Genomic DNA, 57671 nt, shown 5'->3' with positions numbered 1-57671 from the left:
TCTGAGCGTAATCCCAAGATCGATTAGCGATAACCTTGTTTTCTTCAAATGAAGAGTTATCCATACACGATCCTAGGGAGAAGAGAAGGAATATAAATGCTAAGAACCTATTCATATTGAAAAATATGGGTGGTGAAATTATTCACCACCATTTTGTTGTTTATTAGCGTTTGGTTTATTTCTATTGCGGTTATTATTATTGAACCTACGCTTTTTCTTCTGATCGTTCTCTTTTGGAGTGTTGTCACCACCATTATTTTCACCTTCTAATCCTTTTTGGATGGTCAAAGGTTGATTTTGAGGTTTTTGAACCCTTTCCGTTTGGTTTGACGGAATTCTTTCCGATTCAGTTTTATTCGCTGTATTTACTTGTTTAGCCTTAGGTTTTTTCTTTTTGCGCTTTTTATTTTTTTCATCCAATCGTGTTAAGCTATCCTGACCTACAACATTTTCATAATCTAATATTACGGGCTTCGCAACCTCTACTTTTTCTGTTGGTTGACCTAGAGATTCAGGTTTCTCACCTTTTTTGTTCAGTTCAGCAAGCTCTTTAACTTTACTAATCGGTAAAGGAATCCAGCTTTCTGCACCAGGGAATGAGAACCACATCGTCTTCTTGAATATATCCGTTTTTTGAAGATAGGCTACCCCACTGCGAGTTTCGATACGATCTACATCATTTGGAATATCTTTCAAAGCATCCATATAGCTGTCTAGTTCGTAATTTAAACAGCACTTCAGCTTACCACATTGGCCGGCCAATTTTAGTGTATTTAACGAAAGGTTTTGATAACGAGCTGCAGAAGTAGATACTGTTTTGAAATCCGTCAACCATGTTGAACAACATAACTCACGACCACAAGAACCAATACCACCTAGACGGCTGGCTTCCTGGCGCATACCAATTTGACGCATTTCGATACGAATACGGAACGATTCTGCCATTTTTTTGATTAACTCTCGAAAATCAACACGACCTTCTGCTGTGTAATAAAAAGTGGCTTTTGTCTTATCGCCCTGATAATCTACATCAGAAATTTTCATTGAAAGACCTAGGTCTAAGGCTAATTTTCGAGCCTTGTGCATCGTCTCCCATTCTAATTCTTTGGCAGCATTAAATTTTGCAACATCAGCTTCATTCGCTTTTCGGTAGATTTTCTTTTCTACAGTTTCAGGATTCACATTGTTTTTCTTCAGCTGAAGACGAACTAACTCCCCTGTCAACGATACGTGTCCAATGTCATAGCCTCCAGTAGAAGGCTCTACAGCGACCATTTCACCCATTTCAAGGTAAAGATTGTCCGTATTAACAAAGAAATCTTTGCGAGATCCTTTGAAACGTACTTCTACAACATTGAACGGTTTATAATTTGATGGCAAATCCATATCGGAAAGCCAGTCATACACATCTAATTTATTACATCCGCTGGTCATGCAGGTACCGTTGTTATTACAGCCTGCAGGTACTGTGCCTAATTTGCTACTTGTACCACACCCACCACCGGATGAGCAACTGCCACATCCCATATTTTTCTTTCTATATATATTGAGTCCCTTTAGGGAACGTTTGATATTTGAACAATAAAACTAATTGCAAAGATAAATCTAAAAATAATATTTTAGGATTACCATTTCTTTCGATGCCATAATGCGTTTTCTCTAACAAATTAATAGCCTCGGTTAATTGCTCAAACTGATATAATTCACTGAATTTTTCGACAAAATTTAGTTCCTCTTCTTTTAAAAAAACTAAACTACGTAAACCTTGTTGAATTAACATGATTTGTCGAATCATATTAATGGCATAAAGTAAGAAACTTTTTTGATTTTCGCGTCCTAACTTAGAAAGATTTTCATCAGAAATTTTCATTATTTCAGATCCTCTATCGGTTACGATATAGCGCATCCATTCTACAAATGTTGTAAAACTACTGTTGTGCTCTTGATATGCCAGTAGATTGAGTGCTTCTTGAATATTTCCATCCGCTATGAAAGCAATCTCATTAGCCGTAGAATTTTCAATTTGATGTTTGTCAACGAGGTAGTTTTTCATATCGTCATGACCAATTTTGTTGATTTTGACTAATTGGGTACGCGAGATGATGGTATTTAGAATGCGCTCCTGATTCTCAGCTACTAGAAGAAATAGCGTTTTAGCCGGAGGCTCTTCAATAAGTTTTAGTAATGCATTTCCCTCTTTATCCAAATACTCTGGCAGCCACATTATCAATACTTTATATTCAGCTTCAAAAGCTTTCAGACTCAGTTTTTTGATAATGTCATGTACCTCTTTAATCGGAATGTTTGCTTGTTTATTTCCCGCATCCAATTGATCGCGCCAGTAGTTTAATCCTAAATATGGATTTTTTTGTAGAGCAGTTCTCCATTCTTGTAAAACGTCAATTGCTACAGCCGTTTCTTTGGATGGATAAAAAGGATAGGAGAAATGAAGATCAGGATGAATCAAGCGTTCGTATTTATGACAAGAACTACATTCGCCACAGCTGTCGTTATCTTTCTTGTTTTCACAATTGACATACTGTGCATACGCTACTGCAAGAGCAAGTGAGCCAGAACCTTCAGGACCTAAAAACAATTGTGCATGACTAACACGGTTTGTTTTAACCGAATTGAGTAGATGATTCTTGACCTCTTGGTGCCCTGTTATATCCTTAAATTGCATAAATATTTAAACACAAATGTACTAAAATTAATGTTGTATAAATAATAGCGCAGTAGGTTTGCGAGATTGCGTTTTTAGATTAAAATTGCGTAATATTGCATATAAGTAAAATATCGCAAAAGTATGAGATTTATTGTATCCACTTCAGTCTTATTAAAACAACTTCAAGCCATAAGTGGCGCTTCAAGTAGTAGCACTGTTCTTCCTATTTTGGAAAACTTTTTGTTTGAGATCAAAGACAATATGCTGACAATATCAGCAACAGATTTACAAACAAGTATGGTTACTTCTTTGCCAATAGAAGCTAAAGAAGAAGGTCGTGTAGCAATGCCCTCAAAAATATTGATTGATACGTTAAAAACACTTCCAGATCAGCCCGTAGCATTTTCTGTAGACACTAAAACATTGGCTATAGAAATCAGCGCTGGTGATGGTAAATACAAATTGAGCGGTGAGAACGCGGATGATTTTCCTAAAATTCCTGTAGTAGATAACGTTTCAACGGTAAAATTAGCTGCATCGATCTTGGGAGAGGCAATCAACAAAACTATTTTTGCGGTGAGTAATGATGAATTGCGTCCAGCTATGTCAGGCGTTTTGGTTCAGCTAAATGAACAAAACATTACGTTTGTAGCGACAGATGCACATCGTTTAGTAAGATACCGTCGTACAGATGTAGGTGCTGAAAAGGCAACATCTATCATCCTTCCTAAAAAGGCTTTGACTTTATTAAAGTCGTCTTTACCATCGGATGATACAACTGTGTCTATTGAATACAATAATACAAATGCTTTTTTCCAATTTGGAAGTATCAACTTGATTTGTCGTCTAGTTGATGAGCGTTACCCCGACTACGAGGCGGTAATTCCTCAAGTTAACCCAAATAAATTGACTGTAGATCGTTCATTATTTTTGAATATTTTGCGTCGTGTAGTAATTTTTGCAAACAAAACCACACACCAAGTTCGTTTGAAAATTAACGGTTCAGAATTGCATATATCTGCTGAAGATTTAGACTTTTCAAATGAAGCTCACGAGAGATTGAGTTGTCAATTTGAGGGTGATGACATGGAAATCGGTTTTAATGCGAAATTCTTAGTTGAAATGTTAAACAACTTAAGTTGCGAAGAAGTGGTGTTGGAAATGAGCAGTCCTAATCGTGCTGGTCTTTTGGTGCCAGCCGTGAAAGCTGACAACGAAGAGATTTTGATGTTGGTGATGCCAGTAATGTTAAATAACTACAACTAATTTATAGCGCATTTTGGATTTAATATATTCTTTAATAGATTTTGTTCTTCACATTGATGATCATTTGATTCAGATTGTGAATGATTATAAATATTGGACATACCTTATTTTGTTTCTTATAATTTTTGTGGAAACTGGGGTAGTCGTTATGCCGTTTTTACCAGGTGACTCTTTGTTGTTTGCTGCAGGAATGTTGGCGGCTCAACCAAATGAGTTGAATGTATGGTTATTAATAGCATTATTGCTCGTTGCTGCTATTGCGGGTGACTCGTTGAATTATTCGATTGGAAAGAACTTTGGTATGCGAATTACCAAGTTTAAGTTATTTGGTAAGCAAATGGTAACGGATGCACAAATTGAAAAGACACATTCTTTTTATGAGAAATACGGTAGTAAAACAATTGTAATTGCTCGTTTCGTACCTATAGTACGTACTCTAGCTCCTTTTGTAGGAGGGATTGGTCGTATGAATTATGGTACATTTATCACGTACAATGTAGTAGGTGCAATTCTATGGGTCGTGGGGCTTACACTAGCGGGGTATTTTCTCGGTAATATTCCATTCATACGAGATAATTTTTCACAAGTAGTCTTAATAATCATTGTATTATCCGTACTTCCGATAGTTTACGAAGTCGTAAAAGAGAAATTTTTTAATAAAAAGGAAGCTTAAAGCTTCCTTTTTTTGTTTAATACCATATGGAATTCATAACATCATTAATTGATTTTGTGCTTCATATTGATAAGCATTTGGTCAGTATAGTTAACGATTATCAATACTGGACTTATTTGATTTTGTTTCTCATTATTTTTGCGGAAACAGGATTAGTTGTAACTCCCTTTCTTCCTGGTGATTCGGTGCTATTTGCTATGGGCGCTTTAATAGCGAACCCAGAAGCGGATTTAAATATATTTCTAATGTTATTGCTTTTAATAGCAGCAGCAATATTAGGTGATTTTTTAAATTATGAGGTAGGTAAGCATTTTGGTACTCGTGTTTTTAAAGAAAATTCAAAAATATTTAAGCCCGCTTATTTAGCTAAGACTCAAGATTTCTACGCTAAGTACGGTAGTAAGACTATTATATATGCTCGTTTTGTTCCTATTGTTCGGACCTTCGCTCCTTTTGTTGCGGGTATAAGCAATATGCAATATAGTCACTTTGGAAAATACAACATCAGCGGAGGAACACTCTGGGTTACTTTATTTCTGTTTGCTGGTTATTTCTTCGGTCAAATTGATTTTATTAAAAATAATTTTTCTATCGTAATATTAGCCATAATTGGAATTTCTTTATTGCCTCCTCTTGTAGAGTTTTTGAGGCGGAAATAATTATTTCCAAGCATACCCCAAGCCTATTCCAAAAAATATAGGCATAGTCCCATCTACAGTATTAAATAGGGGGTTATAAGTTACTTGAAAGGCAAATCCTTTTTCAAGAGGTCTAAATCTATAACCAAGTTCTAGTGACGGTACTACGGATTTCGTTTCAAATTTTTTTGTACCCTTACCAAATATAGAAAAGGTATTGTTTAGCCCTAATAGAAGCCCGCTTTTATTTTTGCCTATTAAATAATTTATGCCGATTGGAATGGTTGTCGCTTTTCCGTCTTCCAAATAGAAAGTATTTCCTAAACCGAGTTTGAATCCTATTCCGTCTCTAGATTCTTTCTTAAGTCGCATATCAAAATTAGCATTTACCAAAACGCCAGAGCCACCTCCTTCTATAAAACCGAATTTTTGACCTTGTGAAAACGTAACTGTAATAAAGCAGCAGAATAAAAAAGTAGTTAGTATAGTTTTTATCATATTTAATTTTTTTAATTTAAAATAAAGATATTCAATCGATATCACAAACTTTTCTAAAAAATCTAAAATTTCCTTTTACTCTGATAATTCCTACCTTTGCATATGATAAAATCAATGACAGGCTATGGTGTAGGCTCTCAAGAGAACGCGAAAGTCAAATACACTGTCGAAATAAAATCACTTAATTCTAAATTTTTGGAACTAAGTATACGTCTTCCCAAAGTCGTATCGGACAAAGAATTGACGCTTCGTGGAGAGTGTAGCAAACTTATCGAACGCGGCAAAGTCAATGTCATGATTTCATCTGAATATACAGACCAGACAGCAAAGGCTTCATCTATCAATGCTGAATTACTAAAAAAATACTATAAGCAACTGAAGGACATCGCTACAGAAGTAGGCGAAAATTCGTCGACGCTTTTTAGTTTAGCATTGAACATGCCTGAAGTTATTTCGAACAACGATGACGAGGTAGATGATGAGGAGGGAAAAGTGTTGATGAATGCTTTCTATTCTGCTGTAGAAAAATTTAATACTTTTCGTGCAGATGAAGGTAATAATTTGAAGGAGGATTTAGAAAAAAGAGTAGGCTTTATCTTGACATATTTGACAGAGGTAGAGGCTGTAGAAGGTGATCGTATTCCTTTGATACGGGAGCGTCTTAGCCAATATATGGAGGATGCTGTTGGGAAAGAAAATATTGATAAAAATAGATTCGAACAAGAAATTGTGTTCTACATCGACAAATTAGATATTACGGAAGAGAAGGTAAGATTAAGAAGTCACTGTAATTATTTTATAAAAGCTTTGAATTCCGAAGATTCTAACGGAAAGAAACTGGGTTTCATCTCACAAGAGATGGGACGTGAGATTAATACATTAGGATCTAAAGCTAACAATGCGGAGATACAACAAATTGTGGTTCGTATGAAAGAAGAATTAGAAAAAATTAAAGAACAACTACTAAACGTACTATAGAAAACATGAGCGGAAAGCTAATTATCTTTTCGGCACCATCGGGGGCTGGTAAAACAACAATTGTAAGACATTTACTAAGCAAGTACAGTGATAAATTTGAATTTTCTATTTCTGCTAGTACGAGAGCTCCGCGTGGTGAAGAAGTAGACGGAAAGGATTATTATTTCATTTCACAAGAGGAATTCTTACATAAAGTAGCAAAACAAGAGTTTATAGAGTTCGAGGAAGTGTATTCTGGGACATACTATGGTACTTTGCGTTCGGAAGTAGAGCGTATTTGGGCTTTGGACAAACATGTAATTTTTGACATCGATGTGGTTGGTGGTTTACGTTTACGTTCTAAATTTCCAGATCAAGCGTTAGCTATTTTTGTTAATCCGCCATCATTAGAAGTGTTGAAGGAGCGTTTGGCAGGTAGAGGAACAGATTCAGAAGAGAAGTTGCAAGAGCGCTATGCAAAGGCAGAACACGAATTGAGTTTTGCAGAGAAGTTTGATGTTATCTTAAATAACTTTGACTTAGAAACAGCGAAAGTTGAAGCGGAGAAATTGGTGTTAGATTTCCTTTCTAAATAATGGCAAATAAGAAAATTGGTTTATTTTTTGGCTCGTTTAATCCTATACACGTAGGGCATTTAATCATTGCCAATTATATGGCTAATTTTACGGAATTGGACGAAGTCTGGTTTGTCGTTTCGCCACAAAATCCTTTTAAAGAGAAGAAATCTCTCGGTAATATGTACGACAGATTGGAAATGGTCAATTTGGCTATTGAAGGATCAGAAAAGTTGCGGGCAAGCGATATAGAGTTCAACTTGCCACAACCTTCCTATACGATAGACACACTTGTTTATTTGCAAGAAAAATATCCAAAGAAAGATTTTGTCCTGATAATGGGTGAAGATAATCTAGCTGGACTCCAGAAATGGAAAAATGTTGATATTGTTCTTCGCGATTACAAAATCATTGTATATCCGAGGCCAGGGTATGATGGAGGTGAATTGAAAAATCACCCTTCAGTTACTATGACGGATACACCAGTAATGGAATTGTCGTCCACATTTTTGCGTCAAGCAATCAAAGAAAATAAAAATATAAAATTCTTCACACCAGATAAGGTCGTAGAATTTATCGATAAAAAGGGATTGTATTTATAAACAAAAATGACTTAGCAGCGCTAAGTCATTTTTGTTTTATCGACCCATCCAACCGCCGTCTACCGTTAAGATTGTTCCATGCACATAATCAGAAGCTTTAGAAGCTAAGAATACGGCAGGACCTTTGAAATCTTCTGGTTGGCCCCAACGAGCCGCTGGAATTCGTCCAAGAATCGAAGCAGAGCGATCAGGATCATCTCGTAGTGCTTCTGTATTATCTGTCGCAATATATCCAGGAGCAATTGCATTTACGTTCACACCTTTAGATGCCCATTCATTAGCAAAAGCCTTGGTCAATGAACCAATGGCACCTTTAGAGGCAGCATAGCCTGGTACATTGATTCCGCCTTGAAAAGTTAACAGGGATGCGGTAAAGACAATTTTACCACTTCCACGTGAAATCATATCTTTTCCTATCTCACGCGTCAGAATAAATTGAGCATTTTGATTGATTTCAATTATTTCATCCCAATATTCGTCTGGGTGTTCTGCAGCTGGCTTACGTAAAATATTTCCAGCATTATTAAATAGAATATCAATTACAGGATGATTTTTCTTGACCTGTTCGATGAAGCTATATAGTGAATCTCGTTTTGAAAAGTCACATTGATAAGCATAGAATTTTCGCCCAATAGATTCAATAGATTTCTGAACAGCAGATCCTTCTAATTCTAAGGTAGCAGAAACACCAATGATATCTGCTCCAGCCTCAGCAAGGGCCTCTGCTAAAGCTTTTCCTATTCCTCGTTTACAACCAGTTACGATAGCTAATTTTCCACTTAGGTCAAAAGCATTTATGATAGACATATTATTTAAGTTTTACTTTTAATGGTTTACGTATTTGTTCAGCATAATCTTCTACTGCATTTTCCCAATCTTCAAAAGAAGTAATTTTCCCTGCCTTATTCCAAGCGCCACCGTTGTAATAAACAAAAGGTTTATTGTTGCTTATTTCTGTTTTTACCAAGAATTGTTTGGGGTCAGTATCTATGTATGTTGCTTTTTGATTCGTAAGAATAATTGCTGTGCCTGTATGACCAAAATCTTTAATATTTGGTTCCCAATAAGCTAAAGTTTTTTCTTCTTTGTCAAACTCTACTTCTGGATTGCTTTCGTCGCGTTTAGCCAAACCAACTACTATAGGCGTTTTTTTACCGTGTGCATTTTTGAAATCAACAACGATTTTATTGAAATTCTGCCCTGCGTCTATACTTATAGTCTTTGTAAACGAAACTTCTTGTCCTTCAATAATTTGAGGATCGAAGGTTAATTTGAAAGTTGTTCGTAGTGGCCCATTATCCAAAACTTCATGTTTTCTGTAGTGTTTGGTAAACTGTATCTTATTGTTGTTATATAAAGCCATATCTCCAGCGCCTAAAGTTTGGCCTACTGCATAATAATCAAGGCCTTCGCCATTATCTTTGTGGTAATCGTTTCCTTTGTACCAGCTATTTATGACTAAATTTTCTGTTCGTTTTGCCCAATAATCCATTCCTTGCGCATCTTCTGATGTGCCTTCCAGCGCTTTACCATACATACGAAAGGCTACCACATCATTTTCCCAGGCGTAATCATCTTTACGTTCGGGTACATATCTAGCGTATGTTTTGTGCGGAAATGAAGGAGCCTTCTCTTTAGCAACGATTAAATCGAGCTTTCCATTTGAAGAAATGGGTACTTGAATTAGAATATTCTGAGGTGTATTCTGTCCTAACTTCTCTACTTGATGTAAATAGACTTGACCAGATGATTTTTCTTTAATCGTGAATACCGTATCCACTGCAAAAAGCTTGCTGAATTTTTTAAAAGGAATACTGATTAACTCTAGTCGATTTTCGTCAGATGGGTTAACAATTGAAATAGACCTTTGCGCAAAAGCAGGGCTTATAAAAAGACCTGTCAATGTCATATAGCAGATGAAGTTTTTCATGTTATCTTAAATCTGTGATTGCTGATTTGTCCATGTCATCATAATCCATGTTTTCTCCAGCCATACCCCAAATGAATGAATAATTGCTAGTGCCAGCTCCAGAATGAATCGACCAAGGAGGAGAAATAACTGCTTGCTCATTGTTCATCCAAATATGACGAGTCTCGTCCATTGGTCCCATAAAATGAGAGACAGCCTGACCTTCTGGTACTTCAAAATAGAAATACACTTCCATACGACGATCATGTGTGTGAGAAGGCATGGTATTCCACACAGAGCCCGTTTTTAATTCCGTCATTCCCATTTGCAATTGACATGTTTGGATCACGGTGTGCAACAACATTTGATTGATGGTACGATGATTAGCCGTTTCAAGTGCACCTAGTTCTAATTTATTTGCATCCGCTTTTGTAACTTTTTTAGTCGGGTAACTGTGATGTGCAGGCGTAGAGTTTAAATAGAATTTTGCAGGAGATTGCGAATCATTACTGCTAAAATATACTTCTTTAGCACCTTTTCCAATGTATAAAGCCTCTTTGTTGTTAAGATCATATACCTCGCCGTCTACCTCTACTTTTCCGGAACCACCGATATTGATAATTCCCAATTCTCTGCGAGATAAGAAAAAAGGTTCTTTTAATAGAGGTTCAATTGTTTCCAATTTGATTTTTTGATGTATAGGGAATGCACCGCCAGCCATATATCTATCATAATGTGTATATACAAAATGAATCGTGTCTTCGACAAAAAGTTTTTCAATAAGAAAGGTCTCTCTAAGTCCTTTTGTGTCTAGTGATTTATATTCCTTTGGTCCGATTGCGTATCTAGATTCGTAAGTCATAGGTGTTTTTATTTTGAAATTCGTGTTATTAAAAATAGACCTTTCCTATGAAGAAACCCAATTGCTTTTGGAATTCCTCAATCTGCAACGATTTCGTAACAACTATGTGACAAACAAGACTTCTATTGGGTTGTTCTTAAGTAGTACATGATTTAGAAAACACTAAAACACATAACTATGGATAAGTTAGATTTAAAAGGAAAATGGAATGAAATGAAAGGTAAAATCAAGCAAGAGTATGCTGATTGGACGGATGATGATTTGAAATATGAAGAAGGACAAGATGAGGAATTGTTAGGTCGTCTTCAACAAAAACTAGGAAAAGCCCGTGAAGAAGTCGTGGATTGGTTGAAAGGACTAGGATAATATTTACACAATAAATAGAAAACTCCCTCCAATTTTGGAGGGAGTTTTCTATTTATTGTGTATATCCAGGGTTTTGTTTTAATAAACTGTTTTTGTTTAATTCATCCCTGTGGAATGGTCTGAAATATAAGTTGTTATTCCACGATCTATTCTCTTGAGAATTGTCAACAACAGGTGTATAGGTATAATCATACACGGTATTATCATGGCGATAAGGGGCCGACATAGTTTTACCAGGTTTGAATTTTCCGCTTACTTTGATGTAAGTTACTTTCCTTCCTACGGTCTCAGCAGCGATTAACCATCTTCTAACATCATGATAGCGTTGTTCTTCATACGCCATTTCTATCCTACGTTCGTGTCTATAGATTTCTCTTAATTGATTCTGATCAGTAGTAGTGATAGCTGGCATGCCCGCTCTGAATCTGATTTTATTCAACCAATCTCTTGCCACAGTTGTTTCTCCTAATTCAATACTAGCCTCTACGTAATTTAATACCGCTTCTGTATACCTAAAGAAGGGCCAAGGAACGAGTTGGAAATTATTCGCGTCAACAATATTCGGATCTGGGTCGATAAATTTATGATAATAATAGCCTGTCCAGCTACCATTCCAGCTTTCTATACTACCACTTCTTGTATCAATTCCTGGTATTGTTTTCACAGTACCTCCCTCCAAAATATCATATGTTCCTGTTTGGATTTGATTAGCGGGATCAATATTTCCTGAAATCTTTTCTCTTGGTTTCCATCCAGCCCCATCGTATAAGATAGTTGCATAAAAACGAGGATCTCTATTTTTATATGGTTCGGCTTTGTGCGAAACATTATTCCAGCTAAATGTAGTCCCGTCTATCATTTGATAATCATCTACCAAAAGTCCGATAGGTGTATTTCCAGCCCAATTTTTGTAACCATTAGGTCCGTTATGAAGACCGTGAGTATAGTTGGCATCAGCAATGAAATACTTTGCGTAAATTAATTCTGAAGCAGCTGCAGGATCTATATTGGGAGCCTTGCTTCCTCCTCCCATTGCTATACTTTTATAATTATTCTGTCCTTCTGTTGCACTTACTGGAGCTGTTAAATTCAACTTGTAACCTGACGACGCATCCATTACTGCCTTCGCAGCAGATTGAGCAGCTTTATAGCGTTCTTGTTGATTACCTGATGTATAAGCTAATATCGGCAACATATCGTGTGATATGCTAGATACTTTACCTTTTAATTTTGCCCCATCATGTTGATCACTAGCGGCATATAGCAATACACGAGATTTAATGGCTAGTGAAGCTAATGCAGTTGCTCTGCCTTTATCCATGCTTTTACCATTCAAATATTTATATGCCTCATCACAATCTTTTATAATAAAATTGACACATTCTTCGTATGTATTTCTGGCTATATCCATATCGTCATCGATAGTATATACTTTATCAACTAAAGGCACTCCACCATAGTAACGAAGTAGTTGCTGATAATAATATGCTCTCAAGAAATGTACCTGACCAAGCATTTTTTCTTTCATATCTTGATTTGTAATTTTGTTATCTGCGCCATTTAATTGCTGCATAGCGACATTACAGTACCTAATATAAATATACATTCTTCCCCATGCCCATGTTCCATGTACCCAACCAAGTGTTGTAGGGTTTGAGGATCCACTATTGACAATGTCTATTCCACGACCTGGATGTGTGAACATTGCTTCATCGGAAACAGAAGCTAACATTTGTTCGTTAAAACCACCTTGCTCAAATCCATTGTAAATATCATTTATGTATGCTTGGGCTGTTAGTGCATCGTTCCAAACCACATCAGCTGAGAGCTGATTAGGAGGAGTGACATTCAAAAAATCTGTATTACACGATTGAAGTGCTAACGCTGTAGCTGTCATAATAAACAGCTTCTTTGTATATTTTGTCGATTTAGAGGTAATAGATGATTGCTTTTTAATCATTTTTAACCTTCTAAATATTTCGCTTAAATTTGTGTTTTTCATCTTTAATAAAATTTATCGGTTAAATAATTAGAGGGTTGCTTTCAAACCGAAGTTGATAACTTTTGCTTGTGGATAATATTGACCACTTGTATTTGTTGATTCAGGATCCCAAATCTTGATTTTATCAATGGTAAACAGGTTGATACCATTCATATACAATCTTAAACCTTTAACACCTATTTTGTTCAAGATGTCTGGATTTATGGTATAGCCAAGCTCAATATTTTTTAACCTTAAATAATTGTTGTTTCTAACCCAATACGTGTTGTTAAGTGCTTTATTGCCATCCTGATAATACGCTGTATTTCTATTACTCAAACGTGGAAATTCATCACTTGGATTGTCAATACTCCATCGGTTTTGATACGACCAGTCCAAATAGTTTCCTATATCTCCAGATTCGGTTATTCCAATCATTTGTAAACCTCCCGTAGCACCTTGCATCAAGACGGTTAAATCAAAGCCTTTGTAGGCCGCGTTTAGATTTAAACCTCCTGTAAATGTTGGTATGCTATTTTTATCCATACGAACTTGGTCATCACCATCAATTATACCATCACCTGTATAATCAACGAACTTCATATCTCCAGGTCTTAAATCAGCTCCTCCTGTGATAGCGCTATAATCTAACGTATTGGCGTTAATAGCCTCCATATCTTTGAATACACCATCATATTGATATAATAGCCAAGCATCTGTCGGAGCCCCTGTTCTTCGTTGATAATCAGGTGCTCCTGGTATCTCATCCATAAATAAAACTTTGTTTTTAGCATATCCTCCATTAATACCAGCTCCAAATGTGAAATCATTAATATTGGTCTGATAGTTTAAGCTAAATTCATATCCAGAATTTTTCAAGTTCCCGATATTTTCTGGAGGAAGATTCACAAATGGAATTCCTGTGCTTTCAGGAACGGAAGCAATTCTTTGTGCCAAAACATTTGATCTTTGATTATAGAAGTAATCAAAAGTAAATGAGAATTTGTTGTCCATAAAGGTAGCATCCAGCCCTACGTTACTGTTGTTTGCAACTTCCCAAGTGAAATTCTGATTAGGGACGTTTGCTTCCCAAAGTGTTTTTACAACTTGGTCATTAAATACTCCGGAGCCTGTGTTCATTAATGTGAAAAATTGGTATTCCATTAAAGTATTATTGGCAAATGCTTCAGCACCCATTTGACCCCATGAGCCTCTTATTTTTAAGCTATTTACAAACTGAACATTGTCTTTAAAGAATTCTTCTTTGGACAAGACCCAACCTACAGAAACTCCTGGGAAAAAACCAAAACGTTTTTCAGGTGGGAATATGTACGAACCGTCCACACGCCATAGGAATTCAGCAAGATATTTTTCTTGGTAGTTATAATTTACACGTCCGAAATAACTTAATCGAGCGCGAGTAAAAATATCATTTACACCTATCGTTTGTTCTTTATTTTCACCAAAAGATAATTCAGGTATTAGTGTAGACAAAAAGTAGCGTCTAAAAGCATTAAATCCACTGCTTTTATCTGTTTCTCTCGTCAATCCAGCTAATAAAGAAATTGTATGATCATTATTAATAACTTTATCATACGTTGCCATAGCCGTTAAGTTAACACCTAAACGATTAGCCATAGTTTCGGATAATCGTGCATCTGTGAATGGGGAACTTACAGAGCCCGTTAGACTTGGTGTACCATCATCGAGTAAGGTTGTTTTATCCCAAGAATACAATGTCCAAGGGGTCCTCCAGTTTTTACCTCTTTTCCAAGACTTATCTAAAGAAGCCGACCCAGTTAGTTTTAATCCTTCTACACCAGGAATTTTGAAATCAATCTTCCCTGTTGTTTGTAAATAATCGTCAATAGTTTTGTTAAAACCTGTAAGATCAGTAGTAGATACAACGGGGTTGTAACCATACTCTATTGCAGGTCCTGGTTCTCCATGAGGCCAAAATGCCGGTTCATTTGGACGACCGCGCATCAAAAATCTAAAGATATCTCCTGCGCCTACAGTTGGAAAATTACGCTCTTCTTCCCTTCCTACGACACTTATTGTGGTAGTAAGGTGATCATTAATTTTACTTTCTATATTTAATCGTAAATCGTATTGATTATAATTCGTTGCGGATTTTTTTAGTAGGCATCTTGATTAGTAAAGCCTAATGAAGCTAAATAAACCGTGTTTTCTCCGCCACCATTTATTTGTAAATTATGTCTTTGTTGTGGTGACCAATTTTTCATAACCTCATCAAACCAATCTGTATTAGGATAGCGATAGGGGTCTGATCCATCTTTGAATTTTTGTACTTCATCAGGAGTGAAGGCTGCATTTATCGTTCCTGGCTTATCAGTTCTTGTGTAAGATCCTGTAGTATTTAACGCATTCCAAGCATCATCCCAATATTGAGGATCAAGGTCAGTACCAAAAATTCTTAGTTCATTTAATATTTCAGCATACTCAGGTGATCCTGACATTTTAGGTGTGCGAGTAGGTCGTTGAATACCATAGAAGGCATCGTATGAAAGCTGTGGCTTACCGGATTTACCTTGTTTTGTGGTAATCAAAATAACACCATTACCTGCACGTGAACCATAAATCGCCGCAGAGGCATCTTTTAAAACCGATACACTTTCTATATCATTGGGATTTAATCGATCGATACCCCCCGCTCTACTTGGAACACCGTCGATAACTATTAAAGGACTTGTATTCCCCCCAGATAAGGAGTTTATCCCGCGAATTCGAACATTCGAACCATCATAACCTGGTTCCCCGCCGCTTTGCATAGCCGTAACACCGGGTAGTCTACCTGCTAGACCATTAGATAAATTAACTGAAGATGATTTGGCTAGCTCATCGCCTTTGACTGCCGTGACAGCACCAGAGACTACTGACTTTTTTTGTGTTCCATAACCAACAACAATTACTTCTTCAATATTGGCATTGTCATCTGTAAGATTAATGTTTGTACGTCCATTAACGTTTTCTACCAGAGACTGCATACCTATCATTGTAAAAGCGATCTGACCATTTTTAGGGACATTTCTTAATTCATATTCACCATTGCTGTTTGTCGTCGTGGCGATACTAGTCCCTGTGACAGTTACAGTTACTCCCGCAATAGGGTCATTGGTTACAGAGTTTCTTACTACCCCTTTAACATTAATAGTTTCTTGTTGATGGGTAACTTTTAAGGAATGGATAGATTTAGCGTAGATGTTTTGTTGAGAAATGGTTAAGCAACAAGTTACAGCCCCAGAAATCCACAAAAACCGCTTAAATCCTCCATAAGGAAATAAATGTTTGATCATAAAAGATATATTAAAGTGTTTAAAATTGATTATACAAATTAGCCAGTTTAAATTGATTTGGCTTTGTGTTTTAATTAAGTATTATGTATTATAAATATCGAAAATATTTTCCTTTTATAGTATTGTTTTTTAATTTTTTTTTAAAAAAAATAACCGAACTTTTTTTGTGTTGCTAAAATGTTTGTTTTTTATTAGCACTAAGTAAAATGTTGTTTTTTTAAAACCTTGAGGTTAACTTTTATAACTGAATAGTGTTTTGATAAAATTCCATAACTTTACAATATGGCAAAAGAGAAACCTACTATTTTAGTTGTAAATGACGATGGCATTACTGCACCGGGAATAAAAGTTCTGTTGGAAGAAATGCAAAAATTAGCAAGAGTAGTCGTGGTAGCTCCAGACGGACCTCAATCTGGAATGGGACATGCTATTACCATCGGAAAACCTTTGCGTTTGGATAAAGTTGATTTATATCCAGGTATCGAAATGTACAAATGCTCGGGTACGCCTGTGGATTGTGTTAAACTAGCAGTAGATCGCATTTTCAAAGATAAAAAGCCAGATTTGTGTGTTTCTGGTGTTAATCATGGACTGAATTATTCAATAAATGTGCTGTATTCAGGTACAATGTCTGCTGCGGTAGAGGGTGCTATCGAAGGAATTTCATCAATTGGTTTTTCTCTTGATGATTTTTCTCATGAAGCTGATTTTTCGCATATTCGTTCCTATATTTCAAGTATTTCAGAGCAAGTATTAAATAATGGTTTACCTAAGGGCACACTATTAAATGTTAATTTTCCGCATATTGACAAAGGTATACAGGGTATAAAAATATGTAGACAAGCGAATGGTAACTGGGTTGAGGAGTTTGAAAATCGCGTTGATCCATATAGTAGAGATTACTATTGGATGACAGGTCGATACGATTGGGTAGATAGAGGAGAAGATACCGATGTTTTTGCGATTAACAATGGGTATGTCTCTATTGTACCTACTCAGTTTGATATGACGGCACATCATGCTATACAAGAGTTGAATTCATGGTCTTTTGATATTAAATAATGCAAAGAGATTCATTAATTGTAGGTGTTTTAGTAGGTGTAATAGCCCCTTTAATAGCATATTTAGTAACAGTTTATACATCTTTTCAGCAAACCTATTTTGCTGAAAAACCAATTGCCTTTTATGTTATAGCGGCAGTTGTTAATTTGATAATTGTTCGTTTTTCATTCCGCGCGGGTAATCAATATTTAGCAAAAGGGATTGTTTTAATTACCTTTTTGTCAATGCTGCTATTTATTGTCCTCACAAAATTTAAAGTGTAAGTAATGAAATTAAATTTAGGTTTTTCCCCATGTCCCAATGATACGTTTATTTTTGATGCATTGATACATCATAAAATTGCTACTGAAGGATTGGAATTTGAAGTGGAGTATCACGATGTCGAAACACTTAATCAAAAAGCTTTTAAAAAGGAATTAGCTATTACGAAGCTGAGTTATCACGCTTTTGCTTATGCAGTGGAGGATTATGAATTGTTGGATGCTGGTTCGGCATTGGGCTTTGGAGTTGGTCCCTTATTGATCACGAAAAATCAAGAATTAGCCGAAAAACTTTCTGCGTATGCAGGTGAAAAACTTCCTGAAGAATATCAAAATCTTAAAACAGGAATTCCTGGGAAATTTACTACTGCAAATTTCTTATTAGGCTTAGCGTATCCAGATCTTCAGAATAAAGAAACTCTTATTTTTTCGGATATTGAGTCTGCTTTATTAAATGGCGAGATTGATTTGGGACTAATTATTCATGAAAATAGATTCACCTATCAAGATAAAGGATTACACAAGGTGCTAGACTTGGGTGATTATTGGGAAAAAACGACAGAAAGTCCGATTCCATTAGGCGGAATTGTCATACGGAGGGATTTACCAACTGATATTAAAGAAAAAGTAAATCGATTAATTCGTAAAAGTGTAGAGTATGCTTTCGCTAATCCCAAATCAGGTTTAGCATATATTCGTTCGCATGCTCAAGAAATGGAAGAAGAGGTCATGTACAAACACATTGAATTGTATGTAAATCAATATTCCAAAGACCTAGGTGATCTAGGAAAGAAGGCTATTATGTCCATGTTTGGCAAAGCGCAAGAATTAAATATTGTACCGAAAAGCGAAAAAAATATATTTTTGAGTGGAAATGATTAAAAATCTATTATTAGATTGAAAGTTATCACTTTGAATAATTAAATTTGCCCGACTAGTGCCAAATTGTCCTGAATTAGAGTTTGGATTCAATTTTGAGCATGTGAAAAGAGATAAAATAAAATTATGTTAAAATTTTTAAGTAAATTATTTGGTAGCAAGTCAGAACGTGATATCAAATCTATACAGCCGATAGTTGAAAAAATTAAAGGAGAATATAGTAAGCTAACCAATTTGTCACATGACGAGCTTCGTGCTAAAACTGTTGAATTCAAAAGCCGTATCCAGGAGTACTTAAAGGAAATAGATGCCGAAATCACTGAGCTGAAAACTAAAGCTGATGATCACGCTGTAGATATTTCGGAAAAAACAGAGGTTTACGAAAAAATAGATAAGCTTAAAAAAGATCGTGATAAAAAACTAGAGGAAATTTTAGCTGAAATATTACCTGAAGCGTTTGCTGTGGTAAAAGAGACTGCTCGTCGATTTACTGAGAATCCTCTATTGGATGTTACGGCAACAGATTTCGATAGAGAAATTGCGGCACGCAAGCCTAATGTTACTATCGTAGGAGACAAAGCGCAATGGGCTAATAAATGGTTGGCCGCCGGTAATGAAGTGACTTGGAATATGGTTCACTATGATGTCCAACTGATTGGTGGTATTGTATTGCATCAAGGTAAAATATCAGAAATGATGACCGGTGAGGGTAAAACTTTAGTTGGAACTTTGCCTACTTATTTGAATGCTTTATCTGGTCAGGGTGTACACATCGTTACAGTAAATGATTACTTAGCTAAACGTGACTCTGAATGGAACGCTCCATTATTTGAATTCCATGGATTATCTGTAGATTGTATTGATAAGCACCAGCCAAACTCACCTCAGCGTCGTAAGGCCTACAAATCTGATATCGTATACGGAACTAACAATGAATTTGGTTTCGATTACCTGCGTGATAATATGACGCAAACTCCTGATGCAATGGTTCAACACAAATTGCATTTTGCTATGATTGATGAGGTGGATTCTGTATTAATTGATGATGCGCGTACACCATTAATTATTTCTGGTCCGATCCCAATGGGAGATCAGCATGAATTCTATCAATTAAAACCGCGTATCGAGCGTTTGGTAAACGCACAGAAAGCATATATAAACACAGTTTTCAATGAAGCTAAAAAAGCTATAGCAGCTGGTGATACAGATCCTGAAAAGGGAGGTTTAGCTTTATTCCGTTCATACAGAGGATTACCAAAAAATAAGGCGTTGATTAAATTTTTAAGTGAAAATAATCACCGTCAAATCTTGCAAAAGGTTGAAAATTTCTACATGCAGGAACAAAATCGTCATATGCCAAAAGCAGATAAAGAACTTTTCTTTGTAATTGACGAAAAGAACAACCAAGTTGAATTAACTGAAAAAGGTATAGAATTAATCACGGCACAAGGCGAAGATGCTAGTTTCTTTATATTACCTGATGTAGGTAGCGAAATCGCGGATATTGAAAATTCCGATGCTCCATTAGAAGAAAAAGCTGCCCGTAAAGATGAATTATTACGTGATTATTCAGTAAAAGCAGAACGTATTCACTCGATCAATCAATTGTTGAAAGCATACACGCTTTTTGAAATTGATGATCAATACATCGTTGATGAAGGCAAAGTTAAGATTGTAGATGAGCAGACAGGTCGTATCATGGACGGTCGTCGTTATTCAGATGGTCTTCACCAAGCTATCGAAGCCAAAGAAAATGTAAAGGTAGAAGACGCTACACAGACGTATGCAACCGTTACTTTACAAAATTACTTCCGTATGTATCACAAATTAGCTGGTATGACGGGTACCGCTTCAACTGAGGCTGGTGAGCTTTGGGAAATTTACAAGCTTGATGTCGTGGATATTCCTACGAATAGAGGTATCTCACGTACGGATAAGCAAGATTTTATTTACCGTACAGCACGTGAGAAATACAATGCTGTAGCGCAAGAAATCCAAACATTGACTGAAGCAGGTCGTCCAGTTTTAGTGGGTACTACTTCGGTTGAGATCTCAGAATTATTGAGTCGTATGTTGAAATTACGTGGTATCAAACACAACGTGTTGAACGCGAAATTGCACCAACGTGAGGCTGAAATTGTTGCAGAAGCGGGTCATCCGGGTCAAGTAACTATCGCGACAAATATGGCAGGTCGTGGTACGGATATTAAGTTGACAGAAGAAGTTATTAAAGCGGGTGGTTTGGCTATTATTGGTACAGAACGTCATGAATCTCGTCGTGTTGACCGCCAGTTACGTGGTCGTGCAGGTCGCCAAGGTGATCCTGGATCGTCACAATTCTTTGTGTCTCTTGAAGATCCATTAATGCGTTTATTCGCCTCAGAGCGAATTTCAAACATCATGGTGAAAATGGGGGTTGAGGATGGAGAAGTAATGCAACACAGTATGCTTACAAAATCTATTGAGCGCGCACAACGTAAAGTAGAAGAAAATAACTTTGGTATTCGTAAACGTCTATTGGAATACGATGACGTAATGAATTCGCAACGTAATGTAATCTATTCTAAACGTAAAAATGCTTTGTTTGGTGAACGTCTGGATGTAGATTTGAATAATACAATTTATGATGTCGTTGAAGACTTAGTAATAAGCTCTAAGGAGGGTGGTTCATTTGATGAATTCCAAATAGAGGTAATTCGTATCTTTGCATTAGATCCTTCAATCACCGTAGAAGAATTTACATCTAGTAATGTAGAAAATCTGACAGATAAGTTATTCTCTCAAGTAATATCACATTATCAGAATAAGGCTAAAACAGTAGCTACGCAGACACTTCCGGTACTGAAAAATGTATTGGCTGAGCGTGGTGATATGGTTGAGAATATTGTTGTTCCTTTTACAGATGGTATTCGTGGTATTCAAGTCTCTACGAATTTGAGAAAAGCTGTTGAATCAGAAGGAGAAGATGTATTCAGATCATTTGAAAAGGGCATAGTTCTTGCTTTAATTGATGACGCATGGAAAGAGCATTTGCGTGAAATGGATGATTTGAAGCAATCCGTGCAAAATGCTGTTTACGAGCAAAAGGATCCAATCATCATCTATAAAATGGAAGCATTTAATTTATTTAAAGTAATGCTTGCTTCTATGAATAAAGATATAGTAAGCTTCTTATTCAAAGGTGAGATACCAGGTCAGCAACAGCCTCAAAATATTGAGGAAGCGAAACCCATCCCTGCTCAACCAGCTAATTTAAAAGCTACAAAAGAAGATTTAGATTCGCCAACAGGTGTATCTGAAGAAGACATAGCGATTACACAACCAATCCGTAAAGAACAAACTGTTGGTCGTAATGACGAGTGTCCTTGCGGTTCAGGATTGAAATACAAAAATTGTCACGGTAAATAAATCGTACAATTCTATAATAAAGGAGTTATATAAGAGATGTTGTATAGTAAAGGATTGATTTTATTTAGTGCTATTTGCTTGATCTGTATTCAAGCTAAGGGGCAAGAGGGTAATGTAGAGGTCAAACAAGATTCACTTATTACATTGTTGCAAAACTTTAGAGCAGCAAATGAGATCAATCCAACAACAGCTCGTCTTATCAGTTTAGGTACCAAAACCGTTGATAAGACTAGAGCTTCACGTGTTAAACGTAAAGGCTTTAGAGTTCAAGTCTATTCGGGTTCAAATCGTAGTGAGGCTTATTCTATGCAGGCTAGATTTAAAAATCAATACTCGGATATGGATACTTATATTACCTATTCGTCACCCAACTATAGGGTAAAGGTTGGTGATTTTAGAAGTAGAAGTCAAGCGAACGAATTTATGAACACTATCCGTTCTCAATATAAAAGTGTTTTCGTATTCCAGGAAGACATTTGGGTTTGGGAATAAATCAACTATAACATGGCCAATATTAAGAGTGACATTCAACAGTTGGCAAAGAAATATTTTTCTGAGACGGTAGAAATCCGTCGCCATCTCCACCGCAATCCAGAGCTTTCTTTTGAAGAATATAATACCTCGGCTTATGTCAAAACGACATTGGAGAAATTAGGTATACCTTATCAATCTATGGCTAATACCGGTGTGGTAGGTCTTATTACAGGAGATTTGGAATCTGGAAGAGTAATTGCATTGCGTGCTGATATGGATGCTTTGCCAATCACGGAGGTTGAAGGAAGAGAATATGGCTCTCAAAACATCGGAGTAATGCACGCTTGTGGTCATGATGTGCATACCTCCTCATTATTAGGAGTTGCAAAGATTTTGAATGAATTGAAGCCTCATTTTGGGGGGCAGGTAAAATTAATATTTCAACCTGGTGAAGAAAAATTGCCAGGTGGTGCATCTATAATGATTAAAGAAGGGGTGTTGAACAACCCTAGTCCTGAGGCTGTATTTGGTCAGCATGTGATGCCATTTATAGAAGTAGGCAAAGTTGGGTTTCGTTCGGGTCAATACATGGCATCATGCGACGAGTTATTTATGACTATTCGTGGCAAGGGTGGCCATGGCGCTCAGCCTCACCAAAACATCGACCCAATAGCTATTACTGCACAGGTTATTTCTGCGCTTCAACAAGTAGTTAGTCGTTTTGCGGATCCACGCATACCTACTGTACTTTCTTGGGGTAAGATTATAGGTAACGGAGCTACGAATATCATTCCTGATGAAGTTTATTTGGAAGGCACTTTCCGTACATTCAATGAGGAATGGCGTGCACAAGCACATGAGAAGATCGTAAAAATTGCTACGGGTATTGCTGAGAGCATGGATGCGATCTGTGATATCGAGGTCCGTAAAGGATACCCATATTTGGTAAATGAGCCAGCGACAACAGCATTAGCTCGAGAAGCTGCTATTGATTATTTAGGAGAGGAAAATGTGGTAGAGTTAGATTTGTGGCCTGCTGCCGAGGATTTTTCTTATTATTCTCAAGCTGCTAATGCTTGTTTTTATCGTTTGGGTACAGGAAATAGTGCAAAGGGAATTCACTCTGCTGTTCATACGCCTACATTTGACATTGATGAAGATGCGTTAGAATTAAGTATTGGATTGATGACATATATAGCTTACAGCAAATTAACCAAGTAGTCTCTTATGTCTTCTCATCATATTGTTCGTGAAAATCAGGAGCCAGCACTTGTCGTAGAAGACTTTCAAGCACTTTCTGAAGAATATCTAGGACAAATTCTAGAATGGTCGCCAACTATTATTACCAATGAAGAAAATTTCGATTATTTTCTAGCCCAAGACATCAAATTGGATGTTTTGTATTCAAATCGTATAGTAGATAATCAGGAGGAAACAAAACAATTAATTCCAAAATCTAATTTTGTTGAAGATTCTCTTCAGTATTTGATTGATTCTAATTATAAGGCTGTTAATGTTTTGGCGAAGGAACGTTCGACTATTTATCTTGACTTTGCAAAGCGTATAAATGTTGTTGTTTTTTCTGAGGGAATTCGATACGTTACGGTGCAATCTAGTTATGAAAAATGGAAAATTAAGGGGCAAAGTATGTTTATCGACACGAGTATCCTGAAGTCATTTAATGGTTTGCAATTTATTGAAGGAAATATCTTTGAAGTAGAACAAGACGGGTTCGTTACATTAGAAATGAATTCGAATAATTTTGTTTTTGTTGGAGAGGAAATTTAGATGTTAAATATTCATAGAGCAAGGTTAGAGGATGCATCAATCATCCACAGATTGGCGCATCAAATTTATTTTCCTACATATAAAGGAATTTTGACTCCAAATCAAATGGAATTTATGTTGGAAAAGAGCTACAGTATAGAAGCTCTACAGCAAAGTATGCAAAATGATCAGGACTTTTACATTGCATATTATCACCATAAACCTATCGGTTTCATTGGATTAAAGATTAAGGATAGTCAGATTCTAAGAATTGAAAAATTATATCTTTTACCAGAGACGCAAGGAAGGGGAGTCGGTAATGGCTTAATAAACTTTGCTATATCTCAAGCAAAGGAAATGAATAGATCAATACTTGAGTTAAATGTCAATAGAGGAAATAAAGCTTATTATTTTTATCTAAAAATGAATTTTAAAGTTGTCCAAGAGATCGATATACCTTATTATGGCTATGTATTGGATGATTACGTAATGCAATTATGTCTATAATTTTGTTACAAAAATTTTGATTTCATAAAAAATGTTTCTACATTTAATTCTATAACCAAATTATAATCAGCTGCTCAAAACTTTATTGTATTTTTTTTGCCGTTTGAAAAACATAGGATTTTTACACTCAATTCAATAAGTGTCACATTAACAATTAATTAATAGACATTACTATATTGTGAGTAATTTTTTTTGCTTTTAAATAAGTGTCAAAATAACACTAATTGTTTCTTATAAGGAATTAAACTCTTTATAAATAAACGGTTGTATTTAGTGGCACTACGTATGTTGAAAAATATTTGAAAACCAATTTACCTACTATAAACGAGAATAAATTATGAGGATCACCTAAATGAAATATGTGGTTTAAGGACGACCAGGTCTCCTTCCCATTCCTTTCAAAATGAAATTTATTACCAATAAAAACTAGAACCAATGAATGGATTACGACTTATATTTATCACAATCATTTTAAGTGCCATTTCTTCTCTTGAAAGTATTGCCCAAGATGTAAAAGTCCGAGGTGTCGTACGAGATACTACAGGTGGAATTCCTAGTGTATCTATAAAAGTAAGGGGGGCAAAAGTACTCACTGTATCATCCGATGCTTACGGAAGATTTGAGTTTACGACCAATAAACAAGCTGAAGTTGATTTTCAATCTGTAGGATTCAAATCAGCGACTGTTAATTTAACCAATCAACCAATAAAATCTAATAATGAAATATTACTTGATATTTTTCTAGACAAGCTTGAATCAGAAATTGAAGAAGTTACTGTAACAGGATTTGGTGGTACACAGAAGAAGGCTAGTCTAGTGAGTGCTATCACTACGGTGAACGTTAAGGAATTAAAAACTGCTTCATCAAATCTTACCAATGCATTGGCAGGTCGTGTCGCGGGTATGATTGCCTTCCAAAGTAGCGGTGAACCAGGATTGGGAACGGATAATTCAACATTTTATATTCGAGGTCTTTCAACATTTGGTACAGGAAAACAAGATCCATTAATTCTAATTGACGGAATTGAATCCTCTCCTACTGATATGGCGCGACTTCAACCAGATGATATTTCTGATTTTTCTGTTTTGAAAGATGCGGCGGCAGCCTCTGTTTATGGAGCACGTGGTGCCAATGGTGTTATTCTCATCAATACCAAAATGGGTATGGATGGTGCTCCAAAATTTAATTTTAGAGCAGAAAACAGACTTTCTTCAAATACTAAAAATTTAAAATTTGCAGATAATATTACCTATATGCGTATGGCAAATGAAGCGGCTCTGACGAGAACGCCCAACGGAATAGAGCCATATTCACAAAATAAAATTTTTAGTACAATGGATGGAGAAGATCCCTATTTATTTCCAAGTAATGATTGGGTATCTATGTTAATAAAGGATTATACCAACAATCAGGGATATAATTTAAACATTTCTGGAGGTACACCACGGGGAAGGTATTATATCGCTGGTACGTTCAATCGTGATAATGGCGTATTGAATGTCGAGCCGATCAATGATTTTAATAGTAATATCAAATTGAATAATTACTCTTTACGTGTCAATGTAGATTTTAATGTTACTAAGACAACAACGGCAATCGTAAGGATGTATGGACAGTTTGATGATTATACCGGTCCGATAGGTGGAGGAGCGCGTACTTTTGATAATGCGATGAATGCAAACCCTGTCTTTTTTCCAGCAATTTATCCAGCATCAAAACTACCGTTCTTAGAACATCCATTATTCGGATCTACGCAGACCAGAAACTCGGACTTATCTACTAGTTCTAACATGTATATGAATCCATATGCAGAGATGGTAAAGGGTTATCAAACGTATAAAACTTCAAATTTGCAGCCTCAAATTGAAGTAAAGCAAGACTTAAATGCAATAACAGAAGGTCTTTCAGCGCGTGCGATGGGTTATTTAAGAAGATATGCACATTCAAGTACCAGCAGAAATTATACGCCTTTTTATTACGAAGCTATAGTAAATTCTCAGGATGGATCATATAATTTAAAGGCATTAAATGATGGGTCAACTAACGCTTTGCAACCTACAGGAACAGAATACTTAGGTTACGGTACAGCACCTAGTGATGTCGATTCTAGGGTTTGGTTAGAAGGAACTATAAATTACAACAGAACTTTCGCTGAAAAGCATGCTGTAAGTGCTATGCTTGTGTCTTATATTTCAAGTTATGAATCTGTATCTGGAAATAGTTCATTAATTGAAACACTTCCTAGTCGCAATGCTGGGGTATCAGGACGTTTTACATACGGGTTCAAAGATCGCTATTTAGCGGAGTTTAATTTTGGTTATAATGGATCTGAGCGATTTGATTCCAATCACCGTTGGGGGATATTCCCTTCATTTGGTATAGGATATAGACTTTCTGAAGAACCATTTTTCGAACCGCTTAAACCTATATTAAGTAACTTCAAATTAAGAGGAACCTATGGTTTAGTAGGTAATGATGCGATTGGGAGTACAGGAGATAGATTCTTTTATTTATCGAATGTCAATTTAAATAACAGTTCGTACGGGACAGTATTTGGACGAGATGATGGTGCTCCACGCTATTCCAGACCAGGATTATCAATTTCAAGATATGCGAATCCAAATATTACCTGGGAATTATCAAAACAATTGAATCTAGGAGCTGATATCAGTATTGCCAATAAATTGGATCTTATTGTGGATGTATTTCAACAAAAACGATCTAATATATTGCAGCCCGTTTCAGGTATTGATAATGCTTCAGGGTTGATGGCAAATCCATGGTCTAACTATGGACGAGTTAATTCAAAAGGGGTAGATCTATCATTAAATTATAGAAAGAACTTTTCACAGAATTTCTGGATGGATGCACGTGGAACATTTACCTATGCTACTACAGAAATCGTAAAAGTAGATGAGTTGCCATACACGGATAATTTATCGCACCTAGCGCGTAAGGGATATTCAATCAACCAAGCTTGGGGGTACATTGCTGAACGTTTATTTATCGATGATGATGAAGTAGCGAATTCTCCTACACAATTCGGAGATATTGGATTATTGGCAGGAGATATAAAATATCGCGACATCACACGTGATGGATTGATAGATGACGATGATAGAGTTCCAATCGGCTATCCGACAGAACCAGAAGTATTATATGGATTTGGATCAAGTTTTGGTTATAAAAACTTTGATTTCGGCTTTTTCTTTCAAGGAGCAGCTCAATATTCTTTCTTTATAAATTCAGCTCAAATTCAACCATTTTTTAATTTCACTAAAACTGCAACAGGAAACTTAGGAAATCAAACAGGTTTACTTCAAGTTATATCAGATGATTATTGGTCGGAAAGCAATCAGGATACCTATGCTATGTGGCCGAGACTGAGTACTTGGAGAGTAGGGCCAAATAATCAAACATCTACATGGTGGATGCGCAATGGTGGCTTCTTAAGATTGAAGAGCATTGATATAGGATACAACATAAAATCACTTGAAAAATTACATATCAAAAATGCTCGTGTGTATTTATCGGGGGCTAATCTGTTTTTGATTAGCGATTTCAAACTTTGGGATGTTGAAATGAGAGGCAATGGATTAGGGTATCCATTACAAGCTGTTTACAACGTAGGTATTCAAATTAATTTATAACCTTAATTACTTGAAAATTATGAAAATAAGAGAAATAAAGGGAAATGCTAAAGTAGGAATCTCAGCGATATGTGTTTCATTTTCAATGTTATTTAATTCGTGTTCTAAATTTTTGGATATCGTACCTGACAACGTGTCTGTCATTGATCACGCTTTCAAATTGAGAACTGAAGCTGAGAAATACCTTTTCACCTGTTATTCCTACTTACCAGAAAATGGAGATGGTTGGTTTAATGTAGGTATGATGTCTGGTGATGAAATCTGGTTACCACAAAATGATCAGGTACATTGGCATCCTGCTTTCAGAATAGCGCAAGGAATGCAAAATAGAGCTAAACCATACTTTAATGAGTGGGGAGGCGATTTGAAAGGTGGTGACGGTCGATATAATTATTTGCGTATATGGCAAGCGATAAGACACTGTAACATCTTTCTAGAGACTGTCAAAAAGGAAAATGTGGTACCAGATCTAAATGATTTTGAACGTCAACGATGGATCGGTGAGGTCGAATTCTTAAAAGCTTATTATCATTTCTACATGATGCGTATGTATGGACCAATTCCAATTATAGACGTCAATGCTTCTGAAGCATCTGAACCAGAAGATTTGTATTACAAAAGAATGCCTGTAGATGATGTGGTAAATTTTATTTCAACATTATTAGATCAAGCAGCTGAAAAATTGCCTGAAAGTATCACCGATGAGAACACAGAGTTAGGACGAGTAACTAAGCCAATAGCTTTAGCTATAAAAGCTCGTGTTTTGTTGTTGGCAGCATCACCATTATTCAATGGTAACTCCGACTATGCAGATTTTAAAGATAAAGATGGTGTAAGTTTAGTCAATACATCTTTTGATCCTTTAAAATGGGAAAAGGCGAGAGATGCGGCAAAAGCAGCTATAGAAATAGCCGAATTATATAATGTAAAATTGTATAAATACACTAATGATAGATATAATCTGAGTACTCAAACTAAAACACAGTTGAATATTCGCAATGCTGTAACAGAACGTTGGGGAGAAGAGGTTGTTTGGGGATTATCGAATAGTTACTTTGTCAATGAAGCATTGTGTATGCCGCCGTTGGCGCGAGGTGGAAATGTCGATAGATTCCAATTGCAAGGTGTATGGGGCGCTCCAATTAAAATTGCAAAGCAGTTTTATACAAAGAACGGTGTTCCTATAGAGGAAGATAAAACGTTGGATTTTACAAATTACATGAGCACGAGGACTGCAGTTTCATCCGAGCGTTTTTATATCGAGCCAGGATATGTAACAGCGCGATTGAATTATGATCGTGAGCCACGGTTTTACGCGAGTTTAGGATTTGATGGAGGTCGTTGGTATATGAAGGATGGGGCTAGCTCTGGTTCGGATGAAAATGGAATGTATGTTCAGGCCAAAAATGCAGAACGTTCGGGTGTAGGGCACTTTACGAATTGGAATGAAACGGGCTATTTTATCAAAAAGCTTGTACATTGGGAGTCTACAACAAACACAACAAATGCACCAACATGGAAAGCATATCCATGGCCTGAGATTCGTTTAGCAGAGCTTTACCTTAGTTATGCTGAGGCACTCAATGAAGTAAATGGAGGATCAGCAGAGGCTATTAGTTATATAGATAAAGTTCGTGAAAGAGCCGGTCTTAATGGTGTTGTTTCATCGTGGACGAATTTTTCCAAAAGCCCTACTAAATATCAATCTAAAGATGGATTACGTGAAATTATTCAAAGGGAAAGATCAATTGAGCTAGCTTTTGAAGGTCAGCGTTTTTGGGATTTGAGACGTTGGAAATTGTCGTCTGAATATTTAAACCAAGATATTACTGGGTTTACAATTTCAGGCAAAACGGTAGCTACATACAATGTAGAAAGGAATATCTTCAACCAAACGTTTATAGCGCCCAGAGATTATTTATGGCCAATCGGTAATTATGAAATACGTAGAAACCCATTGTTAGTTGAAAATCCAGGATGGTAATTACTTAAAATTATAAGTGTATGAAATCGAATAAAATATTAATATATATATGCCTGCTATGCTCCATGTGTATACTGGCTTGTAATAGCCCTATTGAATATCGGGAACCTGTAGGAAATGAATCCGATAAACCCAGTGTTGTCTCCAATATTAGAGTAATTAACAAAGAGGGTAAGGCTCAAATCATTTATGACTTGCCAACTTCTTCTAATCTTATGTATGTAAAGGCTGTATATACCATCAATACAGGAAAAGAGATTGAAGTGAAATCATCTATATACAAAGATACCATAGAGGTTTTGGGTTTTGCAGATACAAAGGAACATGAAGTAAAATTGTATGCTGTAAGTAGAAATGAAGTATTATCGGATCCTGTTGTTGTAAAAGTGCAACCGCTGGAAGCACCGTTTTTGAAAGTTTTCAAATCATTGGAACTCAATAATGCTTTTGGCGGCTATAATTTGACAGCAAAAAATCCATCGCGAGACAATATTTCTATTATAGTCATGAAAAAGAATGTTTTTAATGAGTTTGAGAGAGATAATCAAAAATCCATTTATACCAAAACAGATAGTATTGTTTCCAAAATTCGAGGATTGGATACTTTGGAACAAGAATTTGCTATTTATGTAAAGGATAATTGGGGTAATAATTCAGATACGATTTACACGAAGGTGAAACCCATATTTGAACAACAGATGGACCCTACAAAATTCAGAGGTTTTGTACTTCCTGGCGATGCACCTCAAGTAACCAATGGAGCAAGATTGGAGTATGCTTGGGATGGACTATTGGGCTGGCCAAACGTAAGTTTTACACACCAAATTAATGGAGGAAACAACCCACATATGATTACATTTGATATGGGTGTGACTGCAAAAATCAGTCGTTTTTGGATTCGACCTTTCCCAGAAGGCACTAGATTTTATTTTCTTACCACGATGAAAAGGTTTGAAATATACGGATCTAATAGTCCAAATTTATCTGGTGCACTAGACAATTCATGGACTTTGTTAGGAAGCTATGAGGCCGTAAAGCCATCAGGTTTACCTTATGGAACGGATAATGCGGAAGACCAAGCAACAGCTGGAGCGGGTTTCAATTGGGAGGTAGATCTAGCATCTCCAAGAGTAAGGTATATTCGAGTACGATGCTTGGAGAATTTTGCGGGAGGTACTGCTCAAAGTATCAATGAAATCAAAGTGTATGGTTCTACCTTGTAAAAATAATTTTATGATAAAGTTGATTAGAACACATATGTTGGTAAGATTAGCTGTATTGGCTATCTCCATCTCAGCCTTTATATCCTGTGCCAAATGGGATGAATTTAAGGAGTATAATAAGGGGGGCGAAATTGTATATGTAGGGAAACTTGATTCTGTGATCGTGTTATCTGGAAAGGAAAGAGTAAAAATAGTTGCTCAAGTAAAGCCAGACCCTAAAATTAGAAAGGCATTGATTCGATGGAACGATGGCAAGGACTCACTTATTGTTGATATTGCAAATAATACGCTTTTTCAGCAATATATTCCTATGCCAGAAGGTATTGTTAGTCTTCAATTGCTTACAATGGATGATAAAGAGAATCGTTCGGTTGCGGTCCCTGCTATTGGTAGAGCCTATGGATCAAGATATAGTGCTGGGCTTTCAAATCGACTAACTTCTAATGCTATTATAGAGCCTACAAAAGCAACTTTAGATTGGTTAGAAATGGATTTATCTGCAGGTCCAATAGCTACTGAAGTGCGTTATGCAGCAGCGAACGGAACAATGAAAACTATTGTGGTGAATATTAAAGATACTAGAACGGTAATTTCAGATTTAGCATCTTCCGCAAAGACGGTTACTTATAGAACGCTTTTCTTACCACAAAAAACAAGTATAGATACTTTTTATACGCCATTTGTTGAGCTGGGTCTAGCTAAGGATGTGACAAGTGAATACTTGCATAATTATGGGAACCCTATAGCTACGTCTTCTGTATCTGGAAGGTGGGGAATACCTTCAGTGTGGGTTACAAATGCTGCCGTGCGAAATTTCAGAAGCGGCTCAAATTATTATGGAGGTGTAGATCATTGGTTTGGTGGGCCTTTCTTGGCGATGGAAGCAGGTTGGTCTGGGGACAATTTGGCAACAATTACTAATGGTAAAATTTTTCAAACAGTAACTCTTCCTCCTGGACATTATACATTTGAGATGGATATTCCAGATTGTACCGCGGGAGGCGACTTCTATACAGTTGCTGCTAACGGCACAGATATTCCTAATACAGAATACGTTTCTTCTTCATTGGGGTTCTTAAAGACAAATAGTTCGGGAACACATGCTATGAAATTTACTCTTTTAGAACAGAAGCAAGTATCATTAGGTTTTGTAGGTAATTTGGCTAATAAGGGATCGGGTGACGGTACCTTTTGGCGGATAAACGCAGTAAGGTTAAAACAAATAGTAATTGTTCAATAGTAGTGTTGTTTGTGATTAAAAAGCAGGCCAAGTTAATCTTGGCCTGCTTTTTTAATCCTTTAGTTTTTCTACTCTATTTGGGGTTTGCGTGCCATTTACAATCCCTTGAGCACCCAAAGCGATAGCTTCAATGCTGGATACTATATTTTCTATATTCAGTGTACTGACATCATCTTTTACCGTATGGTAATAGCTATCTTTATCAATTTGAGAGGTAGAGAATGTATGTGCAGGAACACCCAATGCCGCCAAAACAGCATTGTCACTGCGGTAGAACAAATTCTGTTGCGGATAAGGGTCAGGATGGAATTTAAACTCAGTGTTCTTTAGGTTTTGCTGCATCAGTTCGCCTAAATTCGAATGGTCATAACCTGTAAGATATAATGTATTGGCTCCAAATTTGGAGTCTTTTCCAATCATCTCAATGTTGATCATTGCAATAACACTGTCAGCATTGATGTTGTTTGAAAAGTATTTTGATCCGTACATACCTATTTCTTCTGCGGTGAAGGCTACGAAAATTAATGTTCGTTCATTGTTATTCTGATTCTTATAATACTTAGAAAGGCTAATTATAGCGCTAGTCCCTGAGGCATCGTCATCAGCACCATTCGCAATTGAATCTTGTCCATTAGGTTGGATGATACCAATATGATCGTAATGTGCTGAGAATATTACATATTCGTTTGGTTTTGATTTTCCTGGGATTACAGCTGCTACATTAAAAAGTTCGATCTTTGAACTGATATTGGTGCATGAGATGGAGTATGAAGACGGTAATTCGCTAGTTAATATGAACGCTTTTGTATAGCCTTTCGTTTGCTTTTCATTTGTAATACTTTCTTTTCCATATATTTTATTAAACCTAGTAATATAGGAAGCATAAGAAGGGTCGACGATTACGATTACATCCTCTTGTCCCTGCGCTAATGAGCGAAAAGTTGTGGCGAAATCATCTTCTTTACGAATATATTTTATAGGGATTGCAGAAGATTGATTCCAGTGTACGTGTGGTTCGTTTCCAATGATTAAGTAAGACCCTAAATCAAATTCTTTAGTACCTAATGTGACTGTAGAAGATGCTCTATTTACTTTAGATAAATGAAAAGTCTGTCTATAATTAGCCTCACTATAAGGCTGTAGCCCGTTCTTTTTGAACTCCTCAGCTATAAAATCTGCAGCTTTACCTATGAAGGGGGTAAATGCATGGCGGCCTCCCATATCATCTGAAGCTAATGTATTTAGAATACGTTTTACCTCATTGCTGTCAACAATTTGTAAATCTGATTGTTGTGCATTGGAGCTTACACTATTAAATAGTAATATAGAGGTTAGGAGTGTCAGTAATCGCATAGTCAAAAATTTTATGAAAATAATAAATAATAGTTTATCCTTCACTGAAATAAAGCATAACTATTATATTTGGTTATTAAAAATAACATGTTATGAAAGAAGTTACAGTTCTAGAATTAAAAGATATGATGGATCGCAACGTTGAATTTCAATTAATTGATGTTCGCGAACCTTTCGAATACGAAGTATCCAACCTTAATGGTCTTAATATTCCTTTAGCAGGTATTCTATTAGAGGCTGAAAAGGTTTCAAAGGATATTCCAGTTATTGTTCAATGTCGTTCGGGAAAGCGTAGCGCACAAGCGGTAATGCTTTTGGAACAACAGGGTTACACTAATCTTGCTAATTTGCAAGGTGGTATCTTGGCTTGGAGAGATGAAATCGATCCAGAATTAGATGTGTACTAATAGACAGAATAGAAGAATATGGTAAAAGAGAGACGAATATTCGTCTCTCTTTTCGTTTACTTATCATCAATCAATGTGCAAATTTTTATTTTGTACTTTTGTAGTATGAGAAATTGGTATTCACAGACACGTCAAGCTTTTTATTTTAGTTTGATGTTTTATATAGGTGCGACAATTCTATTATTGTTAAAAGTTAGTATTGCTCCAATCCTATTTAGTTTCTCGTTGTTGGTATCTATGATATGGGTTTTTCTAGTGATGAGAGAAATAATGTTTTCACCTCGTATTACCAATATTGAGCGATTATTGCTCTTAATATTTATTATTTTGTTAAATATCTTGGCAGGAATAGTATACTTCTTTTTATTACGTAATAAAGTAATAGGAGATCCAAAAAAATAAAAAAATGAAAAAACAGTTTGTACTTAATTTGTTGCTTAATCTTGGTTTAGTCTTTATGGTGATGAGTGGCTATTCAGCTTATCAAAGTGGGAATATGCTAATTTTAGGTGTTGCAATTGCATTATCCGTAGTGTTGATTTATTTGAAGATTGTTTTGCTTAAACATGTGAAAGCTGACTATCGAAAAAGACAGGAGCAATCTCATAATGATGCTACTAAAAACAAAAGGGTATAATCGAATCGATTATACCCTTTTATCATATCTATCTAGCCCCTATTTTACAAATGGAGCTTTTTTAATTTCCGCTTTTACTTTTTGGTTACGGATATTGATGTAAATCTCTGTTCCTGCTTTTGAGAATTCAGTGTTTACATAGCCTAAACCAATTGATTTTTTCAACGATGGAGATTGCGTGCCTGAAGTAACGCGACCAATAACATTGCCTTGAGCATCAACGATTTCGTAATCATGACGAGCAATTCCTCTATCTATCATCTCAAAACCGACTAATTTTAGTGAAGTGCCTTTTTCCTTTTCAGCTTTTAAGTTTTCACTATTTACGAAGTCTTTTGTGAATTTAGTAACCCAGCCTAGTCCAGCAGCAAATGGTGATGTTGTATCATCAATGTCATTTCCATACAAGCAGAATCCCATTTCTAAACGCAACGTATCACGTGCACCCAAACCGATAGGTTTAATGCCAAATTCCGCTCCAGCTTCGAATATAGCATCCCAAACTTTTTGAGCATCTTTATTCGCTACATAGATTTCAAACCCACCAGCACCAGTATAACCTGTTGCAGATACAATAACGTTGTCTACACCAGCGAAAGCTCCTTTGGCAAATGAATAATATTCCATAGACGCCAATTCGATGTCAGTAAGCTTTTGTAATGCTTCAGCTGCTTTGGGACCTTGAACAGCGAATAATGATGTTTCGTCTGAAATATCTTTCATTTCTACACCATAACTGTTGTATTTGCTAATCCAATTCCAATCTTTCTCAATATTTGAAGCATTTACAACTAATAAATAAGTCGTGTCGTCAATTTTATAGGTTAAAAAGTCGTCTACAATACCTCCATTTTCATTAGGAATGTACGCATATTGAACTTTTCCATCATATAATTTTGAGGCATCATTTGATGAAATTTTTTGAATTAAATCCAATGCTTTCTCTCCTTTCAAGATAAACTCGCCCATATGACTCACATCAAATACACCCACACCTGTACGTACAGTTTCGTGTTCGTCGTTAATACCGGTATATTGAACAGGCATGTTGAATCCCGCAAAAGGAACCATCTTTGCCCCTAAAGAAATGTGATGGTCTGTTAAAGCTGTATTTTTCATCATCTAATGGTATATAAAGTTTTTGCAAAAATAATTATAAAGTTGGGATTTTATGGGGTGATTTTGTAATATTCCTATTTTACACAATCGATTACTTTTCAAATGTTAATTTATAAATGATTGTTTCTTGGCTTTCCAAGTCAGTGTCTTCGCACAATAAGAATTCTAATACGTTGTCCGTATTTTGGTATAATGTAATTCCTTCGAATTTGTTAGTTTCGGAAAGTGGAAGTATGTTTTCCAGCTCGAATGTTTTCAAATTGATATAACCGACGTAACTACCCCCTATTTCTCCATCTGTATACGTTGAATTACTATGCTCTATTGCAGCCAAGAAATACAAATAATCATCCACAACAGTTCCATCAGTAATGGAAAGATGGGGAGAAATTTTACTTAAATCAAGTGGAACAAAAAAGGGTTTTTCTTGAAGTGATAAATCTGAAATAATAATTCCATTTTGGTTTTTTGGACCGTTTCCTCTATTCAACAAATGGTACTTTTCATTATACATAAACGCGCCCTCAATATTGAAATCATTTTCATGGATTTCTAATTGTTTTCGTATAAATGCAAACTGTGTTGAGCAATCTTTTGTCTGAATATTATTGTCTTTATCAACGATAAATAACTTATTGCGAATGGCTAAATTGCTTGATCCCGAACCCAATAGATAAAAACTGTCTTGGTATTTGAAGATGGATTCCAAATCAAATTTATTCTTCTTCTCGACAATTTCATTGTTGTGAAGATTGTCATGTAGCATCGTCTTATGCAATGTGCTATCTGAGATCGTGTATGCGTAGAAATAATTGCTGTTGTCGGCAATGAGTTTGATCTCATCTTGTTGATAAAACAAACCTGAGGTTGCCCCCAGACCTAATATTTTAACAAATATTTCGATGTAATAAGGATTCATAACGCTAAATTTTGAGGTTTAAAATTCCAACTACTCGCTTGAATTCTGGATTTATATTCGCTTGAATTTCAATTTTTTTTTCTGTCCAGGGGTGTTCAAAAGATAAAGATGATGCATGCAATAACATGGTGTCCATCTCGAAACGTTCTTTCCACATTTTGTTCTGTTTGTTGCATCCGTGCGGTCTATCACCGATAATGGGATACATGATATGTGCAAAATGTCTTCGCAATTGGTGCATTCGACCTGTCTCAGGGTTTGCTTCCACCAATGAGTAGCGGGAGGTCAAGAATTTTCCTTGCGGAACATCAATTTCTGCTGTCGCCAATCTCTTGAAATGTGTGATAGCATCTTGTGAAGTTCCATTTTCTTTCAATAAGGGATAGTCGATCATTCCTTCTTCTGGACAATAACCTCTCAATATGGCTAAATATCGTTTGTCTATCTTTTTATCCTGAAATAGTGGTTGAATTTTTTTATCCGTCTCTTTGTCCAAAGAGAATAATAATATCCCGCCTGTTTTTCTATCTAAACGATGTGCTGGATATACAGGCTGTCCTATTTGGTCACGAAGTAATTGTAAAGCAAATTCAGAAGCATCATTGGCTATGGAAGACCGATGTACAAGCAGCCCGTGTGGTTTGTTTATGGCAATAAGATGTTCGTCTTGGTAGAGAATTTCTAACATTATAGATTTTTAAGAATACCCACTATTTCATCCGCTTTCTTGTCTATCTCTGGACTTAGCCATACTTTTTTGAATGCGCCCCCTCCTATTGGAGTATCTTGTCCTTGCCATCTTATTTTTACCAAAGAGAACAAGTAATAGTTTTCAATGATAACATTATTTTGAACAAATTCGCGAGTAATACGGTCTCCAAATAGGGACATACCGAATTCTAGAGCCTGTTTGTTTTCGTAGTTGAGTTGTTGTTCTAATAATGATTTGGCTTTATTTTCTACAGCTAGCTCAAGGTCTTCTTTTTTGGGATTTGTTAAGATAGCAGCTAGCATAATTGCCACTAGCCCTAAAGAGATTATTCTTGTTTTGGACATAAAAATGCTGTTTAGTTATTAGAATAAGTTACCTAGGACGGTGAAAAGCCATTCAGCAATAAACCACATCAAGTAAAATACCCCAACACACAAAAGTACTATAATAATAAATAAAGCAATCAATAAACCTTTGGCACTACCTTGATGCTTGCCTTCAAAATAATGTTCACGTAATAGATTGACATTTTTTTTATTGGCTTTATTAAAAAAGTCAAATGCATAACCAATAAAGGGAATTGATCCTAATAGAGCATCAGTCAATACATTAAGGAGCATTTTTACAGCCACATTGGATCCTGCGCCATTTCTAATCATTACGATAACAAGTCCCAATGACATTCCAAAAGAAGCAAACTGGCCAGCGTAAGGTATTAAATTCAAAAGAGGATCCAAGCCAAACCTGAATCCTCCAATATTAAACTTATTATCCAACAAAGTAGATGCTCGCTCTATCCAAGCAAAATCTTTTTCTTTTTGCACTAAGTAAATTTTTTTTTCCAATTTATTTCAATTCAAATACACCATCAATATAGCAAGTAAGTTTGATAGGGCGAATATCTAATGATAAATCACTTGATTCTCCTCCTGCGCTGTCCATCATAGCAGTTTTATACATACGGGGTTGAGGCATTAATTCAGCAAAATTGAAGTTACTATTGTCATTAATTACCAGTACTTTACCTATTGAGCCGCCGTCAGCTGCAGCTAGTATTTCAGCATTATGACGTGCATCTTTTACAGCTGCTGTTTTTAGTTCTTTTTCTAACTCACGTTTTTGTGAGTGGTCATATCCACTAATAGAAGTGCTTTGCAATCCACGAGGATCTATTTGGTCTAACATTGTGTGTAAACCATTCAGATTAGCTACTTTAATACGGTATTGGCGAGATTGTAGTAACTCACTTGGTTTTTTCTTGTCTTGATAATTATAACTGTAAATATTTTGAATGGTGAGATCTTCTTTTTTCACTCCTATCGCCATTGCAGCATCAAACAATTGTTTTTCTACCGTTTCTATGAACACTTTCTTTTTCATGTTTCCGTCCATGTAAAATTCCTTTAGTGAGATGGAAAGGTAAATGATATCGGGAGTAACTTCTTTTTCGGCATAACCTTTAGTCGCTACTTTTCTAAAAGACTCTATGTTTGTTTGTGCGTTTGTCATTAATATAGTTCCTAATAAAAATGCTATTGTTAGTAATTTTTTCATAAAACGTTTGAAATTAATATTTTCTATATATAACGCATAGACAAACAAAATGCCACATTGTTTAATAAGCGATTAAAAATAATCTTGGAAATGTTTTTATAAATCTTATCTTTAGATAAATTAATACAATACAATAATGCAAGAAGGTAAAATCAAATTCTTTAATGAGACCAAAGGTTTCGGTTTCATAGTTCCAGCTTCAGGCGAAAGCGAAATTTTTGTTCACGTTTCAGGTTTAGTAGACAAAGTTCGTGAAGGCGATGATGTTTCTTACGAAGTTGAACAAGGTCGTAAAGGTCTTAACGCGGTAAATGTAAAAGTTATCTAATAGATTCTATATATATTTATTGTGAAAAAGCTCGACATTATTTGATGTCGAGCTTTTTTATTTTAGTGATATTTTGAGTTTAACTATTTATAAAAGGATTGTTTGGATCTCTTTGCCCAGCGAATGGGTCTTCATTTTCACCACCTTTTGGATCAGCTCCGTATTCATTTGATCCACGATCACCTTCAGTAGCAGCCAAAATGATGTTGTAGATAGGAATTAAAATATACCAGCCACTTTTACCCACATCATGCATTCTGCGGATTCCAACAGCAATGCTTGGAAGTAATATGGCTACAGAATAAATTGTGGCTAAAAGTGGAAATTTAATAAGCCCTCCTATAAATCCAATAACAATAGAAATAATCATATTGATAAGAAAAAACATCCAATATTCTTTTCGGCGCGCACGACCATTAAAGTTTGTGTAATTGTCTTTTACAACTTTTAAAAACCATTCCATTTTTTTAAAATTAAGTTAGTTAATGTATTTGTATTCAAAAATAGCATAATATTTAACTAATTAAATTTTAATGAAATATTTCTTCGAGTATTTGTAGTGAATTTACGGAGCCGAAATTTTCTGTATGTAATTTGTAAAAGTTTATTATCTGAGAAAGCAAATATATGCGGTCTTCGTGTTTCATTTGAATGGTATGAGATTCCTCGTATGAAATATTTAATATCACATGAAACATGTCCGTATGCGGCTCCTGCAATGTGTAAGTGTGTGCAGGAGCAAAATTTGTAAATACACCATCAACTAGATCAAAATATGCGAGAGGTTTTGCGGATGCAGTTGGCATATATCCCAAGAATCTGCTCAATTTCATCAAAAAACACAGGTGAAAATTTTGAATTGGTTTGTCCGTTTGATCTAACCAGAGGATGGATTGCTCAATAAAATTGAAAAGATGAGGGTCAGGCTGCTGTTGTTTTAATACTTTATAAAGTATTTCATTTAAGAATATGGCTACCGAACTTTTTGTGATATCAAGAGGTATTTCTTGAAGTGTAGGTGACGGTGTAGCCTCCTTAATTCGTTGTATGGCGCCGTTGTCTTTGTGATAGACAACCATATCCAAAAGATGAAGGGGCTGTAGCATATTAACATGAATTTTTGCTGTTGGTTTCTTAGCTCCATTTATTATATACGACTGAATGCCAAATGATTCTGTGAATATTTGCGCAATAATACTGTTCTCTGAATAATTTGTTATTTTTAAAGCTATACCCTTAGTTTTTTGTAACATCTATCCCCTATTGTCTGTCTATTGGAGGCTAAAAGTACTAAGTAAAAAATGTTTTTCCAATTGTGCTGATAAGGTAGTTTTGTGAATTGTTGAAAACTATTTTCGACAAACATCATATAACATAATCTGGAAAAGATCTACATTTGCTTGTTCCTACCCTTTCTGGATTATTATTAAAAATAATTCTCCTCATATTGTTGTAAATCCCAAAAGAAATATAGATATTTGCAAACTCTTTGCAGAGAGTGCAAAAGAGAATCGGTGTATAAATAGACAACATTAAAAATAAATATCATGTCAAGAATTTGTGATTTAACAGGCAAAACGGCATTAAAGGGAAATAACGTATCTCACTCGAACGTTAAGACTAAACGTAAATTCTATCCTAATTTACAAACTAAACGTTTTTACATTCCTGAAGAAGATCGTTGGATCACTTTAAAAGTGTCTACGGCTGCAATTAAAACAATTAACAAAAACGGAATTACTTCGGTAATCAGTAAGTTTATCAAAAAAGGATACGTTTAATAGATATTCGCCTGTTAATTAAAGATATTCATGAACTATTAGTCCGTGAGGATTAAAACAAAGTAAAAACAATGGCTAAAAAAGGAAATAGAGTACAAGTTATCTTAGAATGTACTGAGCACAAAGAAAGTGGTCTTCCAGGGATGTCACGTTACATCACTACTAAAAACAAAAAGAACACAACAGAGCGTTTGGAATTGAAAAAATTCAACCCTGTATTAAGAAAAGTAACTGTTCATAAAGAAATTAAGTAATTAATTTATGGATTGATGAGAGTCATCCATTTTAAATAAAATATACCATGGCAAAGAAAGCGGTTGCATCATTACAAAAAGGTGGTGGTAAAGAATTTACAAAAGTTGTTATCACTGCAAAATCTGCTAAAACTGGAGCTTATACTTTCAAAGAAAGTATGGTACACAACGACAACGTAAAAGATGTTGTTGCTGCAGCTTCCAAATAAGCAAGAAAGATATTCCTTTTTTAAAGTTTTTCTTTAAAAAAACTGAAAGCCGTTTTGGTATACTAACCGAAAGGGCTTTTTTAGTATGGCAAGATTTCAGTATATTTGAATACATATTTTAAGCATTACTTATCAGCAGTATTTCATGGGTTTATTCGATTTTTTTAAGAAGAAGCAAGAGACTCCAGAGGCGCAAGAGGCTTTGGATAAAGGGTTAGAAAAAACTAAAGAAGGTTTCTTATCTAAGATTACTAAGGCTGTCGTTGGTAAATCAACTATTGATGACGATGTATTAGATAATTTGGAAGAAGTGCTTGTGACTTCGGATGTAGGGGTGACTACCACGTTGAAAATCGTAGAGCGTATCCAAGAGCGTGTGGCTCGAGATAAATATGTTGGTACAGAAGAATTAAATCGTTTGCTGAAAGAAGAGATTCAAGCATTATTGGCTGAAAATAACAGTAATGATTTTGAGAGTTTCGAGTATGGTAACCATAGACCCTATGTGATTATGGTGGTAGGTGTGAATGGAGTTGGTAAGACTACTACGATAGGTAAACTTGCACATCAACTGAAAGAAGCTGGAAATAAGGTTGTTTTAGGTGCTGCGGATACTTTTAGAGCTGCGGCTGTTGATCAGCTAAAGCTTTGGGGTGAGCGAGTTGGTGTTCGTGTGGTAGCACAAGCTATGGGTTCAGACCCAGCTTCAGTAGCTTTTGATACGATTCAATCTGCTGTTTCAAATGGAGATGACGTAGCTATTATCGATACCGCTGGTCGTCTACACAATAAAGTTGGTTTGATGAATGAGTTGGGTAAAATCAAAAATGTGATGGAAAAGGTTATTCCTGGAGCTCCACATGAGATTTTACTTGTTTTGGACGCTTCAACGGGCCAAAATGCTATTGAGCAATGTACACAATTTACCCAGGCTACAGATGTAAATGCTTTGGCATTAACTAAATTGGATGGTACAGCCAAAGGTGGTGTAGTGATTGGTATATCAGATCAGTTTAAAATTCCTGTTAAGTATATTGGCGTAGGAGAGAAGATTGGTGATTTGCAATTATTCAACAAACGTGAGTTTGTTGAATCGTTATTTAAGTAAACTCACTTCTGACTTCATTGTAATTATTTTTATTTCAAATATAAGTTACCTTATTCTTCATAAATAAGAATTTTTTGTGACGGGAATTTCCTGTCCATTTTATAATATAGTATGAAAACTAAACATAGTAAATTCGAACCTTTAATAACGAAACCACGCGTTAATGTGGTAACGTTAGGTTGTTCGAAAAATATTCACGATTCGGAAGTGTTGATGGGGCAGTTGAAGGGCAATCAAATAGATGTGGTTCACGAATCAAATAATATACAAGCAAATGATATCGTAGTCATCAATACATGTGGCTTCATTGATAATGCGAAGCAAGAATCTATTGATACTATCTTACAGTTTTCAGAGCTTAAAGATCAGGGAAAGGTTAATAAAGTTATCGTGACAGGATGTTTATCGGAACGTTATAAACCTGAGTTGCAATCTGAAATTCCTAATGTGGATGCTTACTTCGGCACGAATGACTTACCTGAGTTACTTTCGTCAATAGGGGCAGATTATCGTCATGAATTACTAGGCGAACGTCTTTTAACGACGCCTTCTCATTTTTCATATTTTAAAATAGCTGAAGGATGTAACAGACCTTGTTCATTTTGTGCTATTCCTTTGATGCGTGGTAAACATGTTTCTAAATCTATCGATGATTTGGTCAAAGAAGCTAAGTTTTTAGCTTCGAATGGTACAAAAGAATTGATACTTATCGCGCAGGATTTGACGTACTATGGATTAGATATTTATGGCAAACGTAATTTGTCTGATTTGATGCGTCATCTATCTGATGTGGAGGGTATCGAATGGATACGTTTGCAATATGCTTATCCTTCGGGTTTCCCAATGGATATATTGGATGCGATGAATGAGCGTAGTAATATCTGTAATTATTTGGATATGCCTTTGCAACACATCACAGACAACATGTTGACATCTATGCGTCGTGGTACAACGAGGCAAAAGCAAATAGATTTGGTGAATAAAATACGGGATAAAGTGCCTGATATTGCTTTGCGTACAACGTTAATCTGTGGTTATCCTGGGGAGACTGAGCAAGATTTTCAAGAAATGTTAGAATGGGTAGAAGAAACTAGATTTGATCGTTTGGGATGTTTCACGTATTCACATGAAGAGAAAACTCATGCACATACTTTAGAAGATAATGTTGCTGAAGAGGTAAAACAAGAGCGCGTTGAAGCGATCATGGAAGTACAACAAGGTATTTCTTACGAGATCAACCAGACTAAAGTTGGGAAAGAATTTAAAGTATTGGTGGATAGAGTCGATGGTGATTATTTCATTGGTCGCACAGAATACGATTCGCCTGAAGTGGATAATGAAGTAGTGTTGAATGCTAAAGAAAATTATGCACGTATAGGTGATTTTGTTCAGGTCAAAGTGGATAGAGCAGAAGATTTCGATTTATACGGAAATATTGTTAAGTAAATATTTCTTTGATTATAATAAGAAGGGAGCTCATTGAGCTCCCTTCTTATTATAAGTATTTCTTGAAAATTGAATATAATATTTTTAAATCGTTATCTGTAAGAGTTGCCGAAGTAGTTTCTTTCTGAATATAATGATGTTTGAATCCTTTAATTGCGGCATCTAAATTTTTGACATCGTAGCCAATTACTCTTAATGCTAATTTCACATCAAAATTAGCTGGTGGAGTTTCTAGATAATCATCATACCAGTATCCAAATCCATTCTCTGCCAATTTTTTCCAAGGAAAGCGACTAGGGTCATTTTTACGCGTTGGCGCATAATCCATGTGGCCAATGAAGTTAGATTGAGGGATTTTATAGGTGTCTTTTAAATAACCAAGTAATTTTAAGAGTGCATCTATTTGTACATCAGCCCAAGGGTCAGTAGTGCCATTATTGTCTAGTTCAATACCAATGGAAGAGGAGTTTAGATCTGTATCATTTCCCCATTTTCCAACACCAGCATGATGTCCACGGTATAAATCATTTACCATTTGAACTATCTTTCCATTTCTACCAATAACATAATGCGAACTTACTCCTGCGCGTGCGCTATGAAATGTTTTCACCGTTTGTGCTAATGAATCTTGAGCAGTATGGTGAATCATGACATAATTTGGTTTTCTAGTCCCAAAATTGATGGATCCTATCCATTCTTTATCTGTTACGTTAATTTTTTCCAATTGGCTTGCAACTGGAGCTTCACTGTACAGCTTAGCATATTCTTTGGCTTTTTTCTTATATACTTTTTCTGTTGCTTTGTATTTACCACCACCACATGAAGCGAATAGTGAAAATCCTATAAGAAACTCAATGAAGTATGTTTTTTTCATTTTTTATAATAGATTTATTATGCAATATAGTTAAGTCAGGTCAAAAAAAATTATAAATATTTTAACTCTTAATGTAACAACCTGTTAGTCATCGTAATGTTATAGTAAAGTAGAAGAGGTAAGCACATAAAAAAAATATCTATCTTTGCGCTGTGAATACAACAACAAAATTGATTGATATACGTAGTCTTTCCTTAGAACAAATCAAAACAAAATTGGTTGAGATGGGGGAGCAAGCCTTTCGAGCTAAACAGATTTATGAATGGATTTGGCAAAAATCTGCAATAGATTTTGATCAAATGAGTAATCTGAGCATCGCTCTGCGTGATAAATTGAAAGAAAACTTCACAATCAATTATGTTCAAGTAAAGCAATCTCAAGTATCATCTGATAAGACTATAAAGAGTAGTTTTGTACTTTATGATGGGAATATTATTGAAGGAGTGTTAATTCCTACGCCAGATCGTATGACGGCTTGTGTTAGTTCGCAGGTAGGGTGTAGTTTGACTTGCAAATTCTGTGCTACAGGTTATATGGATCGTAAACGTAATTTAAATGCGGATGAGATTTATGATCAAGTAGTGCTAATTGATAAGCAAGCGAAGGATAACTACGGCATTCCATTGAGCAATATCGTTTACATGGGTATGGGCGAGCCTTTGCTAAATTATTCCGGCATGATGAAATCGATAGAACGTATCACATCGCCTGATGGTCTGAATATGGCAGCAAAGCGTATTACTGTGTCAACAGCAGGTATAGCCAAGATGATTAAAAAATTAGGTGATGATGAGGTTAGATTTAATTTAGCATTATCACTTCATGCTGCTAATGACGATAAGCGTAATGAAATTATGCCTATTAATGAGCAAAATTCACTTAAGGCTCTTGCAGAGGCATTGCGCTATTATTATTCCAAAACAAAAAATCCAATTACTTACGAATATATTGTATTTGATAATTTCAATGATGAATTACAAGATGCAAAGGAATTAGCTAAATTTTGCAAAAATGTTCCTTGTAAAGTAAATATCATAGAATATAATCCTATTTCTTTAGCTGATTTTGTAAATGCTGAAGCGGACAAAATCGATGCTTTTGCAAACTATTTGCGAAGTCAAGGGGTTATTACGAATGTACGTCGTAGTCGTGGGAAAGATATTGATGCTGCTTGTGGTCAGTTGGCCATTAAAGAAAAATCAAATTAATTTTATTAACTTAAAGAATACAACCCGTATTCTTTATGCTTTTGAAAAATTATATAAATGATTTTTTGCATCTGATGTTTCCTCGATTATGTATGGCATGCGAGGATACGCTGATGGTCAATGAGGATATGCTGTGTACTAAATGCATGTATCATCTTCCTTTTACAGATTTTCATTTAGATCCTAATAATGAAACGGCTAAGCAGCTTTGGGGTAAAATTCAGTTTGAGCAGGCCTTTTCGATGCTTCATTTAGCCAAATCTTCCCGAGTTGAAACATTACTACATAAGTTGAAGTATAAAAATCATCCAGAGATAGGTTTATTTCTTGGAAACTTATATGCCGCCAAACTTTCAACTCTTAATACGCATTGGGATTATGTCGTTCCAATACCTATCCATAAAGACAAATTACGGAAGAGAGGATATAACCAAGCCGCAGAATTTGCAAGAGGCTTAAGTGCAGCATTAAATGTTGAAATGAACGAAGATATTCTAATTCGAGAAATATCTTCTGTCAGTCAGATACAAAAATCTAGGACAGAACGCTATGATAACGTAAAAGGAGTCTTTTTATTGATTCAAAAGTTGACATTGAATTAAAGCATATTCTTCTCGTAGACGATGTATTGACTACGGGAGCTACAATTTGTGAGGCAGCGAGCTTACTGGTCCAGCGTAGAGCTCTTGTGACAATCGCAACAATAGCTAGAGCCTAATTATCGTCTCTTTGGAGTGTATGGTTTAGGGCATCCGCAATTGTTAGTAGCGCATGATTGTATTCCACTAGCTACAGATACAAATAGTACGAGTAGAATTATAAATCTTTTCATATTGGTTTTTCAGCTTTTTCTTTTCTATATAAAAGTAAAAAAGCAAAAGTAGCCATACCAATTCCGATGCAGTCCGCATATATATCATACATGTCTGCAGTACGGCTTGATACATGTCTTTGTGCTTCTTCTGTTAAAAATGCGAAAACTACAGTACTTATTACAACTTTGGCAATAGTTATCCATTTATTTCCTTTCCATTGTGATTTCATAGCGGCCTCCCAATACAAAAGCATAGCTAATATAAAGAAAATACCGATGTGGACGACTTTATCTATCCCGTTGAAATAATTAAATCGATTTAAATCAGGAAGTTCATTGGAGGGCATTAGTAACAAAGCTAGCATTATTAAAGCCCATACTATAGCCCATATATAACTAAAAAAATATTTCATCGTCGCAAAAGTCCTATAAATCAATTAGAAAACCTAATACTTAATACTTTTTAACACAAAGTTACATAGTGATAAAAAATTATTAATCTGAAAATCAGTTAGATATGATTTTATACACTACTATGTATTGCAAAGTACCATCCAAAGGATATAACTTTGTATTGTTATGATAGCGGAAAATACACAAACGCAGATGCGAAAGGGGATACTGGAATACTGTATTCTTTCCATTATTTCTAAAGGAGAAATATATGCATCGGATATAATTTCGGAATTAAAGCGAGCACAATTGCTGGTCGTAGAGGGTACATTGTATCCCTTGCTTACTCGATTAAAGAATAATGGTTTATTGAGTTACAACTGGCAGGAATCGACTTCCGGTCCTCCACGTAAATATTATCAAATTACAGCAGAGGGTTTGGAGGTTTTGCGTAGACTGGACAGTACTTGGAAGGAATTGCACTATGCAGTTGAAACATCATTGCAAGGGAGAAACGAATCTAACAACAACTAATTGATATATCTAATACCATGAATAAAACAATCATTATCAATATAAATAGCATAGTCTTTCATATAGAAGAAGAGGCTTATGAAATATTACGATCATATATGATCGATATTAAAAAACATTTTGGCAATTCGGCAGATAGTCAAGAAATATTACAGGATATTGAGAACAGAATTGCGGAAATGTTTTCTGAGAAAATTCAAATTGGTCGTAAAGAAGTAATCTCGTTGGAGGATGTGAATCTTGTGATTGATAGAATGGGGAAGGTTAGTGACTTTGAGGGGGGAGAAGAGGAAGAGATATCTGCTTCAGAGGAAAAGCAACAAGAAAGCTCGGAAGTTCCACCATCGGCATTTGTGGAGAAAAAACTGATGAGAAATCCTGATGATTCAGTCATTGGTGGGGTGTGTAGTGGACTTGGTGCATATTTTGGAATGGAAACCAAATGGATGAGATTGATATTCGTGTGTTTCGTTTTATTCGGAGGTTCTGGAGTAATGTTATATGTTATTTTATGGATGGTAATGCCAGAGGCAACTACTCGCGCAGATAAAATGGCGATGAAAGGTGAATCACCAACACTTCAGAACTTTAAGAAAAGCTTTGACGAAGAATTACAGGGGTTAAATCCACATATCTCAAAGGCAAAATCTGAAATCGCTAAGGGAACTTCTGTGGTAGGTAGTGGTATTTCCAAATTGGGAAGAATGTTTTTGCGTTTAGTAGGTTACTTTATATTAGTAATTTGTGCATTGACTTTATTAGGATTAGCTATAGCTTGCGTAGGATTCATTACAGGAGTATTGGGTTATCAACGAGAGATGGTCTTTCCTGGAACGGAATTTTTGAATACAGCTCAAGCTATTGTCGCTTTAATCGCGGGAACTTTAGCTATCGGCATCCCTTTCTTTGCATTGTTGCAAACGATGTTACGCATCTTGTTTAGTACTCCACCAATGAATCATTATTTTTCATTGGGGTTGTGGGCTACATGGATCTCATCGATAATTGCAGTTGTATTTTTCAGTTTTGTTGGAGCGCAAGAATTCAAAGAATCAAGTACTATAAAAGTTGAAAAACCTTTGGTTGCTCAAAAAGTATATTATATCACAGAGAAAGATGTGCGTACTATTGAAGCATCATCTTCGGATAAAGAGGGTAAAAAATTCAAGATTGAATTAGATGGTGTAGATTTGGAATCTGCTTTACGCAATCATATCAGTATTAATTTTGAAAGCATTGATTCTTTGGCAAAACCGTATGTGCAATACAATTATTTTGCAAGAGGAAAAACATATCAAATAGCAACTACCAATGCGGCAGATATTAATTATTTGGCAAATCAATTGGATGATAAGATTGTATTCAACTCACATTTTGGTATTAATCCAGATAGAAAATATAGAGATCAGTCCGTTTCTGTGACGCTATATTTACCGCAAGGTTCTCGTGTAATTATCGACAAATCGATTCAACATAAATTAAGAAATCTATCGTATTGGGATTGTAAAGAATCATATAAATCTGAAGAGAAAATAAAGTCGACGGAGTGGATAATGGGTAGGACTGGCTTGCAATGTACTCCGAAATTCTCACCAATCACGAAAAATAGCGAAGAAGAGGATCTGGACTCACAAGCAGAAGCGCAAGTTAGGGAGATTGAAGAACGTGCTAATGAACATGCTAAAAGATTGGAAGAGCACGCTAAGAGATTAGAAGAACACGCTCAAAGAGTAGAAAATCAGGCAAAGCAAATGGCAGAAAGAGTAAATAAAGCTAAATAGTCATTTCTATATTACACTGAAATAAATTTTTTGTTGATTACAAATATTATGGCGGAGGATATTTTCACCGCCATTTTGTTTGATTTTACCGAAATTCCACTGTAATTTGTCTAATACATATTCTCTTGTCTGTATATTCAGCCTAATTTTGGAGTATCAAAAAAGGCAGATACTATAAATTCTAATCAAAAATGAAATTATTTTCACAGATTTTCGGTTGTATGATTCTATGCGTGCAATTCGCTGTAGCCCAACAACAATCTATTACTGGTTATATAAAAAGCACGAATAATCAACCTATAGCTAATGCTTCCGTATATTTAGTAACGGAGCCTAGTAAGGGTTTTATAAAATCAGCTGTAACAGATGAAAAAGGGCAGTTTAAGTTTTTAGGTTTTCCTAAGGGAACGTTTAGAATTGAGGCGACAGCTGTAGGCTATGTAAAGGGTGAATCAAATGCTTTCGTTGCAGAGGATAGATCTATAGCATTAGATGATATTATGTTGCGAATAGTTACAAAAGAAATAGAAGCCGTTTCTGTTCAAGGTCAGTTACCACAAATTCAGTACACCAATGGTCGACTTGTCATGAATGTAGAAAATTCTTCCATCAGTGCAGGAAATAATGCATTGGAGGTATTGAAAAGAGCACCAGGCGTCGATGTAGATAAGGACGATAATATTTCTTTGATGGGACAACAAGGTGTAAATGTCATGATAGATGGTCGTCAGACCTATATGACAGGCGAGCAGTTGGCTACATTTTTGAAAAGTACGGATGGAGGGCAAATTAAGAGTATAGAACTTTCGACTACACGTTCGGCGAAAGATGATGCAGAAGGCACAGCGGGGGTGATAAATATTGTGATGAAGAAAAATCGTCTCGAAGGCTTCAATGGTTCATATATAGCGAGTGGAGCTTTTGGAGAGAAATTTAGAGGAAACACTTCCTTAAACGTGAATTATAAAAAGAATAATTCCACTTTCTTTACCAATTATTCCTATACAGATAACAATTTTAATGAGCATATCCGTATCACACGGGTTATACCAAATAAAATTGCTGATACCTATTTCGACCAATCTTCGAAATTTCAGAATGTTGAAAAAACACATAACTATAAATTGGGATTTGAGCAAAAAACTTCCGCTCGAAATACTTTTATGATACAATTTAACGGCGCGAATAATAAAGAAGCTCAACTTACGCCCGGAACAACTTTAATGTCTCAGCCTAATATGGCTATTGATTCGATTATGGTTTCGGATAATAATAATGACGAAAAATTTAACCGTTATTCGGTGAATATGAATAATGAGTTTGTAATAGATTCTACAGGTAAAAAACTAACGGCAGATTTTGATTACAGCACATTTAAGACGAATTCGATATTAAACTACAGCTATTTTTCATACCTCCCGGACATGACTTTAATGTACGATCCTGAATATGAGAGGAGTAATTTTGGCGTGGATATTAAAATTTTAGCAGCAAAGTTAGACTATACGCAAAAGCTTTGGAAGGGAAATGTTGAATCAGGTTTGAAATACAGTAATGTAAAATCTGATAACGATGTAAAATTTGAAAATTTAATAGGTTCCTCTTGGTTGAATAACACCAACCGTTCGAATGTGTTTAATTATACTGAACAAATCGTTGCTGGTTATTTCGATTATAGTACTAATATCAAAAAGTGGGGAATAAAAGCTGGATTAAGAGGGGAGTATACCATTTCTGATGGACATTCTATCACGCAAAATAAACAAGTTAAGCGCGATTATTTGGATTTATTTCCATCTGCATCCCTTTCTTATAATGCACATGAGAACCATGTTTTTGCAATAAGTTATGCTAGAAAAGTTTCAAGACCTAACTATAGAAATCTAAATCCTTTTGAATATTATGTAGATAAAAGGACATATAACAAAGGTAATCCATATCTGAATCCGCAATATACAGATGGATTCTCATTCAACTATACGTTGTATAAGCGATTTAATATCGCATTGGGACACGATATTACCAAAGGAGCCATGGTGGAAAGCCTTGGACAAGATACAACGTTGAAAACAACATGGATTATCCGTGAAAATTTGGGTGAACAAACAACGTCTTATATCAACTTGACAGTTCCATTAAGAATAGGAAAAGTATGGACTTTGTTTAATAACATTACAGGTATCTATATGCATTTTAAAGGTCCTGTATCTGGGTATGAAATTAATCAGGGCTCAGCATTTATTCAAGGGAATATTAACAACAATTTTAAATTCAGCAAAAATTTTGCAGCAGAATTATCCGTGAGATACAACTCACCTTTTATATACAATATGTATAAAATCCAGACGCGTTGGGGTACCGATATTGGAGCCTCTTATAATTTCAAGGATGAGCGTACGTCACTAAAATTGGCTGTAACGGATGTGTTCCATACAAACCACAACAATGTATTTACAGAATTTAAAGAATATAATTCTAAAATATATCAGTACCGTGATTCGCAAACTGTACGTTTGACTTTGAACTATAAATTCGGTAATTTGAAGCAGTCAATTCGTAAGGTAAACGATAGTAGTGAAGAAAAGGAAAGGGCTTTATAAGTATTAGGTATCCAAAGTCTTTATGCCAAAGATGACCGTAGATTGAAAATATCTGCGGTCATTTTTGTTTAGCTTTGTGTTATGAAATTCAGAAGTATAGTAGTTTTTTGTGCTTCAAGCTAGGGTTTGATGCGGTGTGGATGCAAAAAGCTTACGCGGTAGGTGAATATTTGGCTACGAATAATATTACATTGGTTTACGGAGGTGGTCGTGTGGGGCTAATGGGAGCTGTTGCCGACGGTGCGCTTGCTAATGAGGGCAAAGTGATTGGTGTAATTCCTTATTTTTTAAACAGTAAGGAAATTGGACATTCAGGGGTGACGGAATTAATAGCCGTGGAAAATATGCATCAACGTAAAACGATGATGAATGATTTGAGTGAAGCAATTATTGCATTGCCTGGTGGATTTGGAACGATGGAAGAGTTGTTTGAAGTTATTACTTGGGCACAATTGGGATTGCATCAAAAACCTGTAGGGTTATTAAATATAAATGGATTTTATGATCATTTGATTGCGTTTGTCCAAAATATGGTGGACGCAGGGCTATTGAAAACAGAGAATCGCGACATGTTATTGGTGTCGAATAATATAGAAGATTTAATACAAAAAATGGAAGACTATATTGCGCCAGACGTGCCTAAATGGTTAAATAAGGAAAATAGTTAGGAGGAAAGAAATATGCCATTAGCAAAGAACTTTAAATCTATACATCACAAAACCTGGGAGGTTTACTTTTCGCAATGTTATCCAAACGGTGCGTTGAAGTTGCCCGAATTAACTAATATTTTGCAGTTAACAGCTGCGGAGCATGCGGATTTGGGAGGAGTTGGTTTTGATGACTTATCGCAATACGATCAATCTTGGGTGATGAATCGTATGCGTGTAGAAATTGGAGACTTGCCTCGTTTTTCTGAAGAAATAGAGGTGAAGACATGGATTGAGGAACTGAAAGGATTCAAGTCGACACGTAATTTTGAAGTTTCACGTGGAGGTAAGAAATTAATTGGTATTTCTTCATTATGGGCTGTGTTCAATATGAAGAAAAGACGACCAGATGCTTTGCCTTTTGATACTTCATATGTGGAGCAATTCCCAGAGATGCATGCTACTGAAATAGGGAATCAACGTATTGATCTAGATTTTGAGGTGTCAGAGATTTATCATCAAAAAGTTCAGTTTTCTGATTTGGACATCGTAAATCATGTCAATAATACTAAATATTTGGAGTGGTGTATAAATCACATTCAACCTAATTTAATCTTGGAGAATAAAGTAAAGGCAATTGATTTGAACTTTATCAAAGAATTGAGTCTAGGAGATGAAATCATTATTCAAATGGGTGAATTTGAAAACAAAATAGGATTTAAAATCCTGAAGGGTGAACAAATTTGTTTTGCCTGTGTTTTTGAAGTAGAGAATTAACTTTTATTTAGTATTTTACCATTTAAAATAATCAACTACAATAAAGAAACTATGAGAAGTATTAAATTATTAGCGCTTATTTTGACCGTTTTCGGTGTTCAATCAGCTTTTGCACAGCAAAAATCTTTAGAAAAAATTTGGGAGACGACGGAAGGAATTCATGTTCCTGAATCGGTTTTATATCATGAAGCTACAGATAGACTATATGTGTCACTAATCGGTCAAGGAGGTACAGATAAGGGTGAAATAGCAATTTTGTTACCAGATGGAACAGTAGAAGATCCACATTGGATCACAGGCTTGAATGCTCCCAAGGGATTAGCAATTCATAAAGGACTGTTGTACATCGCTGATGTAACAAAGATAATTGTGGTGGATATCGTAACCAGTAATATTATTGATGAGTTACCAGTTGAAGGTGCTGTTTTCTTGAATGATGTGACTGTTGATGATACAGGTGTTGTATATATATCCGATACTAGGTTGAATAAGATTTACCAATTGCGTAATGGGAAAGTGACTTTGTATTTAGATAATGTTCCATCTGTGAATGGATTAAAATATCATAAGGGAAATCTATTAGCCTTAGCTGGGAAAGAATTTTGGTCTATTGATGCAACGAAGAAAGTTACTGTATTTACCAAAGGTTTTGAGCAAGGTGGAGATGGTTTGGAACCACTTTCAAATGGAGATTTCCTTGTGACTTGTTGGCCAGGCCTAATTTATCATGTGACAGCGAATGGAGTAATTCATAAAATCCAAGACGTACAAGGTAAGATGAATACAGCGGACTTGGGGTATAATCCGAAGGCAGGTGTTATTTATATACCGACTTTTAATAGCAACAGCGTAATTGCATACAAATTGAAATAAATAGGAGGAGCTTTTTGCTCCTCTTTTTGTTTATAAGATTATTACATTTGTGCTATCAAAAATTGTTGTCATGCAGATCGAAAAAATTTACAACATCTATAAACAATATCCATCAATTTCGACAGATACACGAAATATAAAACACAATAGTATTTTCTTTGCTTTAAAAGGCACTAATTTTAATGGAAATTTGTTTGCTTCGCAAGCGTTGGAGAGTGGAGCTGCTTTCGTAGTGGTAGATGAACCCGAATTTGCAAAAGATGATAAGTATATTCTGGTTAGTGATGTATTGGAAACACTGCAGCAATTAGCATCATATCATAGACAACAATTAAATATTCCTGTTGTAGGGATTACAGGAACAAATGGAAAAACAACTTCTAAAGAGTTGGTGTATTCTGTACTTTCTCAAAAGTTCAAAACCTATGCTACACAGGGAAATTTGAATAATCATATAGGCGTGCCGTTGACGCTTTTATCTATTGACTCCTCCTATGAAATGGCGATAGTGGAGATGGGAGCAAATCATGTTGGTGAGATTGAATTCTTATCAAATATTGCACGACCCACACATGGGTTTATTACGAATGTGGGTAAAGCACATTTGGAAGGGTTTGGTTCTTTTGAAGGGGTTAAGAAGACGAAAGGCGAATTGTATGATTTCATAGCTCGGCATGGAGGTACATTATTCTTACAGGCAGATAATATACATTTAGTGGAAATGGCCGCTACACGTGCTTTTTCAAAGGTAGTTAAATATGGTTATTCGGATACAAATGATGTTATTGGAAAGTTGTTGATAGCGAATCCTTATTTATCTATTGCTTGGAAAGAAGCTTCTAAACCTGAATCTTATGAAGTTTATACGCAGTTGACAGGTTCATATAATACAGAAAATATTTTGGCCGCAATTGCCGTAGGATTAGAATTTGGAATGGACCCAATTGCAATCAGTGAAGGAATAACATCGTATATCCCCAAAAATAATCGTTCACAAATCACAAAAACACTGCGTAATACTATAGTCGCTGATTTTTATAATGCGAATGCGAGTAGTATGTCAGCAGCATTAGACAATATGCAGGTGCTGACTGCGGATCATAAAGTTGTGATTTTGGGTGACATGTTTGAATTAGGTGATGAATCATTTGAAGAACATAAAGCTTTAGTCAATAAGTCTAAATCCTTAGGTTTTGAAAGATTAATCTTTGTTGGAAAGGAATTTTTCAAGCATAAAGAAGGGGGGTCAGAATTCTATGATACTACAGATGAGGCAAAAGCTGCGGTTTCTTCTATTAGCAATAGTTTTATCTTGTTGAAAGCTTCTCGAGGAATGGCGTTTGAAAAATTACTTGAGGTACTATAAATCGGAATCTTTTTTCATTTCTACAACAGGCAGTGACAGATTGAACCGAACCGATACTATTCTAATTAAGAAAACTAATGTAGCACTTAAAAAGGCGTTCCAACCATTGTCGACACCCCAATAATGGAGGAGGACAAACAGTAATGCCCCGGATAAACAGGCTGATGCATATATTTCTTTTCGAAGAATCAATGGTGTCTCGTTAATTAGGACGTCACGAATCACCCCTCCCATTGATGCAGAAAACATTCCAAGCATAATAGCAGCCATTTCGCTACTGCCAAAATCTAATGATTTTTCGGTGCCTACAACAGTAAAAAAACCAATCCCTATCGCATCAAATAGTGTTAAGGTTTTGGCTAGACTATATAATTGTTTATTAGCTATGACTGATATGAATACACCTAAAAAGATGGCCAACATATAATTGCCATCTTCTACCCAAACAGGTCGAATATTCAAAAACACATCACGCAATGAACCTCCACCAATGGCAGTAACAAACGCCATAAAAGTAGCTCCAAAAATGTCTATCCCCTTGCGATGTCCAGCCATAGCACCAGAAATAGCAAAAACCATAGTTCCTAATAGGTCGATAGCGTATATGATTGTCATTTTGCTTTTGTTGGTAAACAAGTATACATAAAATAGAACATAATAAGAAAGACGAATCTATCATCTGGACTTCTCTTTCTTGATTATGAATATTAATGGAATCGATTTAATCCTTTTAGCTATCTCTTCTAAATTCCGATGAATGCTTTTTCACTATTATAAAAACGTTAACACCCTGCATAGGCATTTCTATTTAGTAGGCTTGTAACAAGTGGAAATATCTGTTTTGTGATATTGTGCTGTACATTAGGTACCGGTTGGAATCACAATTAGACTTATAGTAGACTGATATATCGATTTTATTTCTCAGTTGAACAGCTACTTACGCGATATTCAAAAAATAAACTCTAATAAAGCTTGGAAGTAGTTACAATTCTTTTCTATCTTTGCACCACTCCGCAAGGGAGGAACGCTGGATACGGCGCTGAAATATGAGGATAGAGGCTGTTTAAACTGGGAAATCAGGAAAAGCATAAAGAAAAAAAACTTCAAATAAATTTTGGAAGTTTAAATAAAGTTTCTACCTTTGCAGTCCCGACGGAAACGAAGGGAAAACAAAACAAGATAAGTACAGCAGTAATGCTCGAAATATAAGCAG

General features: G+C 35.6%; 58 protein-coding genes and 1 pseudogene (1 of these 59 running past the window's edge). 37 read left to right on the top strand and 22 right to left on the bottom strand.

The features are described 5' to 3' along the window. The 3 genes in view from IPZ78_RS09535 to IPZ78_RS09525 are tightly spaced (at most 23 nt apart) and all read right to left on the bottom strand, a layout consistent with a single transcriptional unit that may run on beyond the window. On the bottom strand, nucleotides 1-115 hold the start of the coding sequence (locus IPZ78_RS09535) for a gliding motility lipoprotein GldH (RefSeq protein ID WP_225553061.1). Its footprint begins 344 nt before the window's first position; 115 of the gene's 459 nt are visible here — the first part of the coding sequence; its start codon is at nucleotides 113-115; its stop codon lies off the left edge, out of view. A 23-nt stretch (nucleotides 116-138) separates the two neighbouring features. Next, nucleotides 139-1527, bottom strand: a complete 1389-nt coding sequence (locus IPZ78_RS09530) for a PSP1 domain-containing protein (RefSeq protein ID WP_225553059.1) — start codon at nucleotides 1525-1527, stop codon at nucleotides 139-141. A gap of 10 nt (nucleotides 1528-1537) precedes the next feature. Then, on the bottom strand, nucleotides 1538-2683 hold the full coding sequence (locus tag IPZ78_RS09525; RefSeq protein ID WP_225553057.1) for a DNA polymerase III subunit: 1146 nt from the start codon (nucleotides 2681-2683) through the stop codon (nucleotides 1538-1540). Nucleotides 2684-2806: 123 nt separating this feature from the next. Between IPZ78_RS09525 and dnaN the strand changes: the two genes are divergently transcribed. From dnaN to IPZ78_RS09510, 3 genes are read left to right on the top strand one after another with little or no spacing between them, the layout of a single operon-like run. Next, nucleotides 2807-3931 carry a DNA polymerase III subunit beta gene (gene dnaN / locus IPZ78_RS09520; RefSeq protein WP_225553055.1) on the top strand — a complete coding sequence of 375 codons (1125 nt, stop codon included), beginning with the start codon at nucleotides 2807-2809 and terminating at the stop codon, nucleotides 3929-3931. A 13-nt stretch (nucleotides 3932-3944) separates the two neighbouring features. Beyond that, nucleotides 3945-4604, top strand: coding sequence for a DedA family protein (locus IPZ78_RS09515; RefSeq protein ID WP_225553053.1), 660 nt, complete (start codon nucleotides 3945-3947; stop codon nucleotides 4602-4604). Nucleotides 4605-4630: 26 nt separating this feature from the next. Next, the gene (locus IPZ78_RS09510) at nucleotides 4631-5263 is read left to right on the top strand and encodes a DedA family protein (RefSeq protein ID WP_225553051.1); all 633 of its coding nucleotides are present in this window, start codon (nucleotides 4631-4633) and stop codon (nucleotides 5261-5263) included. On the opposite strand, the gene IPZ78_RS09505 is transcribed toward IPZ78_RS09510, so the two are convergent. Next, nucleotides 5264-5740: a hypothetical protein gene (locus IPZ78_RS09505; RefSeq protein ID WP_225553049.1), complete on the bottom strand. Its 477-nt coding sequence runs from the start codon at nucleotides 5738-5740 to the stop codon at nucleotides 5264-5266. Nucleotides 5741-5842: 102 nt separating this feature from the next. Here IPZ78_RS09505 and IPZ78_RS09500 point away from each other — a divergent pair, with 102 nt between their 5' ends. The 3 genes from IPZ78_RS09500 to nadD are packed head-to-tail and all read left to right on the top strand — an operon-like array spanning nucleotide 5843 to nucleotide 7874. After that, nucleotides 5843-6718, top strand: a complete 876-nt coding sequence (locus IPZ78_RS09500; protein WP_225553047.1) for a YicC/YloC family endoribonuclease — start codon at nucleotides 5843-5845, stop codon at nucleotides 6716-6718. 5 nt (nucleotides 6719-6723) lie between these two features. Next, nucleotides 6724-7293, top strand: a complete 570-nt coding sequence (gene gmk / locus IPZ78_RS09495; RefSeq protein WP_225553045.1) for a guanylate kinase — start codon at nucleotides 6724-6726, stop codon at nucleotides 7291-7293. Continuing rightward, nucleotides 7293-7874, top strand: a complete 582-nt coding sequence (nadD, locus tag IPZ78_RS09490) for a nicotinate (nicotinamide) nucleotide adenylyltransferase (RefSeq protein ID WP_225553043.1) — start codon at nucleotides 7293-7295, stop codon at nucleotides 7872-7874. Before gmk ends, nadD begins: the two co-directional genes overlap by 1 nt. A 36-nt stretch (nucleotides 7875-7910) precedes the next feature. On the opposite strand, the gene IPZ78_RS09485 is transcribed toward nadD, so the two are convergent. The 3 genes from IPZ78_RS09485 to kduI are packed head-to-tail and all read right to left on the bottom strand — an operon-like array spanning nucleotide 7911 to nucleotide 10645. Then, the gene (locus IPZ78_RS09485; RefSeq protein ID WP_262903857.1) at nucleotides 7911-8681 is read right to left on the bottom strand and encodes an SDR family oxidoreductase; all 771 of its coding nucleotides are present in this window, start codon (nucleotides 8679-8681) and stop codon (nucleotides 7911-7913) included. A 1-nt stretch (nucleotide 8682) separates the two neighbouring features. Next, on the bottom strand, nucleotides 8683-9804 hold the full coding sequence (locus tag IPZ78_RS09480; protein WP_225553041.1) for a DUF4861 family protein: 1122 nt from the start codon (nucleotides 9802-9804) through the stop codon (nucleotides 8683-8685). A gap of 1 nt (nucleotide 9805) precedes the next feature. Then, the gene (gene kduI, locus IPZ78_RS09475) at nucleotides 9806-10645 is read right to left on the bottom strand and encodes a 5-dehydro-4-deoxy-D-glucuronate isomerase (protein ID WP_225553040.1); all 840 of its coding nucleotides are present in this window, start codon (nucleotides 10643-10645) and stop codon (nucleotides 9806-9808) included. A gap of 177 nt (nucleotides 10646-10822) precedes the next feature. On the opposite strand from kduI, the gene IPZ78_RS09470 reads away from it, so the two are divergent. After that, a complete protein-coding gene (locus IPZ78_RS09470) occupies nucleotides 10823-11011 on the top strand; it encodes a CsbD family protein (protein WP_225553038.1) in 189 nt (62 codons plus the stop codon). Between the two features lie 52 nt (nucleotides 11012-11063). Here IPZ78_RS09470 and IPZ78_RS09465 read toward each other — a convergent pair whose 3' ends face one another. The 3 genes and pseudogenes from IPZ78_RS09465 to IPZ78_RS09455 all read right to left on the bottom strand — a co-directional run bounded on the left by IPZ78_RS09465 (nucleotide 11064) and on the right by IPZ78_RS09455 (nucleotide 16309). Continuing rightward, nucleotides 11064-12971, bottom strand: a complete 1908-nt coding sequence (locus IPZ78_RS09465) for a RagB/SusD family nutrient uptake outer membrane protein (RefSeq protein WP_225553035.1) — start codon at nucleotides 12969-12971, stop codon at nucleotides 11064-11066. 69 nt (nucleotides 12972-13040) lie between these two features. Continuing rightward, nucleotides 13041-15110: pseudogene (locus IPZ78_RS09460) on the bottom strand (SusC/RagA family TonB-linked outer membrane protein); the annotation flags it as partial. Between the two features lie 20 nt (nucleotides 15111-15130). Next, nucleotides 15131-16309, bottom strand: a complete 1179-nt coding sequence (locus IPZ78_RS09455; RefSeq protein ID WP_225553033.1) for a TonB-dependent receptor plug domain-containing protein — start codon at nucleotides 16307-16309, stop codon at nucleotides 15131-15133. 282 nt (nucleotides 16310-16591) lie between these two features. On the opposite strand from IPZ78_RS09455, the gene surE reads away from it, so the two are divergent. The 12 genes from surE to IPZ78_RS09395 all read left to right on the top strand — a co-directional run bounded on the left by surE (nucleotide 16592) and on the right by IPZ78_RS09395 (nucleotide 32764). Next, entirely contained in the window at nucleotides 16592-17371 is a 780-nt protein-coding gene (surE, locus tag IPZ78_RS09450) for a 5'/3'-nucleotidase SurE (protein ID WP_225553031.1), read from the top strand. Next, on the top strand, nucleotides 17371-17634 hold the full coding sequence (locus IPZ78_RS09445) for a hypothetical protein (RefSeq protein WP_225553029.1): 264 nt from the start codon (nucleotides 17371-17373) through the stop codon (nucleotides 17632-17634). The genes surE and IPZ78_RS09445 overlap by 1 nt, the downstream gene beginning before the upstream one ends. A gap of 3 nt (nucleotides 17635-17637) precedes the next feature. Beyond that, a complete protein-coding gene (locus IPZ78_RS09440) occupies nucleotides 17638-18513 on the top strand; it encodes a 1,4-dihydroxy-6-naphthoate synthase (protein WP_225553027.1) in 876 nt (291 codons plus the stop codon). A 123-nt stretch (nucleotides 18514-18636) separates the two neighbouring features. After that, nucleotides 18637-21918, top strand: a complete 3282-nt coding sequence (secA, locus tag IPZ78_RS09435; RefSeq protein ID WP_225553025.1) for a preprotein translocase subunit SecA — start codon at nucleotides 18637-18639, stop codon at nucleotides 21916-21918. A 36-nt stretch (nucleotides 21919-21954) separates the two neighbouring features. Beyond that, on the top strand, nucleotides 21955-22410 hold the full coding sequence (locus IPZ78_RS09430) for an SPOR domain-containing protein (protein ID WP_225553023.1): 456 nt from the start codon (nucleotides 21955-21957) through the stop codon (nucleotides 22408-22410). Nucleotides 22411-22422: 12 nt separating this feature from the next. Next, a complete protein-coding gene (locus IPZ78_RS09425; protein ID WP_225553021.1) occupies nucleotides 22423-23613 on the top strand; it encodes a M20 metallopeptidase family protein in 1191 nt (396 codons plus the stop codon). Nucleotides 23614-23619: 6 nt separating this feature from the next. Then, a complete protein-coding gene (locus tag IPZ78_RS09420) occupies nucleotides 23620-24180 on the top strand; it encodes a hypothetical protein (RefSeq protein ID WP_225553019.1) in 561 nt (186 codons plus the stop codon). After that, nucleotides 24181-24666: a GNAT family N-acetyltransferase gene (locus IPZ78_RS09415; protein WP_225553017.1), complete on the top strand. Its 486-nt coding sequence runs from the start codon at nucleotides 24181-24183 to the stop codon at nucleotides 24664-24666. Nucleotides 24667-25101: 435 nt separating this feature from the next. Next, nucleotides 25102-28317 (top strand): SusC/RagA family TonB-linked outer membrane protein, encoded by a 3216-nt coding sequence (locus IPZ78_RS09410; protein WP_225553016.1) that lies wholly within the window; start codon nucleotides 25102-25104, stop codon nucleotides 28315-28317. A gap of 19 nt (nucleotides 28318-28336) precedes the next feature. After that, complete coding sequence (locus tag IPZ78_RS09405; RefSeq protein WP_225553014.1) at nucleotides 28337-30301, top strand: RagB/SusD family nutrient uptake outer membrane protein; 1965 nt, start codon at nucleotides 28337-28339, stop codon at nucleotides 30299-30301. Between the two features lie 20 nt (nucleotides 30302-30321). After that, complete coding sequence (locus tag IPZ78_RS09400; protein WP_225553012.1) at nucleotides 30322-31524, top strand: DUF4959 domain-containing protein; 1203 nt, start codon at nucleotides 30322-30324, stop codon at nucleotides 31522-31524. Between the two features lie 10 nt (nucleotides 31525-31534). Then, nucleotides 31535-32764 (top strand): DUF4998 domain-containing protein, encoded by a 1230-nt coding sequence (locus tag IPZ78_RS09395; protein ID WP_225553010.1) that lies wholly within the window; start codon nucleotides 31535-31537, stop codon nucleotides 32762-32764. A gap of 51 nt (nucleotides 32765-32815) precedes the next feature. Here the strand turns inward: IPZ78_RS09395 and IPZ78_RS09390 are convergent, their stop codons facing one another. Continuing rightward, nucleotides 32816-34117, bottom strand: a complete 1302-nt coding sequence (locus IPZ78_RS09390; protein WP_225553008.1) for a M20/M25/M40 family metallo-hydrolase — start codon at nucleotides 34115-34117, stop codon at nucleotides 32816-32818. Between the two features lie 92 nt (nucleotides 34118-34209). Between IPZ78_RS09390 and IPZ78_RS09385 the strand changes: the two genes are divergently transcribed. Next, nucleotides 34210-34524 (top strand): rhodanese-like domain-containing protein, encoded by a 315-nt coding sequence (locus IPZ78_RS09385; protein WP_225553006.1) that lies wholly within the window; start codon nucleotides 34210-34212, stop codon nucleotides 34522-34524. A 406-nt stretch (nucleotides 34525-34930) separates the two neighbouring features. Further along, nucleotides 34931-35161, top strand: coding sequence for a DUF6358 family protein (locus tag IPZ78_RS09380; RefSeq protein WP_225553004.1), 231 nt, complete (start codon nucleotides 34931-34933; stop codon nucleotides 35159-35161). Nucleotides 35162-35200: 39 nt separating this feature from the next. On the opposite strand, the gene gcvT is transcribed toward IPZ78_RS09380, so the two are convergent. The 6 genes from gcvT to IPZ78_RS09350 all read right to left on the bottom strand — a co-directional run bounded on the left by gcvT (nucleotide 35201) and on the right by IPZ78_RS09350 (nucleotide 39465). Further along, complete coding sequence (gene gcvT / locus IPZ78_RS09375) at nucleotides 35201-36280, bottom strand: glycine cleavage system aminomethyltransferase GcvT (RefSeq protein WP_225553126.1); 1080 nt, start codon at nucleotides 36278-36280, stop codon at nucleotides 35201-35203. Nucleotides 36281-36371: 91 nt separating this feature from the next. After that, complete coding sequence (locus IPZ78_RS09370; RefSeq protein WP_225553002.1) at nucleotides 36372-37199, bottom strand: DUF6929 family protein; 828 nt, start codon at nucleotides 37197-37199, stop codon at nucleotides 36372-36374. A 4-nt stretch (nucleotides 37200-37203) separates the two neighbouring features. Beyond that, the gene (locus tag IPZ78_RS09365; protein ID WP_225553000.1) at nucleotides 37204-37887 is read right to left on the bottom strand and encodes a pseudouridine synthase; all 684 of its coding nucleotides are present in this window, start codon (nucleotides 37885-37887) and stop codon (nucleotides 37204-37206) included. After that, nucleotides 37887-38255, bottom strand: coding sequence for a hypothetical protein (locus IPZ78_RS09360; protein WP_225552998.1), 369 nt, complete (start codon nucleotides 38253-38255; stop codon nucleotides 37887-37889). The genes IPZ78_RS09365 and IPZ78_RS09360 overlap by 1 nt, the downstream gene beginning before the upstream one ends. Nucleotides 38256-38273: 18 nt before the next feature. Next, complete coding sequence (locus IPZ78_RS09355; protein WP_225552996.1) at nucleotides 38274-38735, bottom strand: DUF4112 domain-containing protein; 462 nt, start codon at nucleotides 38733-38735, stop codon at nucleotides 38274-38276. Nucleotides 38736-38757: 22 nt separating this feature from the next. Further along, nucleotides 38758-39465, bottom strand: coding sequence for an SIMPL domain-containing protein (locus IPZ78_RS09350; protein ID WP_225552994.1), 708 nt, complete (start codon nucleotides 39463-39465; stop codon nucleotides 38758-38760). A gap of 136 nt (nucleotides 39466-39601) precedes the next feature. Here IPZ78_RS09350 and IPZ78_RS09345 point away from each other — a divergent pair, with 136 nt between their 5' ends. Beyond that, nucleotides 39602-39793, top strand: a complete 192-nt coding sequence (locus tag IPZ78_RS09345; RefSeq protein ID WP_225552992.1) for a cold-shock protein — start codon at nucleotides 39602-39604, stop codon at nucleotides 39791-39793. A 79-nt stretch (nucleotides 39794-39872) separates the two neighbouring features. Here IPZ78_RS09345 and IPZ78_RS09340 read toward each other — a convergent pair whose 3' ends face one another. Both IPZ78_RS09340 and recO read right to left on the bottom strand, forming a co-directional pair. Continuing rightward, a complete protein-coding gene (locus IPZ78_RS09340) occupies nucleotides 39873-40256 on the bottom strand; it encodes a DUF805 domain-containing protein (RefSeq protein ID WP_225552990.1) in 384 nt (127 codons plus the stop codon). Nucleotides 40257-40323: 67 nt separating this feature from the next. Further along, nucleotides 40324-41046 (bottom strand): DNA repair protein RecO, encoded by a 723-nt coding sequence (gene recO, locus IPZ78_RS09335; RefSeq protein WP_225552988.1) that lies wholly within the window; start codon nucleotides 41044-41046, stop codon nucleotides 40324-40326. A gap of 294 nt (nucleotides 41047-41340) precedes the next feature. Here recO and rpmB point away from each other — a divergent pair, with 294 nt between their 5' ends. From rpmB to rimO, 5 genes are all read left to right on the top strand, one after another. Continuing rightward, nucleotides 41341-41574, top strand: a complete 234-nt coding sequence (rpmB, locus tag IPZ78_RS09330; RefSeq protein ID WP_225552985.1) for a 50S ribosomal protein L28 — start codon at nucleotides 41341-41343, stop codon at nucleotides 41572-41574. Between the two features lie 71 nt (nucleotides 41575-41645). Continuing rightward, a complete protein-coding gene (gene rpmG / locus IPZ78_RS09325) occupies nucleotides 41646-41828 on the top strand; it encodes a 50S ribosomal protein L33 (RefSeq protein ID WP_002998409.1) in 183 nt (60 codons plus the stop codon). Nucleotides 41829-41875: 47 nt separating this feature from the next. Continuing rightward, complete coding sequence (locus IPZ78_RS09320; RefSeq protein WP_132778011.1) at nucleotides 41876-42037, top strand: DUF4295 domain-containing protein; 162 nt, start codon at nucleotides 41876-41878, stop codon at nucleotides 42035-42037. 145 nt (nucleotides 42038-42182) lie between these two features. Continuing rightward, the gene (ftsY, locus tag IPZ78_RS09315; RefSeq protein WP_225552984.1) at nucleotides 42183-43145 is read left to right on the top strand and encodes a signal recognition particle-docking protein FtsY; all 963 of its coding nucleotides are present in this window, start codon (nucleotides 42183-42185) and stop codon (nucleotides 43143-43145) included. Between the two features lie 111 nt (nucleotides 43146-43256). Next, nucleotides 43257-44591, top strand: a complete 1335-nt coding sequence (rimO, locus tag IPZ78_RS09310) for a 30S ribosomal protein S12 methylthiotransferase RimO (RefSeq protein WP_225552982.1) — start codon at nucleotides 43257-43259, stop codon at nucleotides 44589-44591. A gap of 49 nt (nucleotides 44592-44640) precedes the next feature. Here rimO and IPZ78_RS09305 read toward each other — a convergent pair whose 3' ends face one another. Further along, complete coding sequence (locus IPZ78_RS09305; protein WP_225552980.1) at nucleotides 44641-45465, bottom strand: N-acetylmuramoyl-L-alanine amidase; 825 nt, start codon at nucleotides 45463-45465, stop codon at nucleotides 44641-44643. Between the two features lie 152 nt (nucleotides 45466-45617). Between IPZ78_RS09305 and rlmN the strand changes: the two genes are divergently transcribed. From rlmN to IPZ78_RS17355, 3 genes are read left to right on the top strand one after another with little or no spacing between them, the layout of a single operon-like run. Then, the gene (gene rlmN / locus IPZ78_RS09300; RefSeq protein ID WP_225552978.1) at nucleotides 45618-46673 is read left to right on the top strand and encodes a 23S rRNA (adenine(2503)-C(2))-methyltransferase RlmN; all 1056 of its coding nucleotides are present in this window, start codon (nucleotides 45618-45620) and stop codon (nucleotides 46671-46673) included. Between the two features lie 41 nt (nucleotides 46674-46714). Beyond that, entirely contained in the window at nucleotides 46715-47275 is a 561-nt protein-coding gene (locus IPZ78_RS09295) for a ComF family protein (RefSeq protein WP_225552976.1), read from the top strand. A 26-nt stretch (nucleotides 47276-47301) separates the two neighbouring features. After that, nucleotides 47302-47391 (top strand): hypothetical protein, encoded by a 90-nt coding sequence (locus IPZ78_RS17355; protein WP_394371239.1) that lies wholly within the window; start codon nucleotides 47302-47304, stop codon nucleotides 47389-47391. 110 nt (nucleotides 47392-47501) lie between these two features. Here IPZ78_RS17355 and IPZ78_RS09285 read toward each other — a convergent pair whose 3' ends face one another. Then, nucleotides 47502-47900: a VanZ family protein gene (locus tag IPZ78_RS09285; protein WP_225552974.1), complete on the bottom strand. Its 399-nt coding sequence runs from the start codon at nucleotides 47898-47900 to the stop codon at nucleotides 47502-47504. 166 nt (nucleotides 47901-48066) lie between these two features. On the opposite strand from IPZ78_RS09285, the gene IPZ78_RS09280 reads away from it, so the two are divergent. The 7 genes from IPZ78_RS09280 to IPZ78_RS09250 all read left to right on the top strand — a co-directional run bounded on the left by IPZ78_RS09280 (nucleotide 48067) and on the right by IPZ78_RS09250 (nucleotide 56458). After that, nucleotides 48067-48414: a PadR family transcriptional regulator gene (locus IPZ78_RS09280; protein WP_225552972.1), complete on the top strand. Its 348-nt coding sequence runs from the start codon at nucleotides 48067-48069 to the stop codon at nucleotides 48412-48414. 17 nt (nucleotides 48415-48431) lie between these two features. Beyond that, nucleotides 48432-50195, top strand: coding sequence for a PspC domain-containing protein (locus tag IPZ78_RS09275; protein WP_225552971.1), 1764 nt, complete (start codon nucleotides 48432-48434; stop codon nucleotides 50193-50195). 191 nt (nucleotides 50196-50386) lie between these two features. Next, on the top strand, nucleotides 50387-52795 hold the full coding sequence (locus IPZ78_RS09270) for an outer membrane beta-barrel family protein (RefSeq protein ID WP_225552969.1): 2409 nt from the start codon (nucleotides 50387-50389) through the stop codon (nucleotides 52793-52795). Nucleotides 52796-52935: 140 nt separating this feature from the next. Continuing rightward, the gene (locus tag IPZ78_RS09265; protein ID WP_262903855.1) at nucleotides 52936-53463 is read left to right on the top strand and encodes an LOG family protein; all 528 of its coding nucleotides are present in this window, start codon (nucleotides 52936-52938) and stop codon (nucleotides 53461-53463) included. A gap of 12 nt (nucleotides 53464-53475) precedes the next feature. Beyond that, nucleotides 53476-54219, top strand: coding sequence for an acyl-[acyl-carrier-protein] thioesterase (locus IPZ78_RS09260; protein WP_225552967.1), 744 nt, complete (start codon nucleotides 53476-53478; stop codon nucleotides 54217-54219). A gap of 51 nt (nucleotides 54220-54270) precedes the next feature. Further along, a complete protein-coding gene (locus tag IPZ78_RS09255) occupies nucleotides 54271-55092 on the top strand; it encodes an SMP-30/gluconolactonase/LRE family protein (protein ID WP_225552965.1) in 822 nt (273 codons plus the stop codon). A gap of 70 nt (nucleotides 55093-55162) precedes the next feature. Beyond that, nucleotides 55163-56458 (top strand): UDP-N-acetylmuramoyl-tripeptide--D-alanyl-D-alanine ligase, encoded by a 1296-nt coding sequence (locus tag IPZ78_RS09250; protein WP_225552964.1) that lies wholly within the window; start codon nucleotides 55163-55165, stop codon nucleotides 56456-56458. Here IPZ78_RS09250 and IPZ78_RS09245 read toward each other — a convergent pair. Next, nucleotides 56453-57073, bottom strand: a complete 621-nt coding sequence (locus IPZ78_RS09245) for a trimeric intracellular cation channel family protein (protein ID WP_225552962.1) — start codon at nucleotides 57071-57073, stop codon at nucleotides 56453-56455. The genes IPZ78_RS09250 and IPZ78_RS09245 overlap by 6 nt on opposite strands. Nucleotides 57074-57671: the final 598 nt, after the last annotated feature.

The sequence above is a fragment of the Sphingobacterium bovistauri genome, from assembly GCF_020295405.1.
GTDB lineage: Bacteria > Bacteroidota > Bacteroidia > Sphingobacteriales > Sphingobacteriaceae > Sphingobacterium > Sphingobacterium bovistauri.
Note: the sequence above shows the minus strand (reverse complement) of the source record. Positions and strands in the feature narration are given on the sequence as shown.

Coding starts and splice junctions, on each gene's coding strand:
- IPZ78_RS09530 (WP_225553059.1), bottom strand. CDS start 1,527: ATGGGATGTGGCAGTTGCTCATCCGGTGGTGGGTGTGGTACAAGTAGC.
- IPZ78_RS09525 (WP_225553057.1), bottom strand. CDS start 2,683: ATGCAATTTAAGGATATAACAGGGCACCAAGAGGTCAAGAATCATCTA.
- dnaN (WP_225553055.1), top strand. CDS start 2,807: ATGAGATTTATTGTATCCACTTCAGTCTTATTAAAACAACTTCAAGCC.
- IPZ78_RS09510 (WP_225553051.1), top strand. CDS start 4,631: ATGGAATTCATAACATCATTAATTGATTTTGTGCTTCATATTGATAAG.
- IPZ78_RS09505 (WP_225553049.1), bottom strand. CDS start 5,740: ATGATAAAAACTATACTAACTACTTTTTTATTCTGCTGCTTTATTACA.
- IPZ78_RS09500 (WP_225553047.1), top strand. CDS start 5,843: ATGATAAAATCAATGACAGGCTATGGTGTAGGCTCTCAAGAGAACGCG.
- gmk (WP_225553045.1), top strand. CDS start 6,724: ATGAGCGGAAAGCTAATTATCTTTTCGGCACCATCGGGGGCTGGTAAA.
- nadD (WP_225553043.1), top strand. CDS start 7,293: ATGGCAAATAAGAAAATTGGTTTATTTTTTGGCTCGTTTAATCCTATA.
- IPZ78_RS09485 (WP_262903857.1), bottom strand. CDS start 8,681: ATGTCTATCATAAATGCTTTTGACCTAAGTGGAAAATTAGCTATCGTA.
- IPZ78_RS09480 (WP_225553041.1), bottom strand. CDS start 9,804: ATGAAAAACTTCATCTGCTATATGACATTGACAGGTCTTTTTATAAGC.
- kduI (WP_225553040.1), bottom strand. CDS start 10,645: ATGACTTACGAATCTAGATACGCAATCGGACCAAAGGAATATAAATCA.
- IPZ78_RS09470 (WP_225553038.1), top strand. CDS start 10,823: ATGGATAAGTTAGATTTAAAAGGAAAATGGAATGAAATGAAAGGTAAA.
- IPZ78_RS09465 (WP_225553035.1), bottom strand. CDS start 12,971: ATGATTAAAAAGCAATCATCTATTACCTCTAAATCGACAAAATATACA.
- IPZ78_RS09455 (WP_225553033.1), bottom strand. CDS start 16,309: ATGATCAAACATTTATTTCCTTATGGAGGATTTAAGCGGTTTTTGTGG.
- surE (WP_225553031.1), top strand. CDS start 16,592: ATGGCAAAAGAGAAACCTACTATTTTAGTTGTAAATGACGATGGCATT.
- IPZ78_RS09445 (WP_225553029.1), top strand. CDS start 17,371: ATGCAAAGAGATTCATTAATTGTAGGTGTTTTAGTAGGTGTAATAGCC.
- IPZ78_RS09440 (WP_225553027.1), top strand. CDS start 17,638: ATGAAATTAAATTTAGGTTTTTCCCCATGTCCCAATGATACGTTTATT.
- secA (WP_225553025.1), top strand. CDS start 18,637: ATGTTAAAATTTTTAAGTAAATTATTTGGTAGCAAGTCAGAACGTGAT.
- IPZ78_RS09430 (WP_225553023.1), top strand. CDS start 21,955: ATGTTGTATAGTAAAGGATTGATTTTATTTAGTGCTATTTGCTTGATC.
- IPZ78_RS09425 (WP_225553021.1), top strand. CDS start 22,423: ATGGCCAATATTAAGAGTGACATTCAACAGTTGGCAAAGAAATATTTT.
- IPZ78_RS09420 (WP_225553019.1), top strand. CDS start 23,620: ATGTCTTCTCATCATATTGTTCGTGAAAATCAGGAGCCAGCACTTGTC.
- IPZ78_RS09415 (WP_225553017.1), top strand. CDS start 24,181: ATGTTAAATATTCATAGAGCAAGGTTAGAGGATGCATCAATCATCCAC.
- IPZ78_RS09410 (WP_225553016.1), top strand. CDS start 25,102: ATGAATGGATTACGACTTATATTTATCACAATCATTTTAAGTGCCATT.
- IPZ78_RS09405 (WP_225553014.1), top strand. CDS start 28,337: ATGAAAATAAGAGAAATAAAGGGAAATGCTAAAGTAGGAATCTCAGCG.
- IPZ78_RS09400 (WP_225553012.1), top strand. CDS start 30,322: ATGAAATCGAATAAAATATTAATATATATATGCCTGCTATGCTCCATG.
- IPZ78_RS09395 (WP_225553010.1), top strand. CDS start 31,535: ATGATAAAGTTGATTAGAACACATATGTTGGTAAGATTAGCTGTATTG.
- IPZ78_RS09390 (WP_225553008.1), bottom strand. CDS start 34,117: ATGCGATTACTGACACTCCTAACCTCTATATTACTATTTAATAGTGTA.
- IPZ78_RS09385 (WP_225553006.1), top strand. CDS start 34,210: ATGAAAGAAGTTACAGTTCTAGAATTAAAAGATATGATGGATCGCAAC.
- IPZ78_RS09380 (WP_225553004.1), top strand. CDS start 34,931: ATGAAAAAACAGTTTGTACTTAATTTGTTGCTTAATCTTGGTTTAGTC.
- gcvT (WP_225553126.1), bottom strand. CDS start 36,280: ATGAAAAATACAGCTTTAACAGACCATCACATTTCTTTAGGGGCAAAG.
- IPZ78_RS09370 (WP_225553002.1), bottom strand. CDS start 37,199: ATGAATCCTTATTACATCGAAATATTTGTTAAAATATTAGGTCTGGGG.
- IPZ78_RS09365 (WP_225553000.1), bottom strand. CDS start 37,887: ATGTTAGAAATTCTCTACCAAGACGAACATCTTATTGCCATAAACAAA.
- IPZ78_RS09360 (WP_225552998.1), bottom strand. CDS start 38,255: ATGTCCAAAACAAGAATAATCTCTTTAGGGCTAGTGGCAATTATGCTA.
- IPZ78_RS09350 (WP_225552994.1), bottom strand. CDS start 39,465: ATGAAAAAATTACTAACAATAGCATTTTTATTAGGAACTATATTAATG.
- IPZ78_RS09345 (WP_225552992.1), top strand. CDS start 39,602: ATGCAAGAAGGTAAAATCAAATTCTTTAATGAGACCAAAGGTTTCGGT.
- IPZ78_RS09340 (WP_225552990.1), bottom strand. CDS start 40,256: ATGGAATGGTTTTTAAAAGTTGTAAAAGACAATTACACAAACTTTAAT.
- recO (WP_225552988.1), bottom strand. CDS start 41,046: ATGTTACAAAAAACTAAGGGTATAGCTTTAAAAATAACAAATTATTCA.
- rpmB (WP_225552985.1), top strand. CDS start 41,341: ATGTCAAGAATTTGTGATTTAACAGGCAAAACGGCATTAAAGGGAAAT.
- rpmG (WP_002998409.1), top strand. CDS start 41,646: ATGGCTAAAAAAGGAAATAGAGTACAAGTTATCTTAGAATGTACTGAG.
- IPZ78_RS09320 (WP_132778011.1), top strand. CDS start 41,876: ATGGCAAAGAAAGCGGTTGCATCATTACAAAAAGGTGGTGGTAAAGAA.
- ftsY (WP_225552984.1), top strand. CDS start 42,183: ATGGGTTTATTCGATTTTTTTAAGAAGAAGCAAGAGACTCCAGAGGCG.
- rimO (WP_225552982.1), top strand. CDS start 43,257: ATGAAAACTAAACATAGTAAATTCGAACCTTTAATAACGAAACCACGC.
- IPZ78_RS09305 (WP_225552980.1), bottom strand. CDS start 45,465: ATGAAAAAAACATACTTCATTGAGTTTCTTATAGGATTTTCACTATTC.
- IPZ78_RS09285 (WP_225552974.1), bottom strand. CDS start 47,900: ATGAAATATTTTTTTAGTTATATATGGGCTATAGTATGGGCTTTAATA.
- IPZ78_RS09280 (WP_225552972.1), top strand. CDS start 48,067: ATGATAGCGGAAAATACACAAACGCAGATGCGAAAGGGGATACTGGAA.
- IPZ78_RS09275 (WP_225552971.1), top strand. CDS start 48,432: ATGAATAAAACAATCATTATCAATATAAATAGCATAGTCTTTCATATA.
- IPZ78_RS09270 (WP_225552969.1), top strand. CDS start 50,387: ATGAAATTATTTTCACAGATTTTCGGTTGTATGATTCTATGCGTGCAA.
- IPZ78_RS09265 (WP_262903855.1), top strand. CDS start 52,936: ATGCAAAAAGCTTACGCGGTAGGTGAATATTTGGCTACGAATAATATT.
- IPZ78_RS09260 (WP_225552967.1), top strand. CDS start 53,476: ATGCCATTAGCAAAGAACTTTAAATCTATACATCACAAAACCTGGGAG.
- IPZ78_RS09255 (WP_225552965.1), top strand. CDS start 54,271: ATGAGAAGTATTAAATTATTAGCGCTTATTTTGACCGTTTTCGGTGTT.
- IPZ78_RS09250 (WP_225552964.1), top strand. CDS start 55,163: ATGCAGATCGAAAAAATTTACAACATCTATAAACAATATCCATCAATT.
- IPZ78_RS09245 (WP_225552962.1), bottom strand. CDS start 57,073: ATGACAATCATATACGCTATCGACCTATTAGGAACTATGGTTTTTGCT.